Raw genomic sequence first — 57671 nt, forward strand, 5'->3', positions numbered from 1 at the left:
TCAACAATACAAAAAATTTCTGTAAAATCGTACATGGTAGTTAGAGCCTTTGGGTTGTGTCGTAACTTTCTAAATGGCTCTAACTACCTTTTTTTCAAGGGCTTTTCTTATCCGTAATTCGGGTTAACTAATGTTTAAATTTAAAGCAATTAAACTCATATTTACCCAAACATCACCCTAATAAATTATTTAATAAAATTCATTTACTTAAGACTTTAAAATAGTACTTTTACTCTAATCAACTGCTATTTATAACTTATTCAGTTCATTTATTCTGCGAAATTGAGCATTTACTCTTTTTTCAAATGTGTTACTTTTCCTGCACTTTTTGTTACATAAAGCATCAGGGAACGACCATGAAGCTCAATAGAATTTATTCGGCTATTTTACTTAGCACTCTCCCACTTACACCTGCGCTTGCTGCTGGTTTAGACCGTTCCGGTCAATCTATTGCTGCATTTTTACAACCGGGTAATTATGCAGAAGCAGGTATTTCTATTTTAGATCCAAATGTATCTGGTCAAGACAAAGATAAACACCAAGCAGATGACATGGCAGGTGATTATTACTTCCCACACGCTGCATTAAAAGTTCAAGCAACTAACAAAGTGTCGATTGGTTTAATTTACGATCAACCTTTTGGCGCCGATGCTGAATATTTTGGGAACAATAATTTTGTTGAAAGTAGACCTGTACCATTTCAAGGCAGTACTTCTGTTGTGGTTGATACCCAAAATTTAAACCTGTTAGTGGGTTATCAACCTAATGAAAATTGGAATCTATATGCTGGTGCTGTATATCAGACAGTAGATGGTACTGTTATTTTACGTGGTACTGCATATTCAGCCTTTAATGGTTATGATTTTAAAACAGGTGAAGATGAGTCTGTGGGTTGGTTAGCGGGTGTTGCTTATCAAATCCCTGAAATCGCACTTAAAGCTTCTGTTACTTACCGCTCTGAAATTGAGCATGAAATGACTGCTTATGAAAACTTTGGTGCAATAGGATTTACCCAAATCCCTACACTAGATGCAACTATGACGCAAATTAGTTCTACTACAGGTAAAACACAACTAACAACACCACAATCTGTCAATCTAGATTTCCAAACGGGAATTATGGCGAACACCGTTGCATTTGCAAACCTTCGCTGGGTGGACTGGTCAAATTTTAAAGTACAACCATACAAATTTGGCAAGCTTACTCAAATATTAGGCCAAGCTGGTTATGTACCCACCAAACCCAATGGATTTAACCTTATTGACTATAAAGATGACCAAATTTCTGCAACTGTTGGTGTAGGACGTAAGTTCAATGATCGTTGGGGTGGTAATGTATCTGTAGGCTGGGATTCTGGTGCCGGCAACCCTGTTACGACCTTAGGTCCAACTGAAGGCTACTGGAGTGTGGGTACAGGTGTTCGCTACTCACCTACCGAAAATTATTTCATTGGTGCAGGATTTAAATACTTCTGGTTAGGTGATGCTGATGCCGTCACAGGTGCACACACGGAAGCAGGCAAGTTTGAAAATAATTACGCTGTTGCATATGGATTAAATATTGGCTACCGCTTCTAAATCAATGCACTGTTAATATTGCATAAAAACAAAGGGCATCAAATGATGCCCTTTATTGTATTCAGCTTCAGATTAAGCAGGAATATCTCGTACCGAAGCACCACGAATTGCTTCTTTTAATGCTGCATAACCATGAATTGCAGGGAATTGTGGGAATTCTGCGATCACATTATCAGGTGCATCAAATAAGAAACCTTTGTCCGCTTCACCTAGCATCGTTGTATCGTTATACGAATCACCTGCAGCAATTACACGGAAATTTAAACCGTGTAATGCTTTAACCGCCTGGCGCTTTTGGTCGGGTTGACGCAATTTGTATGCTGTAATCATGCCATTTTCATCTGTTTCTAATTTGTGACAGAAAATTGTTGGCCAGCCCAATTGCTGCATCAACGGATGTGCAAACTCATAGAACGTGTCTGAAAGAATAATCAATTGGAAGTGTGTGCTCACCCACTCTACAAACTCTTTCGCGCCTGGGAATGGCCCCATGTCTGCAATCACGGCCTGAATATCATTTAAGCCCAAGCCATGCTGCTTTAAAATATTTAAACGCTGAGTCATCAACACATCGTAGTCTGGAATATCACGTGTAGTTGCTTCTAGTTCTTTAATTCCAGTTTTTTTAGCAAAGTTGATCCAAATTTCTGGAACTAACACACCTTCAAGATCAAGACATACGATTTCCATGGGTTCTCCCAAAATACCAATAAAAATTTTCACTATCATAGCCGAAGATTCGGTTTTTGCCTTGTTCTTTTTTAAATCTATTTAGTTCATAAGCATTTATTTTTTAGTGATAATAGAGTTTTGACAATTCTATTAAAATAAGCGCTTAATTCAGTAAGATTAGCTTCTCCAAGCCGAATGCTAGGAACATATAATGACCACCATTCCAACTATAGATATCGTTGATGCACTCGCAACCGAATATGCAGACAAATCGCCTAGCGAGATTTTAAAACTTGCTTTGAACCAGCAGGGTGAAGTTGCAATTTCTTTTTCTGGCGCAGAAGATGTGGTACTGATTGATATGGCGTCTAATTTAGGTTTGCCATTTCGTGTATTTAGTTTAGATACAGGACGTTTGCATCCTGAAACCTATCAATTTTTAGAAACTGTACGCAAATATTATAATATTGAGATCGAAATTTGCTTTCCTGAAACTGAAGCAGTGCAACAATTGGTACAAGAAAAAGGCTTATTTAGTTTTTTTGAAGATGGACATCAGGAATGTTGCGGAATTCGTAAAGTTCAGCCTTTACGCAAAAAGCTGGCAACACTAGATGGCTGGATTACAGGTCAACGTAAAGACCAAAGTCCAGGTACACGCCAAGATATTCCTGTCGTACAAGCAGATGCAGGATTTTCAGGTCCAGATAAACAATTAATCAAATACAATCCACTGGCAAACTGGTCAAGTAGTGACGTGTGGAATTACATTCGCATGATGGAAATTCCATACAATCGTTTGCATGAAAAAGGTTTTATTTCAATTGGCTGTGAACCTTGCACCCGCCCTGTTCTTCCGAACCAACATGAACGTGAAGGTCGTTGGTGGTGGGAAGAAGCAACGCACAAAGAATGCGGTCTACATGCTGGAAATTTAAAATAATACATCTATTACTACAATAAAAATCACAGTTTTACTGTGATTTTTATTGACTTGCGATGGCGCAAAAATCACTATATTTGTTTGATAAAAAAGATATACTGAATTAAATCTTATATAACTCTAAAAACCTTGTTCAGATAAGAACAAGCGTAGAAATTGCAGTGAGGCAATCCACAATATGCGTCCATTACACCCTATTGATTTTATTTTCCTATCACTCGAAAAACGTCAACAGCCCATGCATGTGGGCGGATTATTCTTATTCCAAATTCCAGAACATGCACCAGCCACTTTTATTCAAGACTTGGTTGCCGATATTCGCAATTCAAAGTCGATGCCTATTGCACCATTTAACAATAAGCTCAATGGTCTGTTTTGGGATGAAGATGAAGAGTTCGATCTCGATCATCACTTCCGTCATATTGCCTTGCCAAAACCAGGCCGTATTCGTGAATTATTAACTTATATTTCACAAGAACACAGTTCACTGATTGATCGTGCCAAACCTTTATGGACTTGCCATATTATTGAAGGCATTGAAGATAATCGTTTTGCAATGTTCTTTAAAATTCATCATGCCATGGTAGATGGCATTGCAGGCATGCGTTTGGTGGAAAAATCCCTTTCGCACGACGAAAATGCAAAAAGAATTGTACCACCTTGGTGTGTAGAAGGCCCACGTGCTAAACGCCTGAAAGAACCGAAAGTCAGCCGTTTAAAGAAAATTTTTGGTGGAGTTAAAGGTCAGTTTGAAGCAACCCCTCGCGCAGTTTATGAAGTATCACAAACCGTTGCTAAAGATATGGGACGTAACCCCGATTATGTTTCTAGCTTCCAAGCACCAAGTACCATCTTAAACCAACGTGTGAGCGCCTCACGTCGTTTTGCCGCGCAATCTTTTGAGTTTGCACGTTTGCATCACATTGCTAAAGCTTTGGGCGTAACCATTAATGATGTGGTACTGGCAATTTGCTCAGGCGCATTGCGTGAGTACTTACTCAGCCAATATGCTTTACCGAAAAAACCTTTAATTGCGATGGTGCCTGCCTCTATTCGTGATGACGATTCTGAAGTATCTAATCGAATCACCATGATTTTAGCCAACTTGGGTACGCACAAAGAAGATCCGCTTGAGCGTTTAAAAATTGTGCGCCGCAGTGTACAAAATGCCAAGCAGCGTTTTAAGCGCATGAATGCCAATCAAATTATGAACTATAGTGCTTTTGTTTACGGCGCTGCTGGTTTAAATATTTTGTCAGGCATTATGCCAAAGCGTCAGGCCTTTAACTTGGTGATTTCCAATGTACCTGGCCCACGTGAACCTTTGTATTGGAATGGTGCAAAGCTAGATGCACTATACCCTGCTTCAATCGTGTTAGATGGACAAGCTTTAAACATTACCATGACCAGCTATTTAGACAAATTAGAAGTTGGTTTAACTGCTTGTCGTCATGCCTTACCGAAAATGCAAAACTTATTGCAACACTTAGAAGATGAAATTCAGCGCTTTGAACAGATTATTGATGCGCCTGAAGGGGTCAATAAAATCGTGGATTGATACGTCAATCCATCAGAAAAATAATTCAATAGAATCAATTAAGGGGCAATTGCTGCCCCTTATTTTTGAATAGTACGACACTGTTTTAATAATTGCTGACAAACTGCGCTAACCATTGCAGTGGTAATTTGAGTTTCTTTACCTTGCTCATCCACAATATAACCGTTATGTGTCACTTTACGATCTAATACTTTTAAACTCTTTTGAATCACAACTTTACTCATACCCATGACATACCTCATTTGCTAAACCGAGGGAGATGTTCGGCTTTGGCTACTCTGTATGCTTAGTATTGAGAATTCACTCAAAAAAGTAAAATTTCAGATGTAACAACTGTTTAGCGATATCCTGTTACAATTTCAGCTCAAAATGATATCGTATTGCTCTTGCGTATATAAATTTTCCACCTGAAATTTAATCACACGGCTGACAAAGTGCTCTAAATCCGCCACTGCTGGCGCTTCGGCAGTTAACAATCGGTCAATCACCGATGGGTGCGCAACGACAGTAAAGCCACGTTGTGATTCAAATGCGCGTGCGTATCTTAAAATTTCTCGAAAAATTTCGTAACATACTGACTCTGCTGTTTTGACATATCCCCGTCCCTGACAAGTTGGACAGGCTTCACAAAGTAAATGTTCTAATGATTCACGGGTGCGTTTACGGGTCATCTCGACCAAGCCCAGTTCAGACACTTGGGTAATTTTGGTCTTGGCATGATCTCGTTCAAGCATACGCTCAAACTGACTCAAGACTTCATCACGATGCTGTACTTCTTGCATATCAATGAAGTCGATAATGATGATGCCACCCAAATTACGCAAACGTAACTGGCGGGCAATGACCTGTGTCGCTTCCATATTGGTTTTAAAAACAGTGTCTTCTAAAGTCCGACCACCGACATAAGAACCCGTATTCACATCAATGGTGGTCATGGCTTCGGTCTGATCAATCATCAGATAACCGCCTGACTTTAATGCCACACGGGTTTGCAACGCTTTTTGAATATCTTCTTCGACATTGTATAAATCGAACAGTGGGCGCTCGCCTGGGTAATGAATCAGGCGATTGTGCATATTGGGCACAAACTCATCCACAAATTCTTTTAATTTGGCGTGAATTTCACGAGAATCGACATAAATTTTGGCGGTGTTATCATTCGCCAAATCACGAATTACGCGTTGCGGTAACGGCAACTCTTCAAAAATCAAAGAAGGCACAGCAATGCTTTTTTGTTTACGCTGAATGTATTCCCACAATTTTGCCAAGTAACACATATCTTGCACTAAGGCCGCTTCATCGACGCCTTCGGCTGCTGTGCGTACAATCACTGAGCCTGGTAATTTATGCTCAGCCTGAATGGTTTCAATGATCCCGCGTAGACGCTCACGTTCTTCACTCGATTCAATGCGTTGTGATACGCCAATATGACTGCCATACGGCATTAGAACCAAATAACGCGAAGGAATGGAAAGATCAGTGCTCAGTCGTGCGCCTTTAGTACCGAGCATATCTTTCATCACTTGCACGGTTAGAATTTGCCCAGGCTGCAATAATTCAAAGACATTCGGTGTAGGTTGGCTGCGCGGCCAAATCATGTCATTGATATGCAAAAAAGCAGTACGCGATAAACCAATATCGACAAAAGCGGCTTGCATGCCTGGCAGCACGCGCACCACTTTGCCTTTATAAATATTGCCCACCAAACCACGCTTGGCTGTACGCTCAACGAATAGTTCATTGACCGTGCCGTTTTGAATTAACGCCACCCGACACTCCATCGGTGTGACGTTAATCAACAACTCGTCAGACATAATAAAACTCAAAACATTATAAAAATTTTTGTGCAGCAGTTAATTTAGTGCCTTAACTGTCTGTAATAACTGTACGGTTTCATAGAGTGGCAGGCCGACAACATTGCTATAACTGCCCTCAATACGCGGAATATAACGTGCTGCGATGCCCTGAATCGCATAAGCACCCGCTTTTCCAATCGGCTCACCTGTTGCCCAGTAGCTTTCCATATCATCTAGGCTAAGCGATTGAAATTCAACCTGTGTACGTACCACTATACTGGATTTTTTCTGTTTTGTACGCACACAAACCCCTGAAAAAACATCATGTTTTCGACCAGAAAGTTGTGACCAAATGGCAAAGGCATGTGCTTTGGATTCTGGCTTGCCCAAAATCTGCCCATCTACGCCTAGACTGGTATCGGCAGCAATCACAATAGCATCAGGAAATAGCCGTAAAACCGCATCGGCTTTGGCACATGCCAACCGCTCAACATACGCGGCAACATCTTCGCCCGCTAAAATAGATTCATCGATGTCTGGACTGTAAATTTCAAATTCCAGCCCAAGCTGTTGCAGGAGTTCCCGACGGCGCGGTGAACTTGAGGCAAGAATTAAATGCGCCATTTTCGCAAGAAATAATACAGCACAGGCCAGAGCAAAATACTACTCAGCAAAGGTTGCCAATGACGGGCAAATGGGAACTGAATCCCACCCATGACTTGCATCACCCAAATCAGGGCGAGGTGAGCCAAAATTGCGATTACACTAATGACCCATAAATTCGCAAACGTCATAATACGGCGCTCACGAGTCAGGAAACGCGCCACAAAAGTAATCACCACAAAACTCAAGGCATTCATGCCCAAAGGTGCATCGAGGAGCAAGTCTGCAAACAAGCCTGTACCAAAGGCAAACCAAATACCACACCAAGTTGGTTGCCCAAGCACCCAAAACAAGGTCACCATCAACATAAACAATGGTCGCCAACCCGAGCCTGTATAAGACAGCGGATACACCATGAGTACAGATGCAGCAATTACAGAAAAAATAATCGGAAATAGTGGATCTTTATTCTTGTTTTGTCCGAGTCGGGTTTGTCCAATTTTAGCGATTGGCATTTGGCTGCTCCTTCGCTAAAGATTCTGAGAACAGCACCACCACATGATGACCACCCGCCAATTGTGCTGCAGGCATCACATCAATTTGTGCAAACTCACCAGAATTATGTCGGCTGATTTTGGCAATGCTTCCAACCAAATATCCTGCAGGGAAATGCTCGCCCAAGCCTGAGCTATAGACTTTCTCTCCAACCTGAATATTGGCACTGGTCGGTACATATTCCATTTTCAAACGCCCTAAATCGCCCGTACCCGAAACAATGGCTCGCATGCCTGTATGTTCCAAACGCACTGAAAGTGAGTGTTCTTTGTCAGAAAGCAACATGACACGGCTACTGTGTGGATACACAGCAATGATCTGCCCCATAATGCCTTTATCATCCAAAACGGTTTGCCCGACTTTGAGCTGATTTTGTGAACCACGGTTAATCACAATAATGTGGCGCAAAGGATCGGCATCGGTACCAATTACTTCAGCAATTTCCATGCGTCCATCAATGATTAGAGGCGTATCGAGTAGACCGCGCAGGCGAGTATTTTCTGCAGAGAGTTCAGACAATTTTTGCAAACGGACTTGAGCCTGTAATAGCTCTGCCTGCATCGCGGTATTTTCACGACGCAATTGAGCCTCAGACTTACTTTGTTGACTTAGCCATTCTCGCGACAATACAGGATAGCTTGCAAGGGCATAAATTGGATTATATGCCGCATACAAAACATCACGTGCAGGTTGAATTACATGCGGGACACGCCAGTTAAAGAACAGGATGACCAAGCAAGTAATGACCGCAATTATAAAAGAGCGAAAAGATGGCGGTTGTCTGGAAAACAGATTTGTTTGCACCGCCGAATCCTATGTATTAGCCAACAAATAACATATCGTGGTTTGGATTATCAAAGAATTCCAAGACCTTGCCACCACCACGGGTAACGCAAGTTAATGGTTCTTCTGCGACTACCACAGGCAAGCCAGTTTCTTGTGCCAAAAGCTTGTCTAGGTTACGCAATAACGCACCGCCACCGGTGAGCACAATTCCACGCTCTGCAATATCGGAAGAAAGTTCTGGTGGAGTTTGTTCCAGTGCAGATTTTACTGCCGATACAATACTTTGTAATGGATCAGAAATAGCTTGGGTAATTTCATCAGAAGTTACAGTAATGGCACGTGGCACACCTTCTGCCAAGTTACGACCACGCACTTCAATTTCCAGTGGTTTAGCACCTTCATCTGGCAAAGCCATGCCGACTTCTTTCTTAATGGTTTCTGCTGTGGTTTCACCAATCACACAACCATGTGCCTTGCGTACATAGTTAATGATTTGCTCATCAAACACATCGCCACCAATACGCAATGAATCTGAATATACACAACCTTGTAGTGAAATGATCGCGATTTCTGTCGTGCCACCACCAACATCTACCACCATTGAACCACAAGCTTGCTCGACTGGCATACCTGCACCAATTGCTGCTGCCATGGGCTCTTCAATTAAACGGACATCTCGTGCGCCTGCGTTAAACACGGCTTCACGAATGGCACGGCGCTCTACCAAAGTCGATTTGCATGGTACACACACCACTACACGCGGTGCAGGTGGGAATAAACGCTTTTCATGCACTTTGCCAATAAATTGGTTCAGCATGGTTTCAGTCACTTCAAAATCTGCGATGACACCATCTTTCATTGGGCGAATTGCAGAAATATTTGCTGGGGTACGACCCAACATTTGTTTGGCATCAAGACCGACTGCGGCAACAATTTTCTGTGAACCGCTGTGACGAATTGCCACAACTGTCGGTTCATTTAATATAATGCCTCGTCCTGGCGCATAAATAAGTGTATTTGCTGTACCTAAATCAATGGCTAGGTCTGGCGAAAACAAGCCAATTAGTCGTTTTAGAATCACGGAGTCGTTCTCGATTAAACTTTATGTGGACGCAAGTTGGCAACTTTAACTAAATGTGGTGCGTTGAACAAGTCAATCGCTTATTATAACGCACGATATTTTGAAATTTTTTATTAATACTGATTTTAGGTGATGTTATGTCTACCTCGGATGCTCAGCATTCTGCAGATTTAAATGCACAAACAGTTTCAGCAATTGCCCATCTTGCTCGTCTTAAACTCAATGATACGCAATCTGCTGAGTATGCTCAAAGTCTAAATAAAATTTTAGGCATGATGGAAAGCTTAAAAGGCATAAATACCGATGACGTTGAGCCTTTAAAAAGCCCATTTGACCACCCTCAACCATTACGTGAAGACGTCGTAACCGAACAGAATCATCGTGAGCAATATCAAGCTGTTGCCCCTGCAGTTCAGGATGGCTTGTACCTTGTTCCACGTGTGATTGAATAATTTATTCGGCTGTTACATTTTGACTTCATAAAAAGGTAAAAGAATTTTTCTCATGACAGATTTACATCGCTTATCGATTCGTGAAATCTCTGAGGGTTTAGCGGCAGCCAAATTCTCCTCTCGCGAACTAACAGAACATTATTTAAAACGTATTGCCAAAATTGATCCGCAAGTGCACTCTTATGTCACCGTGACCAATGAAGTAGCACTGGCACAGGCGGATGCAGCCGATGCGTTGCGTCAGGCAGGTCAAGCGACAGCACTGACAGGTATTCCTGTTGCACATAAAGATATTTTTTGTACCCAAGGCATTAAAACCTCTGCGGGTTCAAAAATGCTGGACAATTTTATTTCACCTTATGATGCAACTGTGGTTGCGCAAGGTAAAAACGCAGGTTTGGTCACTTTGGGTAAAGTGAACATGGACGAATTCGCAATGGGTTCAACCTCTGAAAGTTCGTTCTATGGCGCGACCAAAAACCCATGGGCACTTGACCATGTACCGGGTGGTTCGTCAGGTGGTTCGGCTGCTGTCGTGGCGGCTGATCTTGCACCATTTGCTACAGGTACAGATACAGGTGGTTCAATCCGTCAGCCTGCGTCTTTCTGTGGTTTAACAGGTCTAAAACCAACTTACGGACGTGTTTCACGTTACGGCATCATTGCTTATGCATCATCTTTAGATCAGGCAGGCCCAATGGCACGCTCTGCAGAAGACTGTGCATATTTAATGAATGTAATGGCTGGTCATGATTCCAAAGACTCAACCTCTATGGATAAAGCGGTTGAAGATTATGTGGCGAACCTGAATGCAACAACGCTCAAAGGCTTACGCATTGGTATTCCGAAACAATACTTCAATGTGGCTGGTTTAGATGCTGCGGTGAAAGCACGTGTTGAAGAATCACTAAAAAAATTAGAAGAATTGGGCGCAGTATTGGTTGAGATTGATCTCAACATGACTGAAAGCTACGTGCCAACTTACTATCTGATTGCCCCTGCAGAAGCATCGTCCAACCTTTCTCGTTACGATGGTGTGCGTTATGGCTACCGTGCAGAAAATCCTCAAGATATTTTAGACCTTTACAAACGCTCGCGTTCTGAAGGTTTTGGTGCAGAAGTGCAACGTCGTATCTTGATTGGTACGTATGCTCTTTCTGCGGGTTATTACGATGCTTACTACGTGAAAGCACAAAAAGTCCGTCGTTTAATTCAGCAAGACTTCTTAAAAGCCTTTGAACAGGTCGATGTGATTGCAGCACCAACTGCACCAACAACTGCCTACAAAATTGGCGCGTCTTTAGACCCTGTTGAAATGTATTTGGGTGATATTTACACCATCGCAGTGAACTTAGCGGGCTTACCAGCAATTAGTGCGCCTGTTGGTTTTGACCAAGATCACTTGCCTGTGGGTTTACAATTGATTGGCAATTACTGGTCTGAATCACAATTGTTATCTGTGGTACATCAGTATCAACAAGCGACAGATTGGCATACTCAACGCGCTGCAATTGCTGAGGAGAACGCATAATGGCGAAGAATACTGCTAAACCCAAATCAAACCTGATTGATGGCTGGGAAGTCGTGATTGGTATTGAGATTCATACTCAGCTTGCAACCAATTCTAAAATTTTCTCAGGTTCATCCACCGAATTTGGTCAAGACCCAAATACGCAAGCCAGCCTTGTTGATTTAGCTATGCCGGGCGTCTTGCCTGTGTTGAATAAAGAAGTGGTGGATTTGGCAATCCGTTTTGGCTTGGGTATTGATGCCTACATCGACCAAGCCTCTGTATTTGCACGTAAAAACTACTTCTACCCGGATTCTCCAAAAGGCTACCAGATCAGCCAGATGGATAACCCGATTGTAGGCTTGGGTCATATCGACATCCAACTTGAAGATGGCACAACCAAACGCATTGGCGTAACCCGTGCACACCTTGAGGAAGATGCAGGTAAATCGATTCACGACCAATTTGAAGGCATGTCAGGTATTGACTTAAACCGTGCAGGCACACCTTTATTGGAAATCGTATCTGAACCAGATATGCGTTCGGTTGAAGAAGCGGTTGCTTACATTAAAGCGATTCACACACTGGTTCGTTGGTTAGGTATTTCTGACGGCAACATGGCTGAAGGTTCGTTCCGTGCGGACTGTAACGTGTCGTTACGTCGTCCGGGTCAACCCTTCGGTACACGTTGTGAACTTAAAAACCTGAACTCATTCCGCTTTATTGAACAAGCGATCAATGTTGAAATTGAACGTCAAATGGAAATCTTGGAATGGGATGGTACGATTGACCAAGAAACACGTTTGTTTGACCCTGTGAAGATGGAAACGCGTTCAATGCGTTCGAAGGAAGAAGCCAACGATTACCGTTACTTCCCTGATCCAGACTTGTTGCCTGTGATTATTCCTGATGCGCAAATTGAAGCCATTAAAGCGACTATGCCTGAGCTTCCTGCTGCACGTCGTGCACGTTTCGTGGCGGACTTTGGTGTAACTGAGTACGATGCTCACGTGCTCACATTGACTCGTGAAATGTCAGAATTTTACGAAGCTGTGGTTGCTGCGGCTGGTGGCGCGGCACACGGTAAAATTGCAGCAAACTGGGTGATGGGTGAATTCTCAGGTGCACTCAATAAAGCAGGTTTAGATTTGGCAGACTCTCCTGTATCTGCCGAGAAACTTGGCGGTATGATCGCACGTATTGTAGACAACACCATTAGCGGTAAGATTGCAAAACAAGTGTTCGGCTTTATGTGGGATGAAGGCAAAACTGCAGACGAAATTATTGCGGAAAAAGGCTTGAAACAGGAAACTGATACAGGTGCGATTGAAGCAATTATTAAGGAAGTGCTTGCTGCCAACGAAAAAATGGTTGAAGAATATAAGTCTGGTAAAGACAAAGCCTTCAACGGTTTAGTCGGTCAAGTGATGAAAGCATCTAAGGGTAAAGCCAACCCTGCTCAAGTGAATGAATTAATGAAGAAATTGATTGGATAATTTATTCGATAATTAATTGATTTTATGTTATAAAAACCTCGCTTAATGCGGGGTTTTTTATATTTAAATCTTGTGCTATCACAGATAAAATGAGGGGGATAACAAAATGAAAAGAGCAATAAGCCTGATATTGAGTTGCGTTGTATTCACAGGATGTGCTACTTCATCCAAGAACCTTACAGCATCATACGTATCACCATTACAGTATCAGCAATATAGCTGTGATCAGCTAGGACAAGAGGCTAGCAACATTCAAAACAGAGTAGCTGAAATTGGCGGTTCAGTAGATTCTCGTGCAACACGTGACAAATGGGTAACAGGTGCAGGATTAGTACTTTTTTGGCCAGCACTCTTCTTTATTGGAGGAAATAAAGCTCAGGAAGCAGAGTTCTCAAGATTGAAAGGAGAATACGAAGCTGTGCAAAAGATGGCTGTACAGAAGAATTGTTTAACATCTCCAGCATCGAAGTAACTCTATTTAATAGAAGCTTATTTACATTAATAAGCTTCTATCAATTATAACTATAACCATCTGCAATTTTTCCCAAAACTATGTGCTTTCAACATCGGTTGGCATGAACAACCTACTCGGGAAATTTATAGCTATATCCAACCTAAAGGCTATTTATTACGTGGCGAAGCAGTGAATAAAGAATTTGAGAAGTTGTATCCAAATCTTATTTAATTTTATCTCCCATTCCACAGCGAGAGGAAATATCACACCCTCAATAGAATATTAAAATTACCAACAAACCTTCTCTTAAAAACCGAGGTCTTTACAAACATTCTCCTTGTCTAAACCCTTGAGTAATACACGATATTCTTTGGTTTCTGCATCAATTTTCTTTGGATTAAAATGTCGATTGGCTTGGTTTAAAGCAATAACATCTTGATAGTACTTACGAACATCCACACACAAAATACGGATTTGCTCGCGCTCATCGCCCCTGAGTCTGGCTCGTGTCATCTTTTCATCTATAGCACGATTAGAATCTAGCCCCAAATAATAACGCTCTGTCACATAATCATGCGCAGTGGCTTGTTTCAGGCTTTTGGCAGAAATATTAAAACTGAATAAAGCCAATATACTAAATCCTGAAATTTTAATTGTGCTATGCAGCAAATGTTTTAACTTCATAACTGTGGATGCTCCGTCGGTAGTCGATTCCAAAACCAATGAATACGGCCTTGTGTATCAAGCAAAGTATGTGTCTTAATCTGCTCATGTGTAACATTGTTGCCCCAGCAGGCATTTGCACTATTTCGGTTATTATGTAGATATATTTTTTCAGTCGTATCATCAATTTTTTGTGGTGGAATGCAGACTGCATAGCCAGCAGGAATCCATAAATCTGCCACAACTAAAGCTTGTTGTTTGGTGTCATATAGACCAACAGAAATCACCAAGTCCAAATAAGGGTCGCTGGAAACGAACAAATGCGGAAAATTATGCCCTTCTAAATCTGTGCAAATTGTAGGAAATAAAGTCCGATCTTGCCCTGAAGATGCTGTGTCTAAATATGGATTGGCATAAGCTGCAAATTTTCCGTAAATGTATTCACAATAACTAACGATATCGTACTCATTTTCAATCTTGATACTTTTGCCCTGTCCAATCAAATGCATACCAAAAGCTGCTGCCAATTCTGGCGTGATTTTGAAAGGTGGATAAACAATTGATTGTGTAACCTCAGGAAAATCAAGTTCTGTGATCACCCCCCATTTGGTTTTTTTCTGATTTTTTGCTCGAACCCGAATGGGTGCTAAACAACTTAAATCAGCTGCTGTCACAGCTTCGGTCTTAAGCAAAGTTCTCTGAATTCTTTTATTCAATGCGGTGAAATGTGGCCTGCCCCGTTCATTAAAAAATACGGTGTCGCGCTTAAATCTACCGTAATTTCATCGACCATCTCATTCAACAGCATGCGCGAAAAATAAGTCCCCGTATCTACACGCTGCTCTGTGTTTTCTTTTTTCATTTTATTTTCTTTTAAATGACTCAATTCATTTGAATACCCAGCTTATAAAGCTAGGGGTTGGTTATTTCATTTGATTTAACATATTTTTTGCGCCCGCATGATTATAATTTTTGGCTAAATTCTGCAAAATGCGCTTGGCTTGCACTTCTGCGTTTGGAAAACGACTGCGATAACTCGACACACTGGTTAAACAACGTGCCACCAACATGCCAGATTCTGTATAAATACGCGTACCCTCTGCGCCCTGTAATTTGCCATAGTTATAAGCACGTTGCGCATTATTACAGGCATTAATTTGATTACGCCCACTGTTTAAATCACGACGTGCCGCCACATATAAACGTGTCTGTTGCTGTTGTGGTGTCTCAACCACGCGTGGTGGAGCTGTTTTTACTGGCGCAACTACAGGCTCTTTTTTCTCTTCAGGTTTTTCTTTCATTTCAGCAACTTTGGTTGCATTTGTTGTTTTTGGATTACTTTGAGCTGCTTTAGGTGCAGCCTTTGCAGGTGTAGAAACCGCGCGGTAAAAACGTCGTGCTTCATCTTCAGACATTATTTTAGTGACCAAACTCACTACTCGCGCTTCACCACGCTGTTCCAACTGGCGTTCTGCCACAGGTTCAATAGATACAATCCAACTTTCGCCCTGATTACCTACACAGCGGTATGCCCCAATCCCCTGTTTTACATCTCGATAAGTATTGAGTAGTTTTTTAGACCATGCATTTTTGACTAAACTCATTGAGCTTTTATAGGCCAGCGTTAAGCGTCCATTTTGTGACTGACAATAGCTGCCCATATATTTACGTGGAATCATAGATTCAGCAGGCTGATCTTTGCGCTGTGGCCCCCAATAATAGACATATTCTTTAGCGGCACCACTGGGCTGATTTAAGTTTTTTTGAACAATCAGTTCTTGTGCAGATGCAAAATGCTTCACCGAATTTGGGCTATATTGATCGACTGTTGCACAACCAAATAATAGGCTGCCCACCCCCCCCATCAAAAGTATTTTTTTGCAGGTCACGTTTCAATTCTCAATTGTTTTTATAGGAATGAAAATATATGAATTAGCGGAAAATAACAAATCTAACACCTTGATTTTATAGTTAAATAATCATCGCTTTATTTGAATCGCGTTTGATATTTTTATAAAACAATCCAATTCATCACAGTTTTTTATGATTTTGAATACTAACACTCATATTATTTTTTATACAACTGTTCAGATCAATTTATATTTGGCAGTCACCACTCTAAACATGCGAACGCGACATCCACAACACTTATGAATGTCGCCATCAAAACTATTGATCCAAGGTCGATTCAAATGCTTTTAAACGCTTATGAATAGACAAGAGCTCAATAATAGTCGGCCAAGACGCGATGAGGTACTGGAACGACTCACGGACTTTGCCAAATACGTTGGCGATTTGCATCATCAAGCCCAAGGTAATTGCCCCTGCGGCAATGCTTGGGAATAACACAAATAAGCCGTAAATATTGTCTAATTGCATATACCAAATACGCACCAAGTTAAAATAGGCGTAGTGGAAATATAGACGGAAATAATTAAAGCGCACCTTGCTAAACAGTTCTTTTAAACTCAGCGGATCGGCACGTTCTGGATGATCTTCACCATAAACCAGTTCTTTACGATATGCAGCTTCGACTTTTTGGTTGTTAAATTCCAAACCTGGAAGTTTTGCACCCACCACCATCAACACCACCGTACCAAATACTGCCCAGCCAACAGCCGCCCACACTAAGGCATACGGAATTTCCCCAATTATAGGCAAGGCTTTGACATGCACAGACAAACTAAACAGCACAGGTAAAAATGCCAACAAAGTCATTAGGGCTTCGACTAAATTCACCCCTAAAGTTTCCATGGTTCTGGCAAAACGCATGGTATCTTCTTGAATACGCTGTGATGCACCTTCAATATGTCTGAGTTTTTCCCAATGTGCGGTGTAATAATTATTCATTGCCGTACGCCAACGGAAGACATAGTGACTGACAAAAAACAAGTTCAAAACCATTAAGGTCACAGCCACCATGGCGATGTATAAAAAGGTCAGCACGCCTGTATAGAGCTCATTGACATCTCCACCACCACTACTGAGCATTTTTTGAATCAGGTCATAAAATGGGTTGTACCAAGCATTCACCACAACATTGACTTGTACCCCAAACCAAATATTGAACAGGATGAATGCCGATCCCCATACCGACCAACGCTGCCACGGGTTATTAGATTTAAATTTCCAAAAGGTGGCAAAAATAGTGGTTGATACAAAAAACCAGAAATAAAACCATAAAAATGCAGGTGACCAAAAACGACTGACATCAATGGGTAATGTTGCTTCGGCATAACCTTGTGGGAAGCCAATCCAACTGCCCCATGCGCTACCGCCTGAATACCACAAAGCCAGATTAATGGCGAACCAAACAAGCAATGAAATAAAAAACCACTTTGGATTTGGAAAAAATGACTTAAACATGCAGACAAAAAGCCTTTATTTTTTAAATTGGAATGTAAAACCCAGTGCCTTCACCACTTAAAAAAGCGTGAATGGATACTTTAACTTTTATACTTTATACGCTGTTTTTTCAGCAATAATTTTATTTTTATACTGAAAACTGTAAATTTCATCAATCGGCTATATTTTACTGCGCTGTTCATTTGCCATTCATCTAAGAAATTACATCAAATTTCAATTTCTTATATTTTTAAAATGTCAAATTATGAAGTATTGGGCAAATTTATTGCGATTTTTTGACCAACAATTCAAGTACAAAATATTTAAACCCGACACAAATTTACGATTTTGTGTAGATTATTCATCAATTTACTATATAATACAGTTGATTAAAAATAACTCATTTAGGGTGCGGTATGGAATCTCCAACAGAAAACATTGCTATTGAGCTACTTGAACCTATTGTTCTACGTAAAGAAAACTGCGCACCAATTGAATTCGAGCAAGGTACAATTTTAAAAGTTTTATTGGTTAATCCTAACTCCTACTTGGTTACCGTAGACGACGAATTTAACTTTACTGTCTCTTTAGAAGATGAAAATAAGGTGTGGCGTAAACTTTAATTACTGAGTCGCCACAAACTTTAATGATTGAATGTACGCAAAGCACATTCAATCATTAGATAAAGCTTGATAAATACGCTACTGCTTTCATGGCTTATAAAAACTAAACTTTCATTACACCTATCAATCACAGCATCCTTTTAATTTTTCAGAAGTCCACTTCGGGTATGGCTCTCTGAAAATGTTGCCTAAGATTCAGTTTTCAATCCTCTGTATATCATTGTAGATTTTGCAACAATCTCATCAAAATCACCTTTATATTGGGCAAAATGAGATAAAAATTAGCTTTAAATTTTCATCTTATTTTCTCTATAAAAATCAATAAAATATACCAATTGATCAAACCAAAACAACAACAGCAATGACTTTAAATTCACTTTTACAACTAAGCAAAACCAAAATTAATCAAAAATTATGATAAGATCATGCTTCTTGTAAAACACATTTTTTTATAAAGATGAGTTGCTTAAGCAATTTTTACTGTCTTTAGTGTGTTTTATTTTTTCTATTTTTTTAATTCACATCCTATTTTGACAAGATCTACTTGATCTCTAAATTTAGGATTGTATTTGCTTATTTTTATAATGCGGATATTTAAAATCCTGAATTGTGTCACTCAAAATTGGAGAAGTAATTAAGAACTCAAAAACTAATGGAGATAGCAATGGATCGAATTGCAATTATTGGCGCTGGCCCAAGCGGCATGGCCCAATTAAGAGCGTTTCAGTCAGCAAAGGCCAAAGGTCTACAAGTTCCTGAAATTGTATGTTTCGAAAAACAAAATGATTGGGGTGGACTCTGGAACTATACTTGGCGCACAGGTATAGATGAACATGGCGAACCTGTCCACGGCAGTATGTACCGTTATTTATGGTCAAATGGCCCTAAAGAAGCGCTAGAATTTGCCGATTATACTTTTGATGAACACTTCAAAAAACCAATCGCGTCTTATCCGCCACGCGCAGTGTTGTGGGATTATATTCAAGGTCGTGCAGAAAAAGCACAGGTGAAAGACTTAGTCCGCTTTAATACCGCCGTTCAGCATATTCATTATGATGATGCGACGCAAAAATTTACGGTTGATGTCGAAGATTACGCACAGCAACGTCATTATTCAGAACAGTTTGATTATGTTGTGGTGGCCTCTGGGCACTTTTCTACCCCGCGTGTCCCTGTTTATGAAGGCTTTGATCAATTCCATGGTCGTATTTTACACGCGCATGATTTCCGTGATGCACTGGAATTTAAAGGTAAATCAGTGCTGTTGGTGGGCAGCAGCTACTCTGCCGAAGACATTGGTTCGCAATGTTATAAATACGGCGCCAAACAAATTTACAGTTGCTATCGCAGTAAAGCCATGGGCTTTAAGTGGCCCAAAAACTGGTCTGAAAAACCACAATTACTGCGTGTAGATGAAAATACTGCTTATTTTGGTGATGGAACATCGGCCAAAATTGATGCCATTATTTTATGTACGGGCTATTTACACCACTTCCCGTTTATTGAAGATGGCTTGCGCCTCAGAACGCATAACTGCCTTTATCCACTAGGTTTATATCAAGGTGTGGTTTGGGAAAAGAATCCACGTTTGTTCTATTTGGGTATGCAAGATCAATGGTACACCTTCAATATGTTCGATGCGCAGGCATGGTTTGTCCGCGATGTGATTTTGGGCAAAATTGCGTTGCCAAGCATAGACGAAATGCAAAGCCATACCCAAACCTTGCATGAAAAAGAACAACGCTTAATGAGCGATGAACAATCTGCACGTTTTCAAGGGGATTACATCAAACGCCTGATTGCGCAGACCGACTATCCATCTTTCAATATTGATGCAGTACACGATATTTTCATGCAATGGAAAAAGCATAAAAAAGAAAATATTATGGGCTTTAGAGATAAAGTTTATCGCTCAGTGATGACAGGAAAAATGGCTAAACCGCATCACACACCATGGCTTTATGCACTAGATGATTCTTTGGAAAGTTATCTAGAAGATGAAGCTCAACGTGAGGCAATGTAAGGCGTAATCTAAAAGATCAAAGTAACGAAAAAACAGCTACAAGCCTCAAAAGTTTTGCTGATGAGGCTTGTGGTTTAAAGATTTATTTCAACTTAGCGTTATTTTAGAAATAGCGCTGATTATAAGTCTGACTTAGCACGTTTTAAGGCTTGTTGCCAACGCGCTAAATGTTCTGCACGCTCTGCTTCATTCATTTGGGGTTCAAATACCCGATCTAACTGCCAAGATGCTGAAATTTCAGATAAGTCAGAAAATACACCCGCCTTTAAACCTGCCATAGCTGCTGCTCCCCAAGCGGTTGATTCCAACATTTTAGGACGTAACACAGGCACATTTAAAATATCGGCTTGGAATTGCATCAACATATCATTTTGACTAGCACCACCATCGACTCGAAGCTCTTTCAGTGGATGATCTAAATCGGATTGCATCGCAGTGAGTACATCCGACACCTGAAATGCAATGGATTCCAAGGCAGCACGGGCAATATGTGCCTTGTTGGTGCCACGTGACATTCCACATAAAAGCGCTCGCGCTTCACTGTCCCAATGTGGCGCACCAAGCCCTGTAAATGCAGGAACTAGCACTACACCATCGCTAGAAGTTACACTATTGGCAAGTTGTTCCACATCGCTGCTTTTTTGGATAATACCCAAACCATCGCGCAGCCATTGCACCACCGCGCCTGCCATAAAAACACTGCCTTCAAGGGCAAAATGGGTTTGATTTTGACATTGCCACGCCAAAGTGGTAAGTAACTTATTTTGGCTAAATTGCACCTGATTGCCTGTATTAAACAACATAAAACAGCCTGTACCATAGGTGTTTTTTGCTGTTCCAACTTCAAAGCACGATTGCCCAAACAACGCCGCCTGCTGATCGCCTAAAATACCTGTAATTGGGATATTCGCGCCCAATAAACCCGTTGCGGTATCTGCAATATAGCTGTCGGATGCAATAATTTTGGGTAAGACCGATGCGGGAATTTGAAATAATTCCAGTAATTCTTCATCCCAAGTTTGGCGATGTAAATTCATCAACATCGTTCTTGAAGCATTACTCGCTTCAATGACATGCTCTGCGCCTTGGGTCAAATTCCAAATTAACCAACTGTCGATGGTGCCAAAAGCCACGTGCCCCTGTTGTGCCAATGCTTTTAACCCATCGACATGCTCAAGCAACCACACCAGTTTGCCTGCACTAAAATACGGATCTATACGCAGACCTGTTTTTTCCTGAATCAATTGCATCTGGTTATTTTGAATCAACTGATGACACCAATCAGCCGCACGACGATCTTGCCAAATTATGGCAGGTGCCAGTGGTTTGCCTGTGCGTTTATCCCACACCACTGTGGTTTCACGTTGATTGGTCACGCCAATCGCGTGAATGTCTTTAGCCAAAATACCTGCAGTCGCCAGAGCCTGTTGCACCACAGCAATTTGATTTGACCAGATTTCTTGAGCATCTTGCTCCACCCAACCTGAATGTGGGGTCTGAATATGGGTTTCTCGTTGTGCCGTTGCCTGAACTTGTCCGTGTTCATTGAAGATGATAGCGCGACTAGAGGTTGTGCCTTGATCGAGTGCTAGTAAATAACTCATATTTTTTATTGTGTTTGACTTGAAAAATAAAATATTAGCGCAATTATGTAACTAAGCGCATCGAAATGTGTAATTGTGCAGAAAATACATCGTAATTTTTGCCAGCTATGCTATGATTGCGCTGTGATATGGGGGTGTTATTGGCTTCGACGCTGATGATGAAGCTCATAGATGCATGCCGAGAGCGCATTTTCTCTCGTAAATCAAATTTGCATTAAAATAGTCGCAAACGACGAATCTTACGCTCTAGCTGCCTAAGGGCCGCTTGTCCGCTTCACTGAATACTTGTGGTCAGTGAACCCGACTGAAGCGCACGCACACAAGTCCGTATAGAGTTGAGCCTCGGGACTTTATACCAAACTTAGAGGATCGCACTTTAAACCCTGTTCGTCGGGTCTTAGAGTGTTAAAACAATAGACGATATCTAAGCATGTAGTATTCTCGAGTGTAGTGTTGGCGGACGCGGGTTCAACTCCCGCCACCTCCACCATATACCTAACAAAACATGGCAAAATATGCCAAGTTTTAAAAGATAAAGGCTTGATTCTAAAGGGATTGAGCCTTTTTTCTTGCCTAAACATAACCAAATATAACTAGCCATAGGGATACATGCCATGTATCCTAGCGTGTATCCCCTCATATTTATTGAACTGGCAGGGATACAAGAAAATGAAACGAACAGACATAAAACGCAGACCACTAGCAGACACCGTACTTGCAACCCTTGAGCCTGAATTAAAAGAATATCGGGAGCTAGACGGCAACGGCTTATATTTCCGTGTCAAACCTGATGGTAATAAATCGTGGCAACTACGATATAAAAAAGCTGATGGTAAATGGTCATGGTTAGGTATTGGTGGCTATCCTGAAATATCAGGACAGTTAGCACGTAAAAAAGCGCAAGAACTTTTAAGTGACATTTCAAAAGGTGATAACCCCATCATCACCAAACAAGAACGCAAGCGAAAAGAGCTTGAGCAGAATAATGCTACCTTTGAAGTCTTAGCCCGAGAATGGTTAGACACAAAAAAGGAATCATGGGTACAGGACACCATGACCCGAAATAAAGGCGCACTGGAAAAACATATATTCCCAATTTTTGGGAAACGCTTGTACACCACCATAAAGCCTATTGAATGGATGAACTTGTTAAAAAGTATTCAGCAAGAGAAAGGTATTTTTGAGCAAGTGAACCGTATGCGCTCGATGTGTCGTGACATTTACGACTTTGCAAAAGTCACTGGACGTATGGACTACAACCCAGTTGAGGGCATTCAAAAATACTTACAGCAAGGCAAGAAGCAAAACATGCTGCATGTGAGCGAACTTGAGTTACCCCCACTGTTAAGAGCTATCAATAATTATCCGACTATGGATGTGCGTATAGGCTTGCAACTTTTAGCTATGTTGTTTTGCCGACCAACTGAACTAAGACAAGCCAAGTGGCAAGAATTTGATTTAGAGCAAGGCTTATGGAATATCCCTGCTGAACGTATGAAGAAACGCCGTGAGCATCTTGTACCGTTGCCAACTCAAGCCACTACCCTATTAAAAGAATTGCAAAGCTATGAAACCAATTCTGAATACTTATTTCCGAGCAGATCGGACAAGAGCAAGCCAAAGTCAGACACAGTTTTCATTATGGCTTTGCGCCGTATGGGTTATGAGGGCAGACAAACCCCACACGGATTTAGACATATTGCGAGTACCTTGTTAAACAATCGTGGCTTTGATGAACGCCATATTGAAGCAGCACTGGCACACGTAAAGGACGGTGTGGCGGGCGTATATAACAAGGCTCAATATTTAGATGACAGAGCAAGTATGATGCAATGGTACGCCAATCATTTAGAAGAAGTTGCAGATCAGAGCATTATTCAGTTTAAAAAAGCACAGTGACAAGGCTTGTCGCACTACTAGCCAATAGATGCACAAATATAGGTAAATATAGATTATATTCAGATTGCTAAGTCTAGGTTAGCTCCCGAAAGTCGGACACCCATCCGATTGGCTTAGCAGCTTTTTTTTGGGGGATGCTGTGGGAGGCATGAATAACAATGAATGATATTAAAAATCCAGCACCTTTTTACACCCTTAAGCAAGCAGCCAAAGAATTAAATAGAATATTAAAAGTTGACTACTACGATAGAAAGAAACTGTTATCTATAGCTTTGGTTTATGACTTAAAACTACATGCTTACTTTAGTGGCGACATAAGCGTATTTGTTGATATAAATTTTTATTTTCTAAATAAACGCGAACTGGGTACGACCATTAAAGAAATTACTGAGGAAATAATTAATTTTGAAATAATAGGTGGAGCATTACTTGAACTCAATACTTATTCAATAGAAAAAATTTACCACTTCGGGCAATCTGATGTGAATAATTATGGGCTTGAAAACATTACCAACTTAAATGCAGATGCTGCTAATCAGTCTCATTTCCTAAGTTATTCACCTCTAAAACAAAAATATCTAAAATATATTAGCGAGCAAGAAATTAAAGAAATAGAGATTCTAGGCATTTTCCCAATTCGCAATACAATTACCAAAGAAAACCCCACCAGACCGCGCAAATACTCTACTTATCGTAATGAAGATAACGAGGACATATATCACCCAATTATTACAAGGGAGGATATTTTTTTAACACATACCCAATTAACTAGAGTTGCGGACGGAGTGCTAGCTATTCGTGAAGCCAATTCCCATGACACCCGAAAGGAAACATCAAACTCATACAAGAATCGAAAGCCACAAGGAAAAAGCAGAGCAAAAGAACACGCTCAAATAGCAGCAAAGACCTTAGCTAATTTTCTGTGGAATCAAGACAAAGATAATCAAATTAAAATCAAGGAAATGGCTATCACAGTGCATGCTGAGCTATACCAAACTGAACATCGTGAGCAATTACCAAATCATTCAGTATCATTAAAAGATTGGATTAAAGATATTGCCCCCGAATATGCTAGAGAGGCTGGCAGACCAAAAGAAATGTAGAGTAAGTGACTCTTAATGTATAGCAAGTAGCACTTACCACCTATTTCCCATTAAAAAACAAAAACATACTTAACCCATACTTTTTCATGTATGGGTTTTTTTATGACTATTCAACCAATCCGTGTTCAATTCAAAACAGCTTGCCAAATTCTTGATGTAAGCCGTGAATCATTGCGCCATATCGTGCGTACAGATGCCACATTTCCCCGACCTATTAAGACTGGCGACACCAAACAAGCACCAGTCTATTTCGACTATACAGAGCTTGTAGAGTGGCACAACAAGCAGCGTTTAAGCCTTGCAACTATGGAGGTTTAATCAATGAATAACACTCAATTAAAACAAGTCCTAGCACACCTTAAACAAGGCAAAACCCTCTCCCAAGCTGAGGCTATCGACCTATTCAACTGCTATCGACTGAGCGCAATTATTCAGCGTTTACGAAATGCAGGTTATGACATTGTGACCCATAACGAGCGCAATAAGTCAGGCATTGGCAGACATGCACGTTATGAACTTATTAAGCAGGTGGCAGCATGAATAAGCATATTGACCCTGAATTTTTTAAAGCCTTTGACCACTACAAAGCAATGGTGAAGCAATACGGAGATGACCACCCCATCACCGAGCAGGCACTCATTTTAACAATGCACTACACGCCTGAGCATATCAAAGAGGAAATGCACCAAAAGGCTAAGGAATTAAACCTATTGCCACCGCCAAGCGGTTACACGGATGACGGCGAACCCATGTACCGCCTAGAGGACATTGCAAAGCACTTTGGCATTAGCTTTGAGGAAGCAGAGCAGCATTTATTACAGATGATGGATAACCGCCAAAAGGTCGGATTATCAAATGATGGGGTTTTGATTAATCCCAACACCAATTTTAACCGTGTGCAGTAGGTGGAAGCATGAAAGAGCTATTTTTAGAAATGTTTAGAGGACTACTTTTGGGTATGTGCTTTGTTTTGTTTTGCTTTGTTATTGCAACTCTAAGCCGTTCTGTTTATGCTGTAGACCTCTCAAAAAATATCAGCGTCACCCCACAGCGTCATTGTGGTTTTATTGTGCCCAAGTTTTGCAAAGCCTCTCAAGCTGCGCAGAAAACAAGCGCAAGCGTTTCAGCTACGCCAACAAGGCTGCAATCCCTCTATGAGGGGATGACACAACAAAATAAGTCAGCAATGGCGAATATGTTGGGCGGTACTGATATACCGAGAGTGAATCCCCTCACCAGTTTTAAACATGGTGAAATCTCTCAAAACTCAAAAATATCAGGAGGCAATCATCATGCCTAATCAAAATGCTAAAGCTATCCCTCACCAATACCATGCTGGCGATATGCAAGACGTAAATGCACTGGCAGCAGAGGGTTTAAGTTGGGCAGCAATGGGACTGCATGACCTAAACCTACACATTAAGAAAATCAAAGCTGAATTAGACAAGATTGGAGTAGAAACAGAGTATCGCTTCATGCAGCTTGATGAAATCTTAGGTATGCACCAATACCTTGCTGAACACCGTGCAAATTGCCACAAAGAACAAGCTGAACACTACCGTGAGGAATGGGAAAGAATAAAAGGGGGTGAAGTATGAATGCAAAACACCCTGATATTTTAAATAAGCCAACGCCTATAGTGGTGAATATCGACCCAGTAACAGGGCATCGGGTAGAGTTTTTTCAGCTAGAAGATTTTGCGCCAAATTGTATTGATGAGCGCAATTTCAAAGTTAAGCCTGAGAGCTATATTTGTTCTAAATTGCCTAGTTATAACTGTGAAAATTGCGAAGCCTACACGCTCATAAATCCAACCGAATTGAGCGAGGTTATAGGCTATGCAATCAGAGGTACAGCAAGAAAATACGACACCACCACAACACCATTTAAAGAAATAGACAGCCAACAAGTGTCATTCATTATTGGTAAAAAAGGATTGTTTGCAAGTGGTTTAAATAAACCTCATTTATCGTATGTAGTCGGTACAAATGATATGGATTTATTTATTCAACTTGCTAAGGCAGGCAAAGCGGTTTTGCTGCATCAAAGTTTAGATGAAGCGTACAAGATTTTAAACAGTGGTATGCCTGAAAATGTTTTTAGATTGATTGCAGGCAAGTCTACCCCAGTAAACAACGCTGATTTATTTGTTCAAGTTGATGACTCTTTTAGAGCGTTTACCTCTCAACAAATAGAAACGTTTTTTCTTGAGAAACGGAAGCAAATTATTGAATCAGGTGCATTCAATCAAGATGCAGATTCTCAACACTGGGGCGAGTTGCTGCCACTACAACAAGAGGAATCAGCAGCAAGCAACCCTTACCCTATTGATGCACTGCCCTTATTGGCAAAAGAAGCGGTTTTGGCTATTTCCGAGCATGTGCAATCACCCATAGCCATGACTGCTCAATGTGTTATTGGTGCAATGTCACATATTGCCCAAGCTAAAGTAAATGCACCCGATAGATTCAAAGCACACGGCGAGCCATGCAGCCTATTTTTACTCACAGAGGGGCAAAGTGGCAGCCGTAAGAGTACAAGCAAAAATCTAGCAGATCGGGCGATTTTGGAATATGAGCGCAAGCAGTACGAAATATATCGAACCGAGTTAGAGCAATGGAAAAGTGGGCAAGCAGGATTGCCAAAAAAAGACCGTGAGGCGTACTGTGCAGAGAATCCACCACCGAATGACCCAAGCACCCTATACAGTGACATTACCCTTGAATCTATTGCAGGATTGTTTATTGATGGAATCTTGCAAAATGCTTCAATCTCAAGTGATGAAGCAGGGCAATTTTTCGGTGGGCATACCATGAAAGCCGATACACGTAACCAAGCATTAGGCGGTTATACAAAATTGTTTGATGATGGATATGTGGAACGTACACGCTCAAAGTCAAACCTCAATGGCAGTGGTCGGGCGCATGACGTTCGAGTGACGTTTAATCTACAAGGGCAGCGTGAAGTTTTAGACAATGCCTTAAAAGACCCAGTGCTAAGAGGACAAGGCTTTTTGCCTAGATTCATCTTAACTATTCCTGAAAACTTGGCAGGCACACGCCTACAAAATGCAGCATATCGCAACAAAAACGCCAACAAAGACCACAGGCTTATTGCTTATTGGACACGGTGCGAATCATTGCTCGATAGCTGCCCACAGGTGCAGACAGAGCATGAGTTGCATAATGGGCGGTATGTCATCCCTATGAATGAGGAAGCCATAGCGATTGATACGGAGTTTTATAACGTCATTGAGTCGCTACAACGTGTAGGAAAGCGTTTTGAGTACCTACAAGCGTTTGCGAGCCGTGCAAGCCAATTGGCACGCCGTTTAGCAACGGTATTTTCTTATTTTGAGGGATTGCAACAGATTGATGGTAAAACCCTAAAAGGAGCTTGTGAGGTCGTCAAACATTCATTAAATGAATGGGCAATGTATGCAGAAATTGAGGTTAAAGCGGAAAGTGATGCTGAAAAGCTGATTAAGTGGATTGTCGGTAAATGTGTGCAGCAAAAAACAGACAGACTTACTTACTCATATATACAAACCTCATGCCCTAGACCTATGCAGAAAAACAAAAACCTTTTGGAAATGGTTATTCAGCAACTAGAGGATTCACACCACATCAAGATTGAATCACTAGGGCGTACTCGATACGTTGTAATTAACCCTTTATTACTGGAATCGTGACTAAGTGACTAAGTTAAGCTGTAAGCCTTACAGGGCAAGGCTTTTCACTTAGCAGTCAGCAAAAATGGCTTTGACTAAATGACTAAGTGGATGACTAAAAACTATATTCATTTAGTCACTTAGTCATTGCGTTATTTAGTGACTACTGAACGCAAAGCCTTATATATAAAGGCATACAGAGCAATTTAGTCATTTAGTCAGCTTTTTAGATAAATGAAATATATTTGAGAATTGAACAATGCCAAACGTGAACAAAGCAATCGTAATGGGTGTATTAGGTCGTGACCCTGAAACTAAGAATTTCCCCAACGGCGGTAGCGTTACCAATTTTAGCGTTGCAACTACTGACCACTGGAAAGACAAGACCACTGGAGAGCGCAAAGAGGCTACAGAATGGCACAGAATCAGCACTAACAACCGATTAGCCGAGATTGCTAGTAAGTACCTAAAGAAAGGCAGCAAGGTTTATATTGAGGGCAGCATGAGAACAAGGAAGTGGAAAGACCAAAGCGGTGCAGATCGGGAAGTCACAGAGATAAAAGCCGATGTTCTGCAATTGCTGTGATGCACTTCACTTTCCGACCAACAGCAAAGCAAGTGAGCAGTAAACTGTTTTATAATTGATGTAGAAAAATCGCTGTAGTTTTTAGTTTTGCCCATACTCCCCAGTATGGGTATTTTTTTGGCTGTAATTCAGTATTCAAGTATTACTTGATAACTGGGCATCTTAGACCGCATTAGATCGGCAAAGTCTAATTAGACAAAACCTAGACCATGATTGCCAACCTAAATCATTAGTGAAATCTCATATTGAAAACACTGTAAAATGACTGAAACACAGAGTACATAAGGCATTGAGCCTGATTTAATACCTATCAATTAAAGCGAGGTTATCAATGGAAAAAACACACGGTCAAATTGAAGATTGTTTGAACTTGGACAGCCGAGTCATGGCTCGATATAAGGTATTTGATGGTGGAGGAAGTAACTCATGGGCATGGCGAAAAGGCGACTCTCAAGAAGTATTTTCATCTATAACATATCACTACGATAACGGCGGTTTAACATTAAGCTACACATGCAACGAGCAGCAGCACCGCTATTTAGTGGATGTTGTCACCACACCATGCAACTACGGTGGAAAGCGATATTGGTTTAATTGCCCAAAGTGTTCTAAGCGAGTTGCAAAGCTATACCTACGCAATTCAATGTTTTTCTGTAGAACTTGCCACAAACTGAACTACAGCACACAGCAGAGTTGCAAACTAGAAAGCACCCGAATCGGCATGTATAAAATCAGGAATAAACTTAACTGGCAGTATGACACCGCATTCATGAAGTCGTGGCATAAATTGAAGCCTAAAGGGATGCACCATTCAACCTATAACAGATTGGTACAGAGGCATGACGAACTAGAGCGAAAGTCAGAGCAATATTGCATTGCAAACTTTCATGCCTTTATGAATAGACATGGTTTAAAACCATCATGGGATTAAACAGGACTTGCACAGTGCTACACCCTTACAGATGCGATAGCAGCAGGCTTGCACCCTTTTTTATAGAGTGCAAGTAGTGTTGATTGTTCTATCAATAATTTATTGTTTTCTAAGGTAAACGCAAAAATACGTTGGCTAACCATCGGGGGGCGGTGAATAGCTGTACCATGATTCAAAACCTAGACCGCAGCCAATCGCACGTATAAAAAAATTTCTGTTTTTGTTAAAAAGTTAACTTTTTGTTAACTGCTACGGCGTTCTAAATGTGAGGTTTTGTGAGGTTGTGAACTTAGGATTACTTAGGATTTACGCAGTAGTCCGAAAAACTAACATTTACTGACAGTAGGACTAGCGCAATTTTGCATTTCGTAACAACTACGCGCGCGCACGCGAGGGAGCGAGTTAAAGTGTGGTTTTGACCTTTAAAATCCCAATAGAGTTACAGTGTGATTATTCGGGCGGTTTACTGCTACAAATAGCCTGAACATAGGACTACCCCCCACTGGGGGATATGCTCAAATTTGAGCGCATCCAAACAACCAAGTGCCTTTCGGCAATCACCGAAACGATAGTGGAAATGCTTAAAGATAGTTAGTGAGTAACTGAGTAACTTAAAGTAACTCACAATGGATAAGATTCTAAATCTAATCCCACCTGAGCCACCAATAAGGTGAGCAGCTTAAATACTTAGGTTTTCGTTCCACCAAAAAGAGGAGCGAAAAAACACAGCAAACAATTGTTGAAGTGCTAGAGAATTAAAAAAAAGCGTGGGCGTACGAGCGAGTTTAAATCCTGAGTTGGACTCCCCTTTTCCCCACCAAACCCGACAAGAAAACAGCCTAGCAGCACATAATTTGTATCCCAGTTTGTATCCCTAACTTTTTAATAATATTTTTATTATTTATAAACAATAACTTATTAATTTTGTTCAATTGACGCCACCCCACCAAATTCTTAAATTCATATGAAGTTACATAACTAAATATGACTAAAAAAGCCTTAAACATCAGTGTTTAAGGCTTTTTCTATGGGTTTTGCGTCCAATGCTATCCAGAACAAATTGACCCAAATTTGAATAAATTGGGTCAAAATTGCGTCAATTTGACCCACAACATTTAGATCTATAATGACCTGAAGCGAAGTACATCTCTCAAACAACCCTTGTCATAAATTTGTAATGTTTGTTGCTTATAAATTCTTAGAAATTTCAACTTTATATTTTAAGGTTCAGGAATGTCAGCAAACATCAGCTTAAAGTATCTAAATTCATTGATCAGTGATGCTCAGACTAAAGGCAATAAAATTGAGAAAATATTATTGGGCTATAAGGCTTATTATTTTTTCATGTCAGATAGTGATTTCCATAAGGCAGTGACTAGCTCTGCACTCTCGCCAAGCAAACGTAAATATAAAGACCATAAAATTAAAGTGACCCAAGACGACTATCAAATTGAGGTAAAACTTCACGAAAAATGATCAGGATTGCTCACTTTTGCACAATACAGGTTCAAATCCACTTTTAGGATTTAAGCCTTTTTATTGGACGGTTTATTCATCTCCAAACATTTTTCGCTTTCATCCCCCAAACCGAATAACTCTCCCGCACAATAACAAAATAGATTATATTCTCCTTAATTGATAAAAAATTATGCGGAGTACACATGCAGGTATTTCCCTTAGGCAAGCGAACGATTTCCGTGATTGTGGTCATTGTAGCTTTGGTTTTATTGTTAATTTACGTAGTCTTACGCACAGGCCCATTTGCCCCTGTCAACGTCACCCTCACGCAAGCCAAATATCAATCCATTCAACCTAGCCTGTTTGGCATAGCTACCGTTGAAGCGCGTTATAACTATAAAATTGGCCCAACTGCAGCAGGTCGCTTAAAAAACTTAAAAGTAGATATTGGCGATAACGTACAAGCAGGACAACTGTTAGGCGAAATGGATCCTGTCGATTTGGAAGATCGTTTATTGGCTCAACGTGCGATAATCCAAAAAATTACCGCTCAGCAACAAGACACTCAAATCCGTCAAAATTTTGCGCAGCAACAAGTCAAGCGTTATCAACAACTGGCCAAAATCAATGCCACCAGCCAAGAATCTTTAGCCATTAAACAACAAGAGCTCGATTTGGCAACGGCGGCACTCAGCGCGATGCAACAAGAACTCAATAAAGCACGCGCAGACTTAAACACCTTACAAGCACAGCGCGATAATTTAAATTTAGTGGCCACAGCCGCAGGTGTCGTCACTGCACGTTATGCAGAACCGGGTTCAACAGTCGTGGCAGGTCAAACAGTACTAGAAATTGTCGATCCTAACTCCATTTGGATGAATGCCCGTTTCGATCAATCCAGTGCGATTGGTTTAGCTGCAGGTTTACCTGCTCAAATTCATTTACGTTCACGGCAAAATAATGCTTTGGCAGGTCATGTGTTATGGGTAGAACCCCGTGCCGATGCCATTACCGAAGAAATTTTAGCCAAGGTGGTTTTTAATCAACCACCAACGCCTCTTCCGCCTTTGGGTGAGTTAGCAGAAGTCACCATCAGCCTCGCACCATTGGCACGCAGTTTAACCATTCCCAATGCGGCAGTTCACCGTATCGATAACCAAGTGGGGGTGTGGGAAGTTGCAGCAGAAAAACCACAATTTGTTGAAGTTCAATTGGGACGTTCAAATTTAGCGGGCGATGTGCAAGTGCTCGCAGGCTTATCTGAAAATGATCAAGTGGTACTGTATAGCGAAAAACCACTGCATGCCAAAAACCGTTTACGGGTTGTGAAGCAACTTGCAGGAGCAGCTAAATGATTAGTCTAGCAGGTCGTGATATTTTCCATTCATGGGGTAAATTTGTATTTACTGGCTTTGGACTCGGCTTGCTGATTGGTGTGACCTTAATTATGGCTGGTGTGTATCGCGGCATGGTAGATGATGCCAAAGCCCTGCTGAATAACAGTGGTGCTGACCTATGGGTTGTACAGCAAGATACGCTTGGTCCTTATGCAGAACCTTCAAGTGTACGTGATGATTTATATCGTAGTGTGATGAATATGCCTGGGGTGGCGCATGCTTCAAATATTACTTATTTGACCATGCAAGTGCATCATCAAGACAAAGATATTCGCTCGATGGTGGTCGGGATTCAAACAGGTGAACATGCGTGGAATAACTTGGGGTGGCCACCACACTTGTTGGCAGGACGTCAATTGACTCGTGGACACTATGAAGCTGTAGCCGACATTAGTACGGGATTAAAGTTGGGTGATCGTATTAAAATCCGTCGTAACACCTTTACCGTGGTGGGTTTAACCCGACGCATGGTGTCTTCGGGTGGTGACCCGATGATTTTTATTCCGCTGAAAGATGCACAACAGGCGCAATTCCAAAAGGACAATGCTGCCATTTTACAAGACCGTAGACGAACTGCAGAAAACCCGATTTATAATCGCCCTGCTTATCCTGACTTGCTTGAAAGCGTACTCAATGCACAAAGCAGCAACCGTTATGTAAACGCCATTTTAGTCCGTTTAAATGCAGGCGCTTCGGCTGAAGAAACAGCTGCCCATATTCAGCGTTGGCAACAACTGACAGTCTATACCCGCCTGCAGATGGAATACATTTTAATCAGCAAAATGATTGCCACATCTGCCAAACAAATTGCCATGTTTTTAGTGATTTTGGCCTTGGTCAGCGCCGCGATTGTGGCATTTATTATTTATACCCTGACTATGGACAAAATTCGTGAAATTGCGGTCTTAAAATTAATCGGCACACGCAATCGCACAATCGCTTGGATGATCTTGCAACAAGCACTCGCGCTGGGATTAATTGGATTTGCTGTCGGTAAAATCAGTTCAACTTTTGCAGCACCATATTTCCCCAAATATGTCTTATTGGTTCCACAAGATTCGATTTTCGGATTTTTTGCGGTGATGCTGATTTGCATGTTAGCCAGTTTGGTTGCAATTCGGATGGCACTGCGTATTGACCCTGCCGAAGCAATTGGGGGATAACATGACACACGGCATTTTAATTGAAGGTTTAAAAAAGCGTTTTGGACAAGGTGACAATGCCTTTTATGCCTTAAAAGATGTCAATATGCAGGTTGCGCCCGGTGAAGTAGTTGGGCTGATTGGCCCCTCAGGTTCGGGCAAAAGTACCTTACTCAAATGTTTAGGTGCAGTGATTGATCCTACCGAAGGACGCATGACTTTGGGCGATGAGGTGATTTTTGATCAACGTTGGTTAGTCAAAGACTTAAGTGCCTTACGCCGCGACAAAATTGGTTTTATGTTCCAAACCCCGTACTTAATTCCTTTTTTAAATGTTTTGGATAATGTAGCGCTGCTGCCAATGTTGGCAGGCATAGCCAATGACATTGCTCGCGCCCGCGCATTGGAAATTTTAACGGCGCTCGATGTGCAGCATCGGGTACATGCTATGCCTGGACAATTGTCTGGTGGTGAACAGCAGCGTGTCGCCATTGCACGTGGCTTGATTAATCAACCGCCTGTGATTTTAGCCGATGAACCCACTGCACCATTGGATAGTGTACGCGCGATGACCGTGATTCGCTTATTACACGAAATGGCAGAAAAATTTCAAACTGCAATTATTGTAGTCACACATGACGATAAAATCATCCCTACCTTTAAACGCTTGTACCACATTCGAGATGGTGTGACTTATGAAGAACAAGGCGAAGGACGTCCTTTTAAGTAGGCTCTAAAGTTTTCAGCGCTGGAAACTGATGTTTTAGCTCAATATAAAAACCGCGCTTAAATCATTCAAACGCGGTTTTTTAAATATTCACAGGTCAGTAAACTGAACCCATCGGCATCTTATTCAGCCAACATTTTACTCAGTATTCATAGCCATTGTTGATAGACCATTGCTGCAATTTGCCATAATAGATTTCATCGTTGAACAGTAGGTCTGCTTTAGAGGCAGCATTACTTTCTTCAGTTGGGCAGAAACCATCATCACAATCGGCATCGACAACCCAGCAACCACGAACGAACAATACTTTATTGCCTTCTTGCTCCAGTTGTTTCTGAACGCGATCAATCGCTTCATGTAAGTCATCTGCGCCTAAATATGCGGTCAAATACGCATAAGAGCCTGTTTCATCGGATGCTTTGCGGAACTCGACACCCACACAAAATAAATGTTTTTTCATTCTTGGCTCCTTGTCATCTTATACAGCTAAACTAATCTTTAATTTGGTCTAGGTCTAGTGCTTTTTCTTACACTTAACAATACGTTACCTATTCACAATACTGCAGTTCAAAGTAAAAACATAGTATCCAAATATTAGACTTAAGCCATAATCGCTGTATAAATGAGGTAGAACGCAACACCAATGACTGTTGTAGCAAATACCTTTTGTACAGTATTGCTATTCATGCGATGTACCAAAGTACGTCCAAGTAACATCCCGACAATACACGCCAGAACAAAGGTGATGGTGACTGCCATTGGGTACTGAAAGCCATCTAAAACGTGTGCTGAAATACTCACGCCACCAATCAGGAAAATAATCATCAAAGAGGTTGCGACGATACTGCGCATATCCAAATCGGTAAATTTACGCAATAACGGCACAATAATAAAACCACCGCCCACACCCAACAAACCCGTCAGCAAGCCTGCAATTACACCAACACCACCAAGCAAAGACGCCGTTTTAACATTCCAAATTAAGCGTCCTGTGTTTTGGTTTACCTTACACGGTGGATTAATTTGGTCGTTGACTTTATTAAAGAAAATACGATACGCCACAATAAACATGACCAGACTGAACGCCAGTGTTAACCAAATGGGCGGGACAATACCTGCCAAATGCACCCCATAACGTGCAGATGGAATACTGATTAAGGCAATCCACAATGCAGCACGATAACGCACAATACGTTTGAACAAGCCTTCAACTGTGCCAACCAAAGCTGCCAAAGTGACTGCCAATAAACCCACGGGTGCAGCCTGCGCCACAGTCCAGCCTTGGCTTGCCATAAGAGCAGGAACGGCAAGAATGCCGCCCCCTGCCCCAGTTAAACCCAGCAAAGTACCAATCGCCAAGCCTTCTAGGATTAACATCCACATGCGTATTTCCCCCTATTCCATCACTATGTTGTGCTGTGCAAACATCACTTGCCACAAACTTTGTTGGCAGGCAAAGCCACATCAATATGTTTTGGATAAGGCAGGTTTAAATTCTGCATGAGGGTAATAAATTCCGCTTTGGTGCGCCCTTGTCCTAAACGCGAGTTATTGCGTTTTTCCTGCCCAACGGTAGAAGACACACGCCCTTTGTAGTCATGCCCTGGGTACACCAAAGTGTCATCAGGTAAGCTAAAAATTTGTAGATGAATGCTGTCATATAAAGTCGCTGGGTTGCCTTCCTGAAAGTCAGTACGACCACAACCATCAATTAACAACGCATCGCCAGTGAATACCATGCCATTGACCACATAGCTGGTACAGGCGTTGGTATGACCCGGGGTATAACGTGCTTCAATCAATAATTCACCCACACGAATGGCGCTGCCATCGGTAATGAAAATATCGCCACACACCACACCTGAATTACGATGTAATACAGTTTTACAACCAAAACGTGTTCTGAGTTCGTTGGCAGCAGTAATATGGTCAGCGTGTACGTGCGTATCTAAGCTATACACCAATTGCAAATCATGCTGTTCTAGAAAAGCAGCATATTGCTCAACCTCTGAAATTACAGGGTCAATCAGCACCGCTTCACGGGTTTGTTCAGATGCCAATAAGTAAGTATAGGTCGAGCTGTCAGCTTCAAAAAATTGATGAAAGATCATGAGATAGATACTGAGTTTTATATTTTGTTATTCTTAATTTTGCAAATATAGTGCCAACTTAATCTCTTTTAAATATATTAATAAAATACAATATATTAAGAGATATTGTTTAATTTAGATCATCCTCCATGTTTCACATCTGTTGCATTTTGTGTTTCAATTGAATCAATAATGAAACAAAAGATGAAACATCATGAATGCGATACATGACTTTGAACAACAAGCCAGTCTTGAAAGCTTTTTGTTTCATTTACAACAACTTTGTCCAGACAGTTTGCTCTATGTTTATGACGACATTGCTCAAACATGGATTTATGAATATGCACAAGATGCTTCTGTTTCTGCAGCTACGGGTAAAACATTAAAAAACCAATTATTGAAATTAAAACTACAATCACAATCAGCATCACAACCACAGACAGGTCTGCTGCAACTCCCGAATAGTGCTAAGGCATGGCACTACCACAGCTTAAATATTCGTGTCCATACAGCCGATTTCACAGGATGTTTATTCTTTCTGCAGCCTAGCGTTGCAACAGTGTCATCACAAACACTCACCCCATCTGCCCAAGCACAAAATAGTTTGGCGGAGTTTTTCCATAGTGATTCGCCACAAATGCAGCATATGTATTCCATTATTGAACGGGTAGCGATTACTGAGTTTCCTGTTTTGGTGCGTGGTGAATCTGGTAGTGGTAAAGAGTTGGTGGCGCAAGCAGTACATGCACGCAGCCAACGGCATGCACAAGTCTTTATTGCGATTAACTGCGCGGCTTTAAATGCCAATATTTTAGAAAGTGAATTGTTTGGGCATGTGAAAGGTGCATTTACAGGGGCAATTCGTGAGCATAAAGGTGTGTTTGAACGTGCTGCAGGTGGTACTTTATTTTTAGATGAAATTGCAGAAATTCCACTGGAACTGCAAGCCAAATTATTGCGAGTATTAGAAACGGGCGAATTCACCCCTTTGGGCGGTGAAAAAGCGATTAAATCGAATGTCAGAATTATTACCGCAACCCATCGCGCTTTACGTGAAGAAGCGCGTTTAGGCAGATTTCGCCAAGATTTACTTTATCGTTTACGGGTGATTCCAATTTTTGTGCCACCACTACGTGAACGTAAACAAGATATCCCTAAAATTGCAGCATTTATTTTGCAACAACAAGCCCAGTTTCAGGTCACGCCACATTTGACCGAGCAAGCACTGAAGGTATTAATCAATTACGACTGGCCGGGCAACGTGCGTGAATTAAAGAATACCTTGCTGTATGCATTGACCATGTCAGCAGGTAAAACGGAAATTGATCAACACGATTTACCCGATGAAATTGTGCATGCTAGTTTGAAACTCGCCACAGCTACCCCAACGCCACAACCTATTGAGCTGCCCATCAAAACCAACAATAAAGTAGATAAAGACACACTGCAGGATTTACTGGAAAAATATCAGGGGCAAACTGAATTGGTGGCACAAGCCTTGGGCATTAGCCGAACCACCTTATGGCGTTATCGAAAAAAATATCATTTATGAGGCGGAAGTTTGCTGAATAAAGGACGCTTTGCTTTGATCTGCATATTCATAAATGGTGTCTAAATCTTTTTGAATGGCAGCTGCGACTCGGCTAGGCATCAACTGATTCAGTTTGACAAAGACTTTTTCAGGATAACCGACCTGATAGGATTGACGGTCTGTTTGTAAAAATTGATACAGTTCTTGTGCCACAAATTCAGGTGAATCCACTTTTGTACCCATTTTGATATTCATTTCAATCACATCGGGATTGTTCATACTGGTATTGGTCGCGCGTGGGGAGAAATATCTAAAACGAATGGCAGTCTGACAATACTCTCGCGCCAACGCTTCAGTTGCACCACGCAAGGCAAACTTACTGGCGCAATAACTCACATAGCCAGGATAGCCGATGCTGCCAAAAGTCGAGCCAATATTGATGATCTGACTCGGCTGACTGTCCGACATATATGGAATCACATCCTGAATCAGTTGCAGCGGATAAGCCACATTGACCAACATCATTTGCTCAATGGTATCCTGTGATTGCTGCGCAAACAGACGAAAATCATTCATGCCTGCATTGTTAATATAGTAATGAATCGGCTGTTTTAATGCGGCAAGTGCCTGAATAAAATCATGACGACTGCTGGCATCAATTAAATCACAACGCAGACTGTGTAATTGCAACTGAGGATACTGCTGCGCCAGACTTTGCTCTAGTTGTTGCAAGGTGTCTTGCTTACGCCCAACCAAAATTAAGTTTAAGCCTTTTTCAGCAAAATGATGCGCAATCGCATGACCAATCCCGCCTGTTGCCCCGAAAATCACCGCAGTTAAATTTGACATAAAAGATACTCTCAATTTTAAGATATTCGATACAACTCAATTATAAAAATGCAGGATTCAGTCCCAAGCCCATACAAATATAGAGTTTACGATCTTCTAATGGCACCAATATTTCACGTCTGCCATGCATAAAGCGCTTGTTATCAATGAGCACCACATCACCATCTTGCCAGTCAATTTCTGAGGTTTCACGCTCGCATCGCTCTGCCAATTCTTCCAATAATTCTGCTTGGATTTCGCTGCCATCGGCAAAGTAAAAACGCTGCTTTTCGTAATTATAAGAAGGCCCCAACAAGGTGTTGGCAAAGGCAGGCACAGCTTTTAAATTGTCATGGCGAATCATCGGCATGCTTAAATCGTACTGTACGCCTTCATCATGCGCAGGGCGAATCCGTTGTCTAGGAATCATCTCAATAAAATGAGCGAGTTCCTGCTGCCCGACCTGTACGGCATCGGCAATATTGAGTGCTGTCGCCACATACTTTTGCCACATCGCTTTGGGTAAGTAACGGCTGATGGTCATCGGTTCAGCAAATTTCTGCTTCAGTGTGTCAGGCAGTTTTTGCCATACCTCATGTCCATCACATAAAGTAGTCTGCGAACCACGCGAAGCACTTTTTTCACTAAAAAAAGCAATAATATCAGGCGGCATTGGGGTTGAACCATTTTCTATATGCAGTCCCATTGCCTGCGTACCTGCATCTACTTTTTGCGATTGTCGGGTCACATTTTCACGTGCAGGGTCATAGGTCAGCTTTTGGCAAATATTGCTCATCAGCCCACTAAACGCATTCACATCATAATGTTCATTTCTAAGTAAAACCCAACCGTGCTCCACCAAACGATGTTTAATTTGTTGTGGGGAATGTTTGAATTGCTGTTGTGCAATATTCATGTGATTTCTCTCTATCTCTATTGATGACTGACAGGTTGATGTCTATCTGTGAAACATCTCCAAGATCAGCCATTAAATACGTTGTAGGATGTGCCAAAGCTGTCTGATACTGTTGCTGAATGACTGCTCTACGCAATTTTCCGTTATCGGTTAACATCTGATTATTTAAAGAAAAAGGTTGTTCAGCACGGCACCAGTGTTTAATTTGGGCATAATCAGGCATACGGGTATTGGCACGATAAATCGCGGCTGCCAATTGCGCATCTGAACGATGTTCCTCGGCATAAATCACTGCAGATAATGACGGCTGCGCTTCACCAAACACGGCAATCTGTTGAATTTCAGGCTCACTCAAACTGTTCGATTCAACCCATTCTGGTGAAATATTGCGCCCAAAACTGCTGACAATAATTTGCTTGATACGCCCCGTGATATATAAATAGCCATCTTCATCAAAATAACCTGCATCGCCTGTGTGAATATCGGCTGATACCGCATCCTGCTCACGCCCAAGTTCATGCATATATCCCAACATGGCATTGCCCTTGACCACCACTTCTTGATTGGCAGCAATTTCGACTTGAACATGCGGTAATACGCGGCCAACACTGCCAATTCTGCGAGCTTCAGGCAGGTTTAAACTCACGACCGATGCACATTCAGACAGACCATAACCTTCATAAACAGGTAAATTGAATTGCTGACACTGCTTGAGTAAATCTGCAGACACCTTGACACCACCCACGGCAATAAACTGCAAAGTGCGCAAGCCCAAATCGCCTTGTTGATGGATATATTCCACAATCGCTTTGAGCATTTGCGGCAATAAAATCACGCTTTCAATGCGATATTGCTGCACGGCATCGACAAAGCGTGAAACATCAAACTCATAGTTGGACAGCAAACCGAACTGGCTGACTTCACCCACCACCACTGCACGTCCCATGTGAAAAGGCACATACACGCCTGCGATATTTTCAAGCAATGTTGCAAATGGAATTAGACACAAATGCCGCCCAAGCTGGCTACTTTGTAATGCCTGACTTAAAGAGTGTGTAATTGAATTGATGGTGGCTTCTGCCAAACACACACTTTTGGGTGTACCTGTACTGCCCGAGGTATAAGTAATTTTTGTAGGCTGCTCAGCAGAATTTGGGGATAAATGCGGTTGTGCTGTTTCAACGCTTAGACGAAACAACTGCCCTTGATATAAATCTGATGGTGGCAAAACCTGTGCCTGAACTGCATCAATCATCTCCAACAAAGCTTCTGGAATAGCAGTATTTCCAATAGCCGAGTTAACATTGGACGGAGTATCGCTTTGTGCAGTATCCGTCAAAATACACAGCAACTCCGCTTGGCTGTCTTGCAGTAAATGTTGCACTTGTGCAGCAGTAAAAAATAAAGGCACAGGAATGACTGTCATTGCAGCTTTACGTGCGGCTAAATCGACCACAATCCAATCGGCCTGATTCACACCCCACAACGCCAAACGCTGTACTTGATAAGTTGCCAATTCTGCACTGAGCAACTCAACCCGTTGCTGTAATGTGGCATAACTCAGTGTGGTTTGTGCCGTCACAATTGCTTCACGCTCAGGGTCTGTTTGGGCATAGTGATTCAGGTTTTCAAATAACTCATTCATCTTTCAATTTCCGCCTTTCTGCATGACCTTAGGCATAAAAACAATATTGCTGTTGCGTGACCGCCAACGCTGCTGCAACGTCAATCGCCAGTACATAAGGCTTCTGTTGGTAATAACTGCCCCATTGATGCTGTGCATCGCCCAAGGCTTCGGGGTTGGCTTTTTCTAGTACCTGAAAATGCAAACCCATTTGCTGTAACACATAGCGCACTGCTGCTGTTCCTGTGCAAACTGCCCACGACACATTGTTCTGCGATAAGTGAAAGACCAAAAAAGCCACCATCAATTTGGCTTTGCTCATGTCTTGCGCTGCCAAGTTGCCAATTTCAACAATCTGCGCGCGCGTTACAGGCACTTGGCTCAATTGGGTTAAAATGGTTTCAATGGGTGCACCTAAATACTGTTCCAAAAAGGCTTGGTTTGCGCCCAATGGTTGCATGCCAATCACCACTTGCATGTCGTGGTTTACATAGCCTGCAAACAAGGTATCTGAAAAAGTATTTATGGATGCCTGATGGACTTTTTGGTATTTATCTCGAATAAAATGCTCTAATGCCAAGCGTTGTTCGCTAGCATCTCGGGTCACAGTTGTCACATTTAAATGTTGTGCTGTTGTGTGTGCTTGAATCACCGAGGCATAGCTGTGTAATACATCTAAATGTGGCTGTTCTAGGTTCAACTGTTTTGGGTTCGTTTGTGGTTTATACGGCTGCGCTACAGATGCATACCCGCTGAATTGTTTTTTATTTTTTTGCTGATGAAAATTCGCATCCAGAAAATGCGTTTGACTGGATGATTGAGCATCAAAATTAAATTTGATCATGTGCATCACATTGGATAGAAAATAACTCAATGCTCAAGATAGAAATCTAAACTTAAAGAAAACTTAAGTCGCTACAAACTGTCACAATTCATAAAGTTGTTTATGCACACAAAAAAGGAGCTGATCACTCAACTCCTTATATGTCTAAAACAATAAACTAATCAAAATAAACAGTCATCCAATTAGGCAAAACACAATTGTTCGCGCCCTACCTTAGATTTTAATAGGCATAAGACGCAATTGCCGTTGCAATTGGTTTATCTTCATCATTGACCATCGTCATGCGCATGGTGCAGCCTTTACGCCCTAAACGTAAAGTTTCCGCACGGGCAATAAAATACTTACCGCGTCCCGGTGCTAAGTAATCCACCCGCATATCTACGGTAGCCAAACGGGTGACTTTTTTTATGGTATCGGGCAAGTCGTCAGGTTCAGTTCTTTTATATAACTCACCCATCGCCACAATACCGCCCACACTGTCCAAAATGGTTGCAGCAACACCACCATGTAAAATTTGGAAAGCCACGTTGCCCACCATATACGGTTGCATCTCAATATAGGCTTCAATTTGACCATCGACCACACGCATGCTCATGCCATTGTGTTGAAAAAATGGCGATCCATTAAATGCATTGACCAATTGTCTTAGCACGACATCAATATCGACTTTCGCGCCTAAATGTATATTCCCAGTCCAATTTTTCTCTGCATTACTCATAACGTGCCCAAAAGTCCAAACAACTCAATTTACCAACAATAAAAACAGCCAATGTATGCCCAAATGAAATTTAAGGGGCTACAATAGTCGTCTAGTTTAATACTGATCAGTGAGATTTTTATGACCTATACGTTCAATCGTCCTGCATTTCCTGCCACTCGTATGCGTCGTATCCGTAAAAATGATCAATTACGCGCCATGGTTCGCGAAACTCACTTAACCACAGATCACTTGATTTATCCTGTATTTGTTTTACCGGGACAAAATCAAACCCAAGATATTCCAAGCATGCCCAATATTCAGCGTTTATCGGCAGACTTATTACTCAAAAAAGCCGAGCGTTTAATGCAGCTGGGTGTGTCTAAACTGGCATTGTTTCCAGTCACGCCACAAGAAGATAAAAGCCTGACCGCAGAAGCAGCATGGCGTGAAGATGGCTTGGTGCAAAACACACTACGCCTGCTGAAAAAAGAATTGCCAGAGATGGTACTTATTACCGATGGCGCACTCGACCCGTACACCACTCATGGTCAAGATGGCATTATTGATGACACAGGCTATGTCCTGAATGATGAAACGGTTGAATGTCTAATTAAACAGGCTTTAAGTCATGCCGAAGCGGGTGCAGATGTGGTTGCGCCAAGTGACATGATGGATGGCCGTATTGGTGCGATTCGTCAGGCGTTGGAAAGCAACGGGCATATCTATACCTCTATCATGGCTTATTCAGCCAAATATGCCTCTAGCTTTTACGGTCCTTTCCGTGATGCAGTCGGTTCTGCCAGCAACCTAAAAGGCGGCAACAAATACAATTATCAAATGGATATTGGCAACCGTGCCGAAGCCTTGCATGAAATTGCACTGGATATTCAAGAAGGTGCAGACATGGTGATTGTAAAACCAGGCATGCCTTATTTAGACATTGTACGTGAAGTGAAAGATAACTTTGGTGTGCCAACCTTTGTCTATCAAGTGAGTGGTGAATACGCCATGCTTGCTGCCGCGATTCAAAATGGCTGGTTGTCGGACAGTGTGATTATTGAATCGCTAATGAGTTGCCGCCGTGCAGGTGCAGATGGTATTTGGACATATTTTGCCGAAGAAGCAGCACTCAAACTTAAAGATATGGCATAAACAGGCGACTTTCATGCACATCGCAATCATTGGTGCAGGCATCAGCGGTTTGTTGTCTGCACTCGAACTGGTAGAGCAGGGCTGCTCTATCAGTATTTTTGATCAACAACAAGCAGCACAAGCGGCATCATGGGCAGGTGGTGGAATTCTTTCTCCCATGTATCCGTGGCGTTATCCTCAAGCGGTCAATGACTTAGCCCAATTTGCCAAACCGCAGTACCAAGCATGGAATGAAAAACTCAAACCCATTACAGGCATTGATTTTGAAATCCATGAAACAGGCATGTTGATTTTTGATGAAGATGATTTTGAGATTGGTTTAAATTATGCCGAACGTCATCATGAACCGATGCAGCAAGCTGAATATCTGAATCGGGAACAGCTCGAACAAATTAACCCGCATATCCATCCCAAATTTAAACAAGCCCTGTATTTCTCACAACTTGCCAATGTGCGCAATCCGCGTTTATTACAATCGCTCACGCAATATTTGAAACAACATCCGCGCGTGCGATTTTTTGAACACTGCCCAATTCAGCAATTTCAGATCACTGAAGATCGTATTCAAGCCATTCAATCTGCCGATGGTCGCTTGCATCGTGCAGATCATATCGTGCTTGCGACAGGTGCATGGTCACAGCACTGGGCGGCACAACTGGGTTTAGAGATTCCTGTACAGCCTGTACAAGGGCAAATTGTGTTATTTAAAACCCCTGCACAATGGTTGCCAAGCATGTGCATGAACAAGGTGATGTACTTGATTCCACGTCAAGATGGGCATGTGCTATGCGGTTCCAGTATGCGTCACGTTGGTTTTGACACCACACCAAACCCGCAAACCCAACAAGATATTTTAACGGCTTGTTTTGAAATGATGCCTGAATTGGCACAGTTCCCCATTGTGAAACAATGGGCTGGTTTACGTCCAGGCTCGCCTACAGGTGTGCCGTATATCGGCAAAGTGCCAAGCCTAAATAATGTATGGATGAATTTCGGACACTTCCGTAATGGCTTATGTATGGGCACTGCTTCAGCGCAGTTATTAAGACAGCTCATGCTTGGGCAAGAAACGATTGTTGATCCTGCCGCTTATGATCCAAAGCAGTTACAGCCCACCTCAATCTGTGCATAACACTCAGCAGCATCCTCTGTTTAAGTAGAGGATGATGCACCCAGACAAGCCGCTAGCGCCTGTTCAAGTTTTGGATATTGAAAGCAATAGCCTGCTTGTTCTAACGCTTGTGGTTTAACATATTGCCCATTCAGCACCAATTGCGATTGCTCGCCCAATAACCAACGCAAGACAAAAGCAGGTAACACCAAAAATGGACGACGTTTTAAAAGCCGAGCTGCGGTTTCGGCAAAGTCTTGCTGACTGGTTTTTTCAGGTGCAACCACATTCAAAATTTTGGCGTCTACAGGTTGCGTCATTAACCAGTGAATGACCTGTAAAACATCTTGTATATGCACCCATGCAACAGGCTGCCGTCCATGCCCAATCCGCCCGACGGCATTTAAACGAATTGGTAATAACATTTGCGGTAAAATGCCACCACCGCGCCCAAACACCACGCCCAAGCGCATAATTTTAGTATTTTGCTGGCTAAAGCTTAAAGCAGCTTGTTCCCATTGCTGACACAGTTGCGACATAAAAATATCTTGTGCTGCACTGTGTTCGGTACATACTGCTGACCATTGTTCCTGCGGGTCAATTCCGTAATACCCCACTGCCGAGCCTGAAATAATACACTTGGGGAAAATACGGCGCTTTTCAAGATATTGATATAAGTACAGTGTGGTCTGAACTCGACTATCGAGCAATTTTTGTTTGCGTTCTGCTGTCCATCTGCCCTGTCCAATACTTTCTCCCGCCAAATTAATCACATAATCAATTTGGTCGGTGTCGAGTTCATCTAACTGCTGAATCCAGCGTAATTGTGGATGTTTGGATACTCGATTGGGCTGTCGGGTTAGCCCCACCACCCGATAATCCTGTTGCAATAAAAATGGCAACAATTGTGAACCAATAAAACCACTTGCCCCTGTTACCAGTACCAAAGGTTTATGCATCTTCCAATCTCAGCATGATGAAAAATATAGTTTTAGCTATACGTGATTTAGACTGAATGTTCAAGTCTAAGCAAATCATCATCACATAACTGATCATGTATATTTGAAGAAAATCAGATATTAACAACTTCTTTTATCAGCCAAACATTTTAACTGCCATACGCTGTGCCTGTTTACCATAAAACCAATAGGTCAGCAGATACAATGGAATTGCGATCAACAAGAACATGATCACCACCACACTCATAAATTGTGGCTGTTGCAAATACTGTAAAAAATCTTGCCAAATGCTTGGGTTTTGGCGAGAAAATATCGCCAAACCTAATAATAAAAACGCCAAGTTATAGCCCCAAAAAATCAGGCTAAATCCTAAAGTAAATGTCTTGCGTTCCTTGTCATTCGGCGCACGGCGTTGTTGTTTTAAAAACTTATACAGCACTAAAATCATGGCAACCAAATAAGGCACCGCAGTTAAAATCCCGCCTACACCCGCAGGTAATAATGCAGCCAATACGCCACAAATACAGGTCATCACAAAGCAATACAAGAAAAACCAGATAAAATAACGGCTTAGCGATACCATAAAGATGACTCAGACAAAAGATTCAGCCTAGTATAAAAAAAATTGATTTTTTTTTCATGAAATTGTCAACCGAATACAAAAGCCTGACGTTATATAGGCTACAAGGTCACAACAACCGTTAATGTGTATGGCATCCACAATATTTTCGGTGACCTGACTAAAGCAATAAATCGCATACAGTCATGCTTTGAACATCAGCCAAAGCTTTACTGTATCGCAAGTTTTTCTTTGACCGACGATTTCATCATCACTCGAATCGTCGGTCTTTATTTTTTAAGGTCTTTTTTTAGCCTTTCTAACATCAGTATTTTAACTCTCTATATTTTTCTATACAGACCACGACAGATTTTACTTTCCCTTCTCTTTAAAATCTCTGCGACCTAAATTGTCGCTTTAAAAGCAGAAAACTGGTTTTTTGCCGCAGTGTTGCGCTCAGTTATGTTAAGTTATCCCATAATTCAACATCAAGATTGGAACACGCATGGCTGTTCATTTTTTACATACGTCTGATTGGCATTTGGGGCAATTTTTCCATCACCATGAACGTGAATATGAACATACTGAATTTTTAAATTGGCTCTTAACTCAAATTAAAAGCAAACAGCCGAATGCCCTGCTCATAGCAGGCGATATTTTTGATGTGGTCAATCCTGCTTCGAGCGCTCAGAAACAACTCTATCAATTCCTTACCGATGCGCATGTGCTTGCTCCACACATGCAAACCTTAATGATTGCAGGCAATCATGACTCTGGGTATCGCATTGAGCAAGTTGAACCCTTTTTAGACCGCTTCAACGCCAAAGCTGTGGGCGTGATTGGTAAAACAGCCGAGCAAAAATTAGATTTAGATAAACTCCTAGTGCCTATTTATGACGCTGCGCAAAATATTGTGGCATGGTGTCTGACCCTGCCCTATTTACGCAGTGCAGAAATTACAGGTTTAAATGAACATAGCAGTGACAATCAATCTGCGGTTGCTTACTTACATCAACAACTGATTGCAGAAGCCAAAGCCCGTAAACAACCCGATCAAGCCCTGATTTTAATGTCACATGCACACATGCAAGGTGGCGAAACTTCCGACTCAGAACGCCCAATTGTAGTGGGGAATGAAGAAGCCTTATCGACTGCGCTGTTTGATGAGGTGATTGACTATGTCGCACTCGGACACTTACACAAACCGCAACAGGTCGGACAGCCACACATTCGCTATAGCGGCTCACCCATCCCTTTATCATTTAGCGAGCTGAATTATAAACACCAAGTCCTTGAAGTTAGGATTGATCCATTACAGGCAGATGCACAGCGTTTCCAATATGAAAGCTTGCTTATTCCACGTACGGTAGAGCTGCTTCGGATTCGCTGTGAACTTTCTGAATTAATCACCGAACTGAATAAATTGCCAAAAGATGAAATTGCAGAAGTTTGCGCACGGCATTTTTTAGAAATTGAATATATCAGCGATGCCCCGCCACCCATTGATTTACGCCAACAAATTGAACAAGCACTGCCTGCCAACCGCTATCGTTTACTGCGCATTGCACGACGCTTTCAAAACTGTGAAAACTCGAACGTGCAACAATCAAAAATTGATTTAGAGCCGCCTACGCCTGAAAAATTATTTTTAGATTTATGGGAAAAAATGGGCTATCAACCTGACCCAGAAGTGAGCCAAGATTTTTTACAGCTTTTGGCCGAAGCCCAACAAGAACTTGATCAGAATAAAGCTTAAGGATTTGCCATGAAAATTTTACGTTTAAGTTTAAATAATTTGGCATCTTTGGCAGGCACGCATGTCATCAATTTTGAAGATGAGCCACTGGCACAGGCAGGTTTAATTGCAATTACGGGCAAAACTGGTGCAGGCAAATCGACTTTGCTGGATGCCATGTGTTTGGCACTTTATGACGAAATTCCACGTTTGAGAGGTGCTACAGGCAGTCTGACCGATACCGCAGGCAAAGAAATTTCCTTAAAAGACTCTAAACATATTTTACGTCGTGGTACGACTTCTGGCTTTGCAGAACTTGAATTTATCGCGCTCGATCAAAAACGCTATTCGGCACGTTGGCAAATTCGCCGTGCACATAACAAAGTGGATGGAAACTTAAAAGTTGAACGTGCCATTACCTGCCTAGATGAGCAACGGGTTTTAAATCAAAGAATTTCTGAAGCTACGCCAATTGTAGAGCAGTTGATTGGCCTTAGTTTTGAGCAATTCACACGCGCAGTATTATTGGCACAATCGGAAGTTGGGGCATTTTTAAAAGCCAAAGACCATGAACGGGCAGATTTACTTGAATATTTAACCAATTCGCAAATTTTTACCGAAGTCAGCAAACGTGCAGCCGTTAAATTTAGTGAAATTAAACAAAAGCGAACAGATCTTGAAAATGTCATGGGGCATGTGGTGCTCCTCAGCGATGAAGCACTAAAAGACTTAGAAACCCAACAACATGACCTAAGTCAACAATTAGCTTTGCTGACCCAAACCGAAAAACTGTATGAAAATGATGTGAAATGGCACAAAGATTGCCATGAACTCTATGCCAGCACCCAAGCTAAAAAAGAAATATATGATGTTCAAGTCGATGCCGATCTTAAACTCGCCTCTCAAAAACAATTGCTCAAACATTTAGATGAATTTCAAACCATCCGCGAGCAATTTGTCTTGCGTCAGCAAGCAGATACCGAGCTAAAAAATCTGAATCAGCAGCTTTTGAAATTTGAACCAAACTTGCAACAAGCGGAATACGCACAACAGCAAGCGATTAGTCAGCAACAGCAAGCGGAAAAAGACCTTCAGGCATGGCAGCAGCATGTTGAACAATTGAAACCACAACTTGAAATTGCGGCACAGTTACAACATGAAATTTCTAGCAAACTTCAACAATATACCGCTTTGGATGCTGCACAAAAATTATTTGCAGAGCAGCAAATTCAGCCTGTGCAAAATAATTTGAAGCAACTGACGACTCAACTTGCAACCGAGCAACAACAACAGCAACATTTACAACAGCAATTCAAACAGACTGCGGCATGGGCAAATTTTGATGATAATTTAGCCCTTACGTTGCAACGTCTGCAAGATTATTTGCAGCTTGAACAGCAACTACGTCAGCAAAACCCTACGCTGTTCCAATCTGCATTAGATACTTTAATTGAGCAACAACAACATACACAGCAACAACTGTTGGTTTGGGAAAAACAATATCAACATCCTGAACAACTTGAGCAGCAACTCACGGCAGAGCAACAGCAATTACAACATGCTTTAAAGAGTGTGCATGTTTTAGAGCGCTTGCAACAGGCACTTGAACAATGGCAACAACAGACCACCCTATTTGAGCAGTTACAACAGCGTCAGCAAGAAACTTTAAGTCTGCAACAGCAGACACAGACTCAAATTCAAACCCAACAGCAGCAAGTGCAAATTACTGAACAAGCCTTGCAACAATTACAGCAGATCTTTGAACAGCAGCGTTTATTGCAGCATCAAAGTGTGCAGGATTTACGTGCCCAATTAAAACCGAATGAAGCCTGTATGGTCTGCGGCAGCCATGAACATCCGTTTATTCAGCATGAAAATTTACTCAGTGACGCTTTAAACCAATTGCAGGATCAGCAATTGCAGCAGGCCAAAACTGAATTTGAGCATGCGCAAAAACAGCTACAACAATTGGAGCGTGCTCGCAGTCAATACGATGCAACTTATCATCAACAACAACAACGCAGTCTTGAACTGCAACAGCAACTTGAACAACAACAGACATTGGTGCAACAGCTTGCAACATCCTTATCTTTAGATTTGGATGCAGCGCTGCCTGTTGCAAAGCAAATTGAACACGTACAGCAACATTGGGCAACAACACATCAATCCACTCAACACTTGCAGCAGAGTATTCAACAAGCAAACGATACCCTGAAACAATGGCGCAATGCTGCACAGCAGGCAGAACAACTCAAATATGCTATTCAACAACGCCAAGACCTCGCTCAGCGTTTACAGCCTATTTTGTCGCTTTTAGATGCAGAACAAAGACACGCTTGGCTCAATCAACCGATTGAATACTATCAAAATGCCTTACAACAGTTAGAGCAACGTCATCACTTGCAGCAGCAGCAAGTTCAACTGAGCAAAACGATTGAACAACTGACTCAACAACAGCAGCAAGTGCAAGAAAAGTTGCTATTTTTACAACAGCAACATGCAGAGAAAACCCTACAACTGCAGCAGATTAAAACTGCAGGAAGTGAGCTGCGTGATCAAATTAAGCAGCTTACAAGAACTCATGCGGGATGTGAATATCAGACCTATCAAGAATGGCAGCAGGCTTTAGATCAGCAACAACAGCAACTCAATCTTGCACTTAGCACACAACGAACTGTACTTAATCAAGCAGAACAGGTGTTAAAAGACTTACAACTGCAAAAACATGGTTTGGATAGTAGAATTCAACAGCGCATGCAGCAACACACTGAATGTCAGCAACACATTGCAACGTGGCAAGCGACACACACGCATTTTCAAGCCAGCATCATTGATAAATGTTTACAGATTTCTTATGCCGAACATCAGCAAATACGCAACATGCTGCAGCAACAACAAAACAGTTTGGAGAGTGCTAAAACGGCTTGGCAAACATTGGAAGAGCAATATCAAAAACACTTAAAGCAACAGCCACAACTGAGTTTTGACGAGGTCACCACGCAACTGGCAGCGCTGCAAACAGACAAAGCCAAACAACAGCAAAACTATAATGAGATTGAGGCACAGCTACGCCTGAATAGCACCAATCAAGGGATTTTTGCTACCTATCAAACTCAAATTGAAAATATCAAAGCTGAAGAATATCGTTGGGGACGTATTTACGATTTAATTGGGCATAAAGAAGGGACAAAATTTAAGAAAATTGCCCAAGAACATCACTTGGATATTTTGGTGGAATACGCCAATCAGCAATTGCTACCACTGAGTTCGCGTTATCAATTGCATCGTATTCCAGACAGTTTGGGGTTAGCGATTATTGATTTAGACATGAACAGTGAAATTCGCCCTGTTCTGTCTTTATCGGGTGGCGAAACCTTTTTGGTTTCTTTAGCTTTGGCACTGGCAATTGCCAATATGGCATCTGGCTCAATGAAACTGGAATCGCTATTTATTGATGAAGGCTTTGGCACTCTCGACCCGACTTCCTTGCACATGGTGATGAATGCCTTAGACCATCTGCAAAGTCAGGGACGTAAAGTGGTGCTGATTTCGCATATTCAGGAAATGCACGAACGAATTCCTGTGCAAATTCAAGTCAAACCAGTGGGTGCAGGGGCAAGTGAAATCAATGTGGTGGGTTAAAGCCAATACTGCCTAAAATCTGAAGATTATTTGTCGATTGAAGAATTATTGAGATGACTGTGAGATTTCAGATTTTAGGCTTCCATGAAGTTGTATTGAATTTATTTTAAAATCACACACACTTTAAGTACTTAATTTTATGGATATAAAAACGATTATTCTCTTTGCTGTATTGCCCAGTTTAAGTATTATTTTTCTCACATGGTTAATACGTTTCCCTAAACCTTGGGTTTTTAAAGCGGTTTTAATTTTTGAAATCATTCTCACCGTCTGCACTTTAGTCATTGAGTTGGATGCAAGAAAAACACCTGGAAATAGCGGTTGGACCATCATTTTCACAGGCTTCTTTCAGTTCTGTTTTTTGCTATTTTTACTGATTGCCCGTATTCGAATCTGGATAGAAAATAAATCTTGAATGTCTACTTCACCTATTTACTGGACGGGAGTGGCGCTTTCTAAAAATAGTGAAGGTTATTAAAAATAATCTACACAAGCCAAAACTTTGACAGCTTTACAGCATACATAACTAAAAAAGCCTCGACATCCTGTCGAGGCTTTCTAGATTCAGTTTTTGGTATAACTCCTGTCGTACCAAGCACTTCCGTGTTGTTCTATTTCTTATTCTTCTTATTTAGGAAACTCCCTGATTCCCGATAAGTTCATATTAAGAAAATCCAACCTTCAGCACTAGCCGCAAAATTCCGCATTTCATGTCAGCCAAAACGTACAAGATAATGTTTGCAAAATCTTGGCAGATTCTTTGTTCATCTAGCAATTAAGCCTTGGAATAGTCACGTGCGCCAAACAATGCTGTACCAATCCGTACCATAGTTGAACCTGCTGCAATTGCGGCATTTAAATCGCCCGACATCCCCATACTCAAAGTATCCCAATCTTCAGGTTGTGCATGTTGTGCTTTCACTGCATCAAACAATTGTTTGGCATCTTGAAAAGCTTGAGGATGATCAGGTGCAGGAATCACCATCAAACCGCGTAGTTTTAAATGCGGTAATTGGCTGATCTGTCGGACTAATTCTGCAACTTCGCTCGGCTGACAACCATCCTTCGTGTCTTGCGCATCAATATTTACTTGTAAACAAATATTCAGGGACACTTGTTGAGCATCGCGCTGATTCGATAAACGCTCGGCAATAATCAAACGATCTACCCCATGCACCCATGCAAATTTTTCTGCCAAATGTTTGGTTTTATTGCGCTGCACATGCCCAATAAAGTGCCATTCAATTTCTAAATCACTCAGGGCCTGCATTTTATCCAAAGCTTCTTGCAAATAATTTTCGCCAAAAGCGCGCTGCCCTGTCACATACATTTCACGCAAGGCTTCACTCGGATGAGTCTTAGATACTGCCAACAATTGCACCGTATTTGGCTCGCGCTGTGCCAACTGGCATGCCTGTTGAATTTGTTGCAAAACCTGAGTGCGCATAAGCTGCAGATTATTCATTGATGCATTTCTCATTTCATTCATCTTTTTTTACCTTGTCCAGCAACTAACAGTTGGTTAAGCTGATGGAAAGCCGTATTATTCTATCAAAATAATTAAGATTTAATTGATCTCGGGGACTTTCATGGATATTACAGAATTATTGGCGTTCTCCGCTAAAAACGGCGCTTCGGATTTACACTTATCTGCGGGCATGCCACCACTGATTCGTGTGGATGGTGAAATTCGTCGAATTAACTTACCAGCATTAGAACATAAAGAAGTACACAAATTAGTGTACGACATTATGAATGATAAACAACGTCGTGATTATGAAGAAAATCTAGAAACGGACTTTTCTTTTGAAGTCCCAGGCGTGGCTCGTTTCCGTGTGAACGCATTTAACCAAAACCGTGGTGCAGGTGCAGTATTCCGTACCATTCCTTCTAAAGTTTTGACCCTTGAAGATTTAGGCATGGGACAAATCTTTAAAGATATTTGTGAATATCCACGTGGTTTGGTATTGGTGACAGGCCCAACAGGTTCAGGTAAATCAACCACACTTGCCGCGATGATTGACTTTATTAATGACAATCGCTACGACCATATTCTGACCGTCGAAGACCCAATCGAATTTGTACACCAATCTAAAAAATGTTTGGTTAACCAACGAGAAGTACACCGTGATACGCATGGCTTTAACGAAGCATTACGTTCGGCACTGCGTGAAGACCCTGACATTATTCTAGTTGGTGAGATGCGTGACTTAGAAACCATTCGTTTGGCACTGACTGCTGCTGAAACGGGTCACTTGGTATTTGGTACGCTACACACCACCTCTGCAGCAAAAACCATTGACCGTGTGATTGACGTATTCCCTGCCGAAGAAAAAGACATGGTACGTGCCATGTTGTCTGAATCTTTACAAGCCGTCATTTCACAATCCCTGCTCAAGAAAAATGGTGGTGGTCGTGTAGCTGCGCATGAAATCATGATTGGTATTCCTGCAGTGCGTAACCTGATTCGTGAAAACAAAGTAGCTCAAATGTACTCGGCAATTCAGACTGGTGCCAACTACGGTATGACCACCCTTGACCAGAGTTTGAAAAACTTGGTATCGCGCGGTGTGATTAGCCCACAAACGGCTCGTACGGTTGCAAAACAGCCTGAATCATTCTTATAAGTTTAAAATTCGAGATACGCGATGGACTTTAATGATTTACTGAATTTAATGATTCAGCAAAAAGCGTCTGACTTGTTTATTACAGCCGATGTTGAACCTTCCATGAAAATTCATGGACAAATTGTGCCTGTAGCCAAAAGTAAACTTACAGGTGAAATTGTCGGTCAGCTGCTTAACTCAATTATGAGTGAAAAACAGCGCAAGGAATTTGCCGAAACCCGTGAATGTAACTTTGCGATTACCAACCGTGAAAAAACAGCACGTTTCCGTGTCAGCGCATTCCAACAACGTGATGAGCCGGGCATGGTACTCCGTCGGATTGAAACCAAAATCCCGACCATGGATGACTTGAAACTGCCACCTATTCTCAAAGATTTGGCGATGACCAAACGTGGCATCATCATTTTTGTAGGTGCGACAGGTACAGGTAAATCGACCTCTTTAGCGTCTATTATTGGTTACCGCAACCAAAATTCCAAAGGTCATATCATTACCATTGAAGACCCGATTGAATTTGTGCATGAACATGCAGGCTGTATTATTACCCAGCGTGAAGTCGGGATTGATACCGACTCCTTTGAAATCGCATTAAAAAATACCTTGCGTCAAGCGCCTGATGTAATTCTGATTGGTGAGATTCGTTCCCGCGAAACCATGGATTATGCAATTGCCTTTGCCGAAACAGGTCACTTGGTATTTGCCACCCTACACGCCAACAACGCTAACCAAGCAATTGACCGTATTATTCACTTCTTTGAAGCAGACCGTCATAACCAGTTGTTCATGGATTTGTCGCTAAACCTGAAAGCAATTGTGGCACAGCAGTTAATTCCAACCATTGATGGCAACTCACGTCGTGCTGCGATTGAAATTTTAATTAACTCACCACTGATTGCAGATTTAATCCGTAAAGGTGATGTGCACGAAATTAAAGACCTGATGAAGCGTTCACGTGAGTTGGGTATGCAAACCTTTGACCAAGCGTTATACGATCTTTATAAAGCCAAACAAATTAGCTACAAAGATGCACTTAAACACGCCGACTCGCCAAACGATTTGCGTCTACAAATCAAACTTGCAGAAGAAGGTGGCGAGCGCTTGTTACATGCAACTTCGAATATTACCTTCGATGGGCAATAACATCACAACAACGCTTAAACACAAACAAAATAGGCTTCCATACGGAAGCCTATTTTTTATGCTTACAGCAAATTATTTCTTGCGTAAGGCTTCACGACATTCTGGCGCATCACAATAACCATATAAATTCAGCGAGTGCCCTGTGAGCTCAAAACCAAATTTTTCAGCTACATCATGCTGTTCTTTTTCAATGGTATCGTTAATAAATTCAACCACTTTGCTACAGTTCAAGCAAACCAAGTGGTCGTGGTGATCTTCCTGCATAATTTCAAACACAGAATGATTGTTCTCAAAATTATGACGCTCAATAATGCCTGCAGCTTCAAACTGTGTTAACACACGATACACAGTTGCTAAACCCACATCTTCACCCTGATCGAGTAAAGTTTTGTAGATATCTTCTGCACTTAAATGATGTTGTTTTGAATTTTCTAATAATTCTAAGATTTTAATTCGTGGAAGGGTAACTTTAAGTCCAGCTTTGCGTAATTCTTGATTTGAAATAGGCATGAAAAAAGGTCTCTCAACAAAATTAAAGTTGGAATATGCAACAAAGTTAAGATGCAGTATGATCTAACACTGGATCAAGATCAAATGCATCATAATTAATTTGGGATAGTGTAGCAAAATGCAAAAAATCATGTTGACGTTATTGGTCACTTCACTGCTCGCAGGCTGTTCGACCTTGGGCGTTTATAAAGTCGATATTCCACAGGGTACACCTTTAACCCAAGCTCAAGCGTCTAAAGTCCAAGTCGGTATGAGTCATCAACAAGTCCGCTTTTTGCTGGGCAGTCCTACCATCGCCGACCCGATGAATCCATTACGTTGGGACTACATTTACAACTATATCCCAGGAACTTATGCTAAAAAAGCCAAGATCCCTGCCGCGCATGGTCAGCATTTGAAAATCTTTTTCAATCAAAATGGTATTGTAGAAAAAGTTGAAGGATTGGAAACGATTCCAGAATCTCAACCAGGCCTACCAGGATCGAAAGAAGCGATTCTCAACGCGCCACCACTATAGCCGCTTTAGAATAAAAAGAAACCCCTCACTGAAATTCATCTGAGGGGTTTTTTAAATCATTGCAATTGTCTCAAGCGATTGCTTTTGGCATAACGCCCTACTGGGTTCTTTGCGGCACGTTTACGACGAATATCTTTCGGGTTAATGGTCAAAGCACGATAAATCTCAACCCGATCACCTGCTTGTAATACATACTGCGGCTCAACCCGCACACCAAAAATACCCAGCATCAACGGTTCAGGCAAAGTCGTCGCTGTCATAAGTCCACTTTGCTGAATTGCATCCAGTACAGTCATACCCTGCTGAAATGCGACTGCCACATGCCATTGTTGTTCTGGTGTGGCATACGCCACCCAAACCTGCGCCACTTGAATCATGCGATCCACTGTCCAATTAACGCCACCATCGCCACTACGATAGATACAGGTAACACCACACGTACCGCAATACGCCAAATGTTATAAAAGGCTTCACTGCTAAAGTTCATGGCTTTACGCAAATGGCTGATTTTCATAATCCAGCCTGCAAAAAT

At 41.6% G+C, this 57671-nt stretch carries 59 protein-coding genes and 1 other RNA gene (1 of these 60 running past the window's edge); 33 read left to right on the forward strand and 27 right to left on the reverse strand.

The genetic code is table 11. The features are described from left to right. Positions 1 to 356: 356 nt before the first annotated feature. Positions 357 to 1577 carry an OmpP1/FadL family transporter gene (locus FTT78_RS10695; RefSeq protein WP_004975428.1) on the forward strand — a complete coding sequence of 407 codons (1221 nt, stop codon included), beginning with the start codon at positions 357 to 359 and terminating at the stop codon, positions 1575 to 1577. A gap of 72 nt (positions 1578 to 1649) precedes the next feature. Here FTT78_RS10695 and thrH read toward each other — a convergent pair whose 3' ends face one another. Beyond that, positions 1650 to 2267, reverse strand: a complete 618-nt coding sequence (gene thrH / locus FTT78_RS10700; protein ID WP_136143847.1) for a bifunctional phosphoserine phosphatase/homoserine phosphotransferase ThrH — start codon at positions 2265 to 2267, stop codon at positions 1650 to 1652. Positions 2268 to 2460: 193 nt separating this feature from the next. Between thrH and FTT78_RS10705 the strand changes: the two genes are divergently transcribed. Together FTT78_RS10705 and FTT78_RS10710 are read left to right on the forward strand one after the other, a co-directional pair. Further along, on the forward strand, positions 2461 to 3192 hold the full coding sequence (locus tag FTT78_RS10705; protein WP_179996036.1) for a phosphoadenylyl-sulfate reductase: 732 nt from the start codon (positions 2461 to 2463) through the stop codon (positions 3190 to 3192). A gap of 178 nt (positions 3193 to 3370) precedes the next feature. Then, positions 3371 to 4750, forward strand: a complete 1380-nt coding sequence (locus FTT78_RS10710) for a wax ester/triacylglycerol synthase family O-acyltransferase (RefSeq protein WP_180044289.1) — start codon at positions 3371 to 3373, stop codon at positions 4748 to 4750. A 59-nt stretch (positions 4751 to 4809) separates the two neighbouring features. Here FTT78_RS10710 and FTT78_RS10715 read toward each other — a convergent pair whose 3' ends face one another. From FTT78_RS10715 to FTT78_RS10740, 6 genes are all read right to left on the reverse strand, one after another. Further along, the gene (locus FTT78_RS10715) at positions 4810 to 4980 is read right to left on the reverse strand and encodes a PA1571 family protein (protein ID WP_004975418.1); all 171 of its coding nucleotides are present in this window, start codon (positions 4978 to 4980) and stop codon (positions 4810 to 4812) included. Between the two features lie 129 nt (positions 4981 to 5109). Further along, positions 5110 to 6564, reverse strand: coding sequence for a ribonuclease G (rng, locus tag FTT78_RS10720; protein ID WP_104852376.1), 1455 nt, complete (start codon positions 6562 to 6564; stop codon positions 5110 to 5112). Between the two features lie 39 nt (positions 6565 to 6603). Further along, positions 6604 to 7170, reverse strand: a complete 567-nt coding sequence (locus tag FTT78_RS10725; protein WP_004975413.1) for a Maf-like protein — start codon at positions 7168 to 7170, stop codon at positions 6604 to 6606. Next, positions 7158 to 7664 (reverse strand): rod shape-determining protein MreD, encoded by a 507-nt coding sequence (gene mreD, locus FTT78_RS10730; protein WP_154320436.1) that lies wholly within the window; start codon positions 7662 to 7664, stop codon positions 7158 to 7160. Before mreD ends, FTT78_RS10725 begins: the two co-directional genes overlap by 13 nt. After that, entirely contained in the window at positions 7651 to 8508 is an 858-nt protein-coding gene (gene mreC / locus FTT78_RS10735) for a rod shape-determining protein MreC (protein WP_167846190.1), read from the reverse strand. Before mreC ends, mreD begins: the two co-directional genes overlap by 14 nt. A 16-nt stretch (positions 8509 to 8524) precedes the next feature. Continuing rightward, positions 8525 to 9571, reverse strand: a complete 1047-nt coding sequence (locus FTT78_RS10740; RefSeq protein WP_004975408.1) for a rod shape-determining protein — start codon at positions 9569 to 9571, stop codon at positions 8525 to 8527. A gap of 137 nt (positions 9572 to 9708) precedes the next feature. Here FTT78_RS10740 and gatC point away from each other — a divergent pair, with 137 nt between their 5' ends. The 4 genes from gatC (at position 9709) to FTT78_RS10760 (ending at position 13501) form a co-directional block, all read left to right on the forward strand. Further along, complete coding sequence (gene gatC, locus FTT78_RS10745; protein ID WP_004975405.1) at positions 9709 to 10023, forward strand: Asp-tRNA(Asn)/Glu-tRNA(Gln) amidotransferase subunit GatC; 315 nt, start codon at positions 9709 to 9711, stop codon at positions 10021 to 10023. A 52-nt stretch (positions 10024 to 10075) separates the two neighbouring features. Continuing rightward, a complete protein-coding gene (gene gatA / locus FTT78_RS10750; protein ID WP_180044287.1) occupies positions 10076 to 11554 on the forward strand; it encodes an Asp-tRNA(Asn)/Glu-tRNA(Gln) amidotransferase subunit GatA in 1479 nt (492 codons plus the stop codon). Then, positions 11554 to 13029 (forward strand): Asp-tRNA(Asn)/Glu-tRNA(Gln) amidotransferase subunit GatB, encoded by a 1476-nt coding sequence (gene gatB, locus FTT78_RS10755; protein WP_154320433.1) that lies wholly within the window; start codon positions 11554 to 11556, stop codon positions 13027 to 13029. The genes gatA and gatB overlap by 1 nt, the downstream gene beginning before the upstream one ends. Positions 13030 to 13135: 106 nt before the next feature. Continuing rightward, positions 13136 to 13501, forward strand: a complete 366-nt coding sequence (locus FTT78_RS10760; protein WP_154320432.1) for a hypothetical protein — start codon at positions 13136 to 13138, stop codon at positions 13499 to 13501. A 288-nt stretch (positions 13502 to 13789) separates the two neighbouring features. On the opposite strand, the gene FTT78_RS10765 is transcribed toward FTT78_RS10760, so the two are convergent. From FTT78_RS10765 to sbmA, 5 genes are all read right to left on the reverse strand, one after another. Next, positions 13790 to 14167, reverse strand: coding sequence for a hypothetical protein (locus FTT78_RS10765; protein WP_179994823.1), 378 nt, complete (start codon positions 14165 to 14167; stop codon positions 13790 to 13792). Beyond that, on the reverse strand, positions 14164 to 14820 hold the full coding sequence (locus FTT78_RS10770; RefSeq protein ID WP_178866930.1) for a hypothetical protein: 657 nt from the start codon (positions 14818 to 14820) through the stop codon (positions 14164 to 14166). Before FTT78_RS10770 ends, FTT78_RS10765 begins: the two co-directional genes overlap by 4 nt. A 38-nt stretch (positions 14821 to 14858) precedes the next feature. Further along, complete coding sequence (locus FTT78_RS10775; protein ID WP_180044285.1) at positions 14859 to 15008, reverse strand: hypothetical protein; 150 nt, start codon at positions 15006 to 15008, stop codon at positions 14859 to 14861. A gap of 61 nt (positions 15009 to 15069) precedes the next feature. After that, positions 15070 to 16011: a hypothetical protein gene (locus FTT78_RS10780; RefSeq protein ID WP_178867002.1), complete on the reverse strand. Its 942-nt coding sequence runs from the start codon at positions 16009 to 16011 to the stop codon at positions 15070 to 15072. Positions 16012 to 16315: 304 nt separating this feature from the next. Beyond that, on the reverse strand, positions 16316 to 17512 hold the full coding sequence (sbmA, locus tag FTT78_RS10785) for a peptide antibiotic transporter SbmA (protein ID WP_179991304.1): 1197 nt from the start codon (positions 17510 to 17512) through the stop codon (positions 16316 to 16318). A gap of 395 nt (positions 17513 to 17907) precedes the next feature. Here sbmA and FTT78_RS10790 point away from each other — a divergent pair, with 395 nt between their 5' ends. After that, on the forward strand, positions 17908 to 18114 hold the full coding sequence (locus FTT78_RS10790) for a hypothetical protein (RefSeq protein ID WP_004975391.1): 207 nt from the start codon (positions 17908 to 17910) through the stop codon (positions 18112 to 18114). A 664-nt stretch (positions 18115 to 18778) separates the two neighbouring features. After that, positions 18779 to 20137 (forward strand): NAD(P)-binding domain-containing protein, encoded by a 1359-nt coding sequence (locus FTT78_RS10795; protein WP_104852384.1) that lies wholly within the window; start codon positions 18779 to 18781, stop codon positions 20135 to 20137. A gap of 119 nt (positions 20138 to 20256) precedes the next feature. Here the strand turns inward: FTT78_RS10795 and glpK are convergent, their stop codons facing one another. Next, complete coding sequence (glpK, locus tag FTT78_RS10800; protein WP_180008604.1) at positions 20257 to 21741, reverse strand: glycerol kinase GlpK; 1485 nt, start codon at positions 21739 to 21741, stop codon at positions 20257 to 20259. 130 nt (positions 21742 to 21871) lie between these two features. Here glpK and ssrA point away from each other — a divergent pair. The 15 genes from ssrA (at position 21872) to FTT78_RS10870 (ending at position 34657) form a co-directional block, all read left to right on the forward strand. After that, positions 21872 to 22231, forward strand: a transfer-messenger RNA (tmRNA) gene (gene ssrA, locus FTT78_RS10805). Between the two features lie 179 nt (positions 22232 to 22410). Continuing rightward, the gene (locus FTT78_RS10810; protein ID WP_180044283.1) at positions 22411 to 23640 is read left to right on the forward strand and encodes a tyrosine-type recombinase/integrase; all 1230 of its coding nucleotides are present in this window, start codon (positions 22411 to 22413) and stop codon (positions 23638 to 23640) included. A 158-nt stretch (positions 23641 to 23798) separates the two neighbouring features. Further along, positions 23799 to 24743: a hypothetical protein gene (locus tag FTT78_RS10815; protein WP_180044281.1), complete on the forward strand. Its 945-nt coding sequence runs from the start codon at positions 23799 to 23801 to the stop codon at positions 24741 to 24743. A 102-nt stretch (positions 24744 to 24845) separates the two neighbouring features. Beyond that, positions 24846 to 25061, forward strand: coding sequence for a transcriptional regulator (locus tag FTT78_RS10820; RefSeq protein WP_180044279.1), 216 nt, complete (start codon positions 24846 to 24848; stop codon positions 25059 to 25061). Between the two features lie 3 nt (positions 25062 to 25064). Continuing rightward, positions 25065 to 25283 (forward strand): helix-turn-helix domain-containing protein, encoded by a 219-nt coding sequence (locus FTT78_RS10825; protein ID WP_019837972.1) that lies wholly within the window; start codon positions 25065 to 25067, stop codon positions 25281 to 25283. Continuing rightward, positions 25280 to 25648, forward strand: a complete 369-nt coding sequence (locus FTT78_RS10830; protein WP_180044277.1) for a hypothetical protein — start codon at positions 25280 to 25282, stop codon at positions 25646 to 25648. The genes FTT78_RS10825 and FTT78_RS10830 overlap by 4 nt, the downstream gene beginning before the upstream one ends. Before the next feature lie 8 nt (positions 25649 to 25656). Further along, entirely contained in the window at positions 25657 to 26043 is a 387-nt protein-coding gene (locus FTT78_RS10835) for a hypothetical protein (RefSeq protein ID WP_257221927.1), read from the forward strand. Further along, positions 26036 to 26341: a hypothetical protein gene (locus FTT78_RS10840; RefSeq protein ID WP_180044275.1), complete on the forward strand. Its 306-nt coding sequence runs from the start codon at positions 26036 to 26038 to the stop codon at positions 26339 to 26341. Before FTT78_RS10835 ends, FTT78_RS10840 begins: the two co-directional genes overlap by 8 nt. Beyond that, positions 26338 to 28434 (forward strand): YfjI family protein, encoded by a 2097-nt coding sequence (locus tag FTT78_RS10845; RefSeq protein ID WP_257221926.1) that lies wholly within the window; start codon positions 26338 to 26340, stop codon positions 28432 to 28434. Before FTT78_RS10840 ends, FTT78_RS10845 begins: the two co-directional genes overlap by 4 nt. A gap of 238 nt (positions 28435 to 28672) precedes the next feature. Next, positions 28673 to 28999, forward strand: a complete 327-nt coding sequence (ssb, locus tag FTT78_RS10850; RefSeq protein ID WP_180044273.1) for a single-stranded DNA-binding protein — start codon at positions 28673 to 28675, stop codon at positions 28997 to 28999. Between the two features lie 545 nt (positions 29000 to 29544). Continuing rightward, complete coding sequence (locus tag FTT78_RS13500; RefSeq protein ID WP_257221924.1) at positions 29545 to 29673, forward strand: hypothetical protein; 129 nt, start codon at positions 29545 to 29547, stop codon at positions 29671 to 29673. Positions 29674 to 31163: 1490 nt separating this feature from the next. Next, positions 31164 to 31406 (forward strand): hypothetical protein, encoded by a 243-nt coding sequence (locus FTT78_RS10855; RefSeq protein ID WP_004975383.1) that lies wholly within the window; start codon positions 31164 to 31166, stop codon positions 31404 to 31406. Positions 31407 to 31591: 185 nt separating this feature from the next. Next, on the forward strand, positions 31592 to 32743 hold the full coding sequence (locus FTT78_RS10860) for an efflux RND transporter periplasmic adaptor subunit (RefSeq protein WP_179996026.1): 1152 nt from the start codon (positions 31592 to 31594) through the stop codon (positions 32741 to 32743). After that, positions 32740 to 33948, forward strand: a complete 1209-nt coding sequence (locus tag FTT78_RS10865; RefSeq protein WP_180044271.1) for an ABC transporter permease — start codon at positions 32740 to 32742, stop codon at positions 33946 to 33948. Before FTT78_RS10860 ends, FTT78_RS10865 begins: the two co-directional genes overlap by 4 nt. Position 33949: 1 nt before the next feature. Further along, positions 33950 to 34657: an ABC transporter ATP-binding protein gene (locus FTT78_RS10870; RefSeq protein WP_179996024.1), complete on the forward strand. Its 708-nt coding sequence runs from the start codon at positions 33950 to 33952 to the stop codon at positions 34655 to 34657. 139 nt (positions 34658 to 34796) lie between these two features. Here FTT78_RS10870 and FTT78_RS10875 read toward each other — a convergent pair whose 3' ends face one another. From FTT78_RS10875 to FTT78_RS10885, 3 genes are all read right to left on the reverse strand, one after another. After that, positions 34797 to 35114, reverse strand: a complete 318-nt coding sequence (locus FTT78_RS10875) for a hypothetical protein (RefSeq protein WP_004975369.1) — start codon at positions 35112 to 35114, stop codon at positions 34797 to 34799. 140 nt (positions 35115 to 35254) lie between these two features. Further along, positions 35255 to 36037 (reverse strand): sulfite exporter TauE/SafE family protein, encoded by a 783-nt coding sequence (locus tag FTT78_RS10880; RefSeq protein WP_154320426.1) that lies wholly within the window; start codon positions 36035 to 36037, stop codon positions 35255 to 35257. 44 nt (positions 36038 to 36081) lie between these two features. Then, the gene (locus tag FTT78_RS10885) at positions 36082 to 36765 is read right to left on the reverse strand and encodes an MBL fold metallo-hydrolase (protein WP_136144181.1); all 684 of its coding nucleotides are present in this window, start codon (positions 36763 to 36765) and stop codon (positions 36082 to 36084) included. Positions 36766 to 36958: 193 nt separating this feature from the next. On the opposite strand from FTT78_RS10885, the gene FTT78_RS10890 reads away from it, so the two are divergent. Continuing rightward, positions 36959 to 38296: a sigma-54-dependent Fis family transcriptional regulator gene (locus FTT78_RS10890; protein WP_096902278.1), complete on the forward strand. Its 1338-nt coding sequence runs from the start codon at positions 36959 to 36961 to the stop codon at positions 38294 to 38296. On the opposite strand, the gene FTT78_RS10895 is transcribed toward FTT78_RS10890, so the two are convergent. From FTT78_RS10895 to FTT78_RS10915, 5 genes are all read right to left on the reverse strand, one after another. Further along, a complete protein-coding gene (locus tag FTT78_RS10895; RefSeq protein ID WP_096902277.1) occupies positions 38291 to 39124 on the reverse strand; it encodes an SDR family oxidoreductase in 834 nt (277 codons plus the stop codon). The two genes, FTT78_RS10890 and FTT78_RS10895, sit on opposite strands and share 6 nt — an antisense overlap. Positions 39125 to 39164: 40 nt before the next feature. After that, a complete protein-coding gene (locus FTT78_RS10900) occupies positions 39165 to 40019 on the reverse strand; it encodes a TauD/TfdA family dioxygenase (RefSeq protein ID WP_180044269.1) in 855 nt (284 codons plus the stop codon). Next, a complete protein-coding gene (locus FTT78_RS10905) occupies positions 39973 to 41664 on the reverse strand; it encodes an AMP-binding protein (protein ID WP_180044267.1) in 1692 nt (563 codons plus the stop codon). Before FTT78_RS10905 ends, FTT78_RS10900 begins: the two co-directional genes overlap by 47 nt. Positions 41665 to 41692: 28 nt before the next feature. Beyond that, positions 41693 to 42487 carry a thermostable hemolysin gene (locus tag FTT78_RS10910; RefSeq protein ID WP_180044265.1) on the reverse strand — a complete coding sequence of 265 codons (795 nt, stop codon included), beginning with the start codon at positions 42485 to 42487 and terminating at the stop codon, positions 41693 to 41695. Between the two features lie 220 nt (positions 42488 to 42707). Beyond that, positions 42708 to 43205, reverse strand: a complete 498-nt coding sequence (locus FTT78_RS10915; RefSeq protein ID WP_096902274.1) for a thioesterase family protein — start codon at positions 43203 to 43205, stop codon at positions 42708 to 42710. A 120-nt stretch (positions 43206 to 43325) separates the two neighbouring features. Here FTT78_RS10915 and hemB point away from each other — a divergent pair, with 120 nt between their 5' ends. After that, positions 43326 to 44339 carry a porphobilinogen synthase gene (gene hemB / locus FTT78_RS10920; protein WP_004975342.1) on the forward strand — a complete coding sequence of 338 codons (1014 nt, stop codon included), beginning with the start codon at positions 43326 to 43328 and terminating at the stop codon, positions 44337 to 44339. Between the two features lie 13 nt (positions 44340 to 44352). Continuing rightward, positions 44353 to 45471 (forward strand): glycine oxidase ThiO, encoded by a 1119-nt coding sequence (thiO, locus tag FTT78_RS10925; RefSeq protein WP_180044264.1) that lies wholly within the window; start codon positions 44353 to 44355, stop codon positions 45469 to 45471. A 20-nt stretch (positions 45472 to 45491) separates the two neighbouring features. On the opposite strand, the gene FTT78_RS10930 is transcribed toward thiO, so the two are convergent. Together FTT78_RS10930 and FTT78_RS10935 are read right to left on the reverse strand one after the other, a co-directional pair. Beyond that, complete coding sequence (locus tag FTT78_RS10930; protein ID WP_180044262.1) at positions 45492 to 46409, reverse strand: TIGR01777 family oxidoreductase; 918 nt, start codon at positions 46407 to 46409, stop codon at positions 45492 to 45494. Between the two features lie 136 nt (positions 46410 to 46545). Next, a complete protein-coding gene (locus tag FTT78_RS10935; RefSeq protein ID WP_004975337.1) occupies positions 46546 to 46992 on the reverse strand; it encodes an ABZJ_00895 family protein in 447 nt (148 codons plus the stop codon). A 481-nt stretch (positions 46993 to 47473) separates the two neighbouring features. Here FTT78_RS10935 and FTT78_RS10940 point away from each other — a divergent pair, with 481 nt between their 5' ends. From FTT78_RS10940 to FTT78_RS10950, 3 genes are all read left to right on the forward strand, one after another. Next, positions 47474 to 48724, forward strand: coding sequence for an exonuclease SbcCD subunit D C-terminal domain-containing protein (locus FTT78_RS10940; protein WP_154320420.1), 1251 nt, complete (start codon positions 47474 to 47476; stop codon positions 48722 to 48724). A gap of 9 nt (positions 48725 to 48733) precedes the next feature. Next, positions 48734 to 52345: an AAA family ATPase gene (locus FTT78_RS10945; protein WP_180044260.1), complete on the forward strand. Its 3612-nt coding sequence runs from the start codon at positions 48734 to 48736 to the stop codon at positions 52343 to 52345. A 139-nt stretch (positions 52346 to 52484) separates the two neighbouring features. Further along, on the forward strand, positions 52485 to 52760 hold the full coding sequence (locus FTT78_RS10950) for a hypothetical protein (RefSeq protein ID WP_004975329.1): 276 nt from the start codon (positions 52485 to 52487) through the stop codon (positions 52758 to 52760). A gap of 360 nt (positions 52761 to 53120) precedes the next feature. Here the strand turns inward: FTT78_RS10950 and FTT78_RS10955 are convergent, their stop codons facing one another. Next, positions 53121 to 53810, reverse strand: a complete 690-nt coding sequence (locus FTT78_RS10955) for a YggS family pyridoxal phosphate-dependent enzyme (RefSeq protein ID WP_180044258.1) — start codon at positions 53808 to 53810, stop codon at positions 53121 to 53123. Positions 53811 to 53934: 124 nt separating this feature from the next. On the opposite strand from FTT78_RS10955, the gene FTT78_RS10960 reads away from it, so the two are divergent. Together FTT78_RS10960 and FTT78_RS10965 are read left to right on the forward strand one after the other, a co-directional pair. Continuing rightward, a complete protein-coding gene (locus tag FTT78_RS10960) occupies positions 53935 to 54972 on the forward strand; it encodes a type IV pilus twitching motility protein PilT (protein ID WP_004975327.1) in 1038 nt (345 codons plus the stop codon). A gap of 21 nt (positions 54973 to 54993) precedes the next feature. After that, positions 54994 to 56112, forward strand: coding sequence for a PilT/PilU family type 4a pilus ATPase (locus FTT78_RS10965; protein WP_104852406.1), 1119 nt, complete (start codon positions 54994 to 54996; stop codon positions 56110 to 56112). 72 nt (positions 56113 to 56184) lie between these two features. Here the strand turns inward: FTT78_RS10965 and fur are convergent, their stop codons facing one another. Then, complete coding sequence (gene fur / locus FTT78_RS10970) at positions 56185 to 56622, reverse strand: ferric iron uptake transcriptional regulator (protein WP_004975325.1); 438 nt, start codon at positions 56620 to 56622, stop codon at positions 56185 to 56187. A 118-nt stretch (positions 56623 to 56740) separates the two neighbouring features. On the opposite strand from fur, the gene FTT78_RS10975 reads away from it, so the two are divergent. Further along, positions 56741 to 57139: an outer membrane protein assembly factor BamE gene (locus FTT78_RS10975; protein ID WP_004975323.1), complete on the forward strand. Its 399-nt coding sequence runs from the start codon at positions 56741 to 56743 to the stop codon at positions 57137 to 57139. Positions 57140 to 57195: 56 nt separating this feature from the next. Here FTT78_RS10975 and FTT78_RS10980 read toward each other — a convergent pair whose 3' ends face one another. Continuing rightward, the gene (locus FTT78_RS10980) at positions 57196 to 57516 is read right to left on the reverse strand and encodes an RnfH family protein (protein ID WP_180044256.1); all 321 of its coding nucleotides are present in this window, start codon (positions 57514 to 57516) and stop codon (positions 57196 to 57198) included. Further along, positions 57513 to 57671, reverse strand: partial view of a hypothetical protein gene (locus FTT78_RS10985; RefSeq protein ID WP_180044254.1) — the 3' end only. It continues 927 nt past the right edge of the window; 159 of the gene's 1086 nt are visible here — the last part of the coding sequence; its start codon lies beyond the right edge, outside the window; it ends in the stop codon at positions 57513 to 57515. The genes FTT78_RS10980 and FTT78_RS10985 overlap by 4 nt, the downstream gene beginning before the upstream one ends.

Origin of the sequence: Acinetobacter sp. YH01011 (genome assembly GCF_013420785.1) — a bacterium.
Classification (GTDB): domain Bacteria; phylum Pseudomonadota; class Gammaproteobacteria; order Pseudomonadales; family Moraxellaceae; genus Acinetobacter; species Acinetobacter towneri.

Excerpts from the sequence above, each read along its gene's own strand:
- FTT78_RS10695 (WP_004975428.1), top strand. The coding sequence starts at position 357 with ATGAAGCTCAATAGAATTTATTCGGCTATTTTACTTAGCACTCTCCCA.
- thrH (WP_136143847.1), bottom strand. The coding sequence starts at position 2,267 with ATGGAAATCGTATGTCTTGATCTTGAAGGTGTGTTAGTTCCAGAAATT.
- FTT78_RS10705 (WP_179996036.1), top strand. The coding sequence starts at position 2,461 with ATGACCACCATTCCAACTATAGATATCGTTGATGCACTCGCAACCGAA.
- FTT78_RS10710 (WP_180044289.1), top strand. The coding sequence starts at position 3,371 with ATGCGTCCATTACACCCTATTGATTTTATTTTCCTATCACTCGAAAAA.
- FTT78_RS10715 (WP_004975418.1), bottom strand. The coding sequence starts at position 4,980 with ATGGGTATGAGTAAAGTTGTGATTCAAAAGAGTTTAAAAGTATTAGAT.
- rng (WP_104852376.1), bottom strand. The coding sequence starts at position 6,564 with ATGTCTGACGAGTTGTTGATTAACGTCACACCGATGGAGTGTCGGGTG.
- FTT78_RS10725 (WP_004975413.1), bottom strand. The coding sequence starts at position 7,170 with ATGGCGCATTTAATTCTTGCCTCAAGTTCACCGCGCCGTCGGGAACTC.
- mreD (WP_154320436.1), bottom strand. The coding sequence starts at position 7,664 with ATGCCAATCGCTAAAATTGGACAAACCCGACTCGGACAAAACAAGAAT.
- gatC (WP_004975405.1), top strand. The coding sequence starts at position 9,709 with ATGTCTACCTCGGATGCTCAGCATTCTGCAGATTTAAATGCACAAACA.
- gatA (WP_180044287.1), top strand. The coding sequence starts at position 10,076 with ATGACAGATTTACATCGCTTATCGATTCGTGAAATCTCTGAGGGTTTA.
- gatB (WP_154320433.1), top strand. The coding sequence starts at position 11,554 with ATGGCGAAGAATACTGCTAAACCCAAATCAAACCTGATTGATGGCTGG.
- FTT78_RS10760 (WP_154320432.1), top strand. The coding sequence starts at position 13,136 with ATGAAAAGAGCAATAAGCCTGATATTGAGTTGCGTTGTATTCACAGGA.
- FTT78_RS10765 (WP_179994823.1), bottom strand. The coding sequence starts at position 14,167 with ATGAAGTTAAAACATTTGCTGCATAGCACAATTAAAATTTCAGGATTT.
- FTT78_RS10775 (WP_180044285.1), bottom strand. The coding sequence starts at position 15,008 with ATGAAAAAAGAAAACACAGAGCAGCGTGTAGATACGGGGACTTATTTT.
- FTT78_RS10780 (WP_178867002.1), bottom strand. The coding sequence starts at position 16,011 with ATGGGGGGGGTGGGCAGCCTATTATTTGGTTGTGCAACAGTCGATCAA.
- sbmA (WP_179991304.1), bottom strand. The coding sequence starts at position 17,512 with ATGTTTAAGTCATTTTTTCCAAATCCAAAGTGGTTTTTTATTTCATTG.
- FTT78_RS10790 (WP_004975391.1), top strand. The coding sequence starts at position 17,908 with ATGGAATCTCCAACAGAAAACATTGCTATTGAGCTACTTGAACCTATT.
- FTT78_RS10795 (WP_104852384.1), top strand. The coding sequence starts at position 18,779 with ATGGATCGAATTGCAATTATTGGCGCTGGCCCAAGCGGCATGGCCCAA.
- glpK (WP_180008604.1), bottom strand. The coding sequence starts at position 21,741 with ATGAGTTATTTACTAGCACTCGATCAAGGCACAACCTCTAGTCGCGCT.
- FTT78_RS10810 (WP_180044283.1), top strand. The coding sequence starts at position 22,411 with ATGAAACGAACAGACATAAAACGCAGACCACTAGCAGACACCGTACTT.
- FTT78_RS10815 (WP_180044281.1), top strand. The coding sequence starts at position 23,799 with ATGAATGATATTAAAAATCCAGCACCTTTTTACACCCTTAAGCAAGCA.
- FTT78_RS10820 (WP_180044279.1), top strand. The coding sequence starts at position 24,846 with ATGACTATTCAACCAATCCGTGTTCAATTCAAAACAGCTTGCCAAATT.
- FTT78_RS10825 (WP_019837972.1), top strand. The coding sequence starts at position 25,065 with ATGAATAACACTCAATTAAAACAAGTCCTAGCACACCTTAAACAAGGC.
- FTT78_RS10830 (WP_180044277.1), top strand. The coding sequence starts at position 25,280 with ATGAATAAGCATATTGACCCTGAATTTTTTAAAGCCTTTGACCACTAC.
- FTT78_RS10835 (WP_257221927.1), top strand. The coding sequence starts at position 25,657 with ATGAAAGAGCTATTTTTAGAAATGTTTAGAGGACTACTTTTGGGTATG.
- FTT78_RS10840 (WP_180044275.1), top strand. The coding sequence starts at position 26,036 with ATGCCTAATCAAAATGCTAAAGCTATCCCTCACCAATACCATGCTGGC.
- FTT78_RS10845 (WP_257221926.1), top strand. The coding sequence starts at position 26,338 with ATGAATGCAAAACACCCTGATATTTTAAATAAGCCAACGCCTATAGTG.
- ssb (WP_180044273.1), top strand. The coding sequence starts at position 28,673 with ATGCCAAACGTGAACAAAGCAATCGTAATGGGTGTATTAGGTCGTGAC.
- FTT78_RS13500 (WP_257221924.1), top strand. The coding sequence starts at position 29,545 with ATGTTGTCACCACACCATGCAACTACGGTGGAAAGCGATATTGGTTTA.
- FTT78_RS10855 (WP_004975383.1), top strand. The coding sequence starts at position 31,164 with ATGTCAGCAAACATCAGCTTAAAGTATCTAAATTCATTGATCAGTGAT.
- FTT78_RS10860 (WP_179996026.1), top strand. The coding sequence starts at position 31,592 with ATGCAGGTATTTCCCTTAGGCAAGCGAACGATTTCCGTGATTGTGGTC.
- FTT78_RS10865 (WP_180044271.1), top strand. The coding sequence starts at position 32,740 with ATGATTAGTCTAGCAGGTCGTGATATTTTCCATTCATGGGGTAAATTT.
- FTT78_RS10870 (WP_179996024.1), top strand. The coding sequence starts at position 33,950 with ATGACACACGGCATTTTAATTGAAGGTTTAAAAAAGCGTTTTGGACAA.
- FTT78_RS10875 (WP_004975369.1), bottom strand. The coding sequence starts at position 35,114 with ATGAAAAAACATTTATTTTGTGTGGGTGTCGAGTTCCGCAAAGCATCC.
- FTT78_RS10880 (WP_154320426.1), bottom strand. The coding sequence starts at position 36,037 with ATGTGGATGTTAATCCTAGAAGGCTTGGCGATTGGTACTTTGCTGGGT.
- FTT78_RS10885 (WP_136144181.1), bottom strand. The coding sequence starts at position 36,765 with ATGATCTTTCATCAATTTTTTGAAGCTGACAGCTCGACCTATACTTAC.
- FTT78_RS10890 (WP_096902278.1), top strand. The coding sequence starts at position 36,959 with ATGAATGCGATACATGACTTTGAACAACAAGCCAGTCTTGAAAGCTTT.
- FTT78_RS10895 (WP_096902277.1), bottom strand. The coding sequence starts at position 39,124 with ATGTCAAATTTAACTGCGGTGATTTTCGGGGCAACAGGCGGGATTGGT.
- FTT78_RS10900 (WP_180044269.1), bottom strand. The coding sequence starts at position 40,019 with ATGAATATTGCACAACAGCAATTCAAACATTCCCCACAACAAATTAAA.
- FTT78_RS10905 (WP_180044267.1), bottom strand. The coding sequence starts at position 41,664 with ATGAATGAGTTATTTGAAAACCTGAATCACTATGCCCAAACAGACCCT.
- FTT78_RS10910 (WP_180044265.1), bottom strand. The coding sequence starts at position 42,487 with ATGATCAAATTTAATTTTGATGCTCAATCATCCAGTCAAACGCATTTT.
- FTT78_RS10915 (WP_096902274.1), bottom strand. The coding sequence starts at position 43,205 with ATGAGTAATGCAGAGAAAAATTGGACTGGGAATATACATTTAGGCGCG.
- hemB (WP_004975342.1), top strand. The coding sequence starts at position 43,326 with ATGACCTATACGTTCAATCGTCCTGCATTTCCTGCCACTCGTATGCGT.
- thiO (WP_180044264.1), top strand. The coding sequence starts at position 44,353 with ATGCACATCGCAATCATTGGTGCAGGCATCAGCGGTTTGTTGTCTGCA.
- FTT78_RS10930 (WP_180044262.1), bottom strand. The coding sequence starts at position 46,409 with ATGCATAAACCTTTGGTACTGGTAACAGGGGCAAGTGGTTTTATTGGT.
- FTT78_RS10935 (WP_004975337.1), bottom strand. The coding sequence starts at position 46,992 with ATGGTATCGCTAAGCCGTTATTTTATCTGGTTTTTCTTGTATTGCTTT.
- FTT78_RS10940 (WP_154320420.1), top strand. The coding sequence starts at position 47,474 with ATGGCTGTTCATTTTTTACATACGTCTGATTGGCATTTGGGGCAATTT.
- FTT78_RS10945 (WP_180044260.1), top strand. The coding sequence starts at position 48,734 with ATGAAAATTTTACGTTTAAGTTTAAATAATTTGGCATCTTTGGCAGGC.
- FTT78_RS10950 (WP_004975329.1), top strand. The coding sequence starts at position 52,485 with ATGGATATAAAAACGATTATTCTCTTTGCTGTATTGCCCAGTTTAAGT.
- FTT78_RS10955 (WP_180044258.1), bottom strand. The coding sequence starts at position 53,810 with ATGAATAATCTGCAGCTTATGCGCACTCAGGTTTTGCAACAAATTCAA.
- FTT78_RS10960 (WP_004975327.1), top strand. The coding sequence starts at position 53,935 with ATGGATATTACAGAATTATTGGCGTTCTCCGCTAAAAACGGCGCTTCG.
- FTT78_RS10965 (WP_104852406.1), top strand. The coding sequence starts at position 54,994 with ATGGACTTTAATGATTTACTGAATTTAATGATTCAGCAAAAAGCGTCT.
- fur (WP_004975325.1), bottom strand. The coding sequence starts at position 56,622 with ATGCCTATTTCAAATCAAGAATTACGCAAAGCTGGACTTAAAGTTACC.
- FTT78_RS10975 (WP_004975323.1), top strand. The coding sequence starts at position 56,741 with ATGCAAAAAATCATGTTGACGTTATTGGTCACTTCACTGCTCGCAGGC.
- FTT78_RS10980 (WP_180044256.1), bottom strand. The coding sequence starts at position 57,516 with ATGATTCAAGTGGCGCAGGTTTGGGTGGCGTATGCCACACCAGAACAA.